Here is a 57,671-nt window from a genome sequence, read left to right as displayed (position 1 = left end):
AATGGAGATGCAGCTCTCGTGACCGGCACGGGCACCGTCACTGATGTAGTGCACACGTGAGGCTCAACCCTTTTGATTCAATCTTTTTTTATGAGAGATCTTCCGCTCATCGATTCAGGTTTTTCTATCCCAAGCAGATCGAGCATCGTGGGCGCGACATCCGCGAGGATCCCGTCGTCCCTGAGCATCCTGACGCGATCGCAGCCGACCAGTATGAACGGCACTCTGTTTGTTGTGTGCGCCGTGTGCGGCTCTCCTGTGCTCCGCTCCACCATCTTCTCCGCATTCCCATGATCTGAGGTTATGAGAGCAATCCCACCTCTGGAGAGAACCTCATCGACGACAGTGCCAACGCCGCGATCGACAGCCTCAACGGCACGCACAGCAGCCTCGTATACACCGGTGTGCCCGACCATATCAGGGTTGGCGTAGTTCATGATCACAACATCATATACCCCGGACCTGATGCGGTCTACAACCGTGGCTGTGACCTCTGGCGCTGACATCTCAGGCTTCAGATCATATGTCGGTATCCTGGGAGATGGTATCAGAATCCTGTCCTCGCCGGGAAACGGCTCCTCCTGCCCGCCATTGAAGAAGTACGTGACATGCGCATACTTCTCAGTCTCCGCTATCCTGAGCTGCCTGAGGCCAGCTTTGCTCAGAACCTCGCCCAGCGTCTCCTTCAGGTACTCTGGAGGAAACGCGACCGGAGCATCGATGCTCTCATCGTACTGCGTCATGCAGACAAAAAACGGTCTGAGATACCTGCGCTCAAACTCCCTGAAATCGGGCTGCACGAAAGCTCTGGTTATCTGGCGTGCGCGATCTGGCCTGAAGTTGAAGAAGATTATGCTGTCCCCCTCACGGACAAGCCCATGCGGATCGATAACGGTTGGCTTTAAAAACTCATCGGTTTCGCCCCGGGCGTATCCGATGCGGACCGCCTCCTCTGCACTGGCAGCATGCATCCCCATACCCTCGGTCATGGCCCTGTAAGCAGCCTCAGTGCGATCCCATCGCTTATCCCTGTCCATCGCATAATACCGACCGGATATGGTGGCGACTCTGCCGATGCCGATCCGGGCGAGCTTATCCTCGAGCTGTGAGACATAGATCAGTGCGCTCCTCGGTGGAACGTCCCTGCCATCGAGTATGGGGTGCACATAAACTCTCTCCACCCCAAGCTCCTTTGCCATGTCGAGAAGCGCGAAGAGGTGTGTGATGTGGCTGTGAACGCCGCCATCTGAGAGGAGGCCGATCAGGTGCAGGTTTCTCCCCGAGTCCCTCGCATTCACCATCGCATCAACAAGCTGCTTCACATCCTTCAGCCTGTTCTGCTCGATGGCCAGGCTTATGCGTGTGTAATCCTGGTAGACAATCCTTCCCGCGCCAAGGTTCAGGTGACCAACCTCAGAGTTTCCCATCTGCCCTCTGGGAAGCCCCACATCGAGCCCTGATGCGCCAAGAGATGTGTGGGGATAGATTGATTCAAGCCTGTCCAGGTTTGGCTTACGGGCGCCTGCCACTGCATTGCCCTCTTTCTCCTCGGAGAGCCCGTAGCCGTCCATTATTATAAGAACCACCGGCCTCATGATGCCAGCCGGGTTTGTCCCCAGGCTTTTTAGTGGTTGCGGGCGGAAACATGGGCGTACCGGAATGGAGAGCACAAAGGTTATCTTCAAAACCTCATAGTAAAGCTCGGATGAAGATAATCGTGGTCAACAACTACGGCCAGTTCAATCATCTTATACACAGAAGCATAAGGGAGAAGGTTGAGACCAGGATTGTCTCAAACGAGACGCCTGTTGAGGAGATCGTCGCAGACGGCCTGATACTCGGCGGGGGACCCTCAATGGAGAGAGCGGGGAGGTGCTCAGAGTACCTGCGAATGCTGGATATCCCTGTTCTCGGCATATGTCTCGGACTGCAGATAATGGCCGTGACCTTTGGGGGCAAAGTCGAGACCGGCAGGATCGGAGGGTATGCGAACGTCGAGATAGAGGTCCTGGATGAGGATGGTATTCTGAGGGGGATGCCACGCAGGTTCATGGCATGGGCATCGCATGCGGATCAGGTGACCGTCTGTCCGAGGGAATTCAGGGTCATCGCGCGCTCGTCGATCTGCGAGATGGAAGCGATCTGTCACGAGAGCAGGCCGCTTTACGGCGTCCAGTGGCACCCGGAGGTCGCGCATACGGAGCACGGGGAGAAGGTGTTCGATAACTTCCTGGAGATCTGCAGGAGATGATTAATGAGATTATCGATCTCGAGATTGCAGGCAGGATATCGGTTGAGGCGCTGGCCGAGAGGATAAAGGCGGTGGGGTTCAGGTGTCAGCGCTGCGGCGACTGCTGCAGGGGCCCGGATGCCGAGGTCCTGCTCTTCCCCTCTGAAGTGAGGCGGATCATATCTCACACAGACCAGCCGTGGCTGGAGGTGGTCGAGCCGCCGAAGGCCGGAGTCTGGGACGCGGAAGGAAACTTCCACACGCTCGAGTGGATGCTCAGGCGCAGTGAAAATGGCTGCGCTTACTACGATGCTGCGTCGGGATCCTGCAGTATATACCTGGCGCGCCCTGATATATGCAGGACATATCCATTCTATCTTGACGGCGATGAGCTCTGTGTGTCAGAGTGCAGGGGTCTGGGGATGGAGATGGACGATGAAGAGGCGCTGCATATCGCTCAGGAGCTGAAGAGACGTCTCATCTCAGAGATACGGGAGGAGCGGGAGGCCAGATCGAGATTCTCCGGATTTGCGGCTGCGGACCGACCGGAGAGCCCCACAGGCGTGTGCATAGTTCACGATAGGGAGGGGGCTCACCGTGTCCCGCTCTGCAGAGGCGAGCCAGGTTGAGTATATAAATCCGCACGCTGTTATTGCATCGGAAACGCTCTTAGTGCTCAGCAACTTATGTGCATGCAATCTGGTTGCTGGAAGGACCTCTTCACTCTCAAGGTTTTCAACGCAGTCGAAGATAAGTCGAAACGTGCGCATATCAGGGCTGGTGCTTCTTTTGCAAGTTATCAGGGGGATAAGAGCGATCGGAAAAACTAAGTACTACAGACCCTGAGGATGTAGAGGAGGAGTGTCTGTGGATACGCATGATGTTGAGGCGGTTGCCGCCAAGAAGTACACCAAAGTCAGGTCCGGCATACCAGGCTTTGACGAGCTTGTAAATGGCGGCTTCAACAGGGGTACAGTCAATACCGTCACCGGCGGCTCCGGCACGGGAAAGACGGTATTTGCCACCCAGTTCATTTATGAGGGCATCAGGATGGGCGACAAGGGGATGATAATAACGCCCTCCGAGAGCGCAGAGTCGCTCAAGAGGGAGATGTACTCCTCCTTCAACTGGGATCTGTGGAAGCTGGAAGAGGAGAAAAAGCTTGTCATAGTCGACGTCACAGATCCGGTGCTCAGGCTTCAGAAGAGCATAGATCTGGATCCAGTGGATTTTCTCATCAACTTCAGAAAGCTGGTAGAGCGGAAGGTGAAGGAGGAGAACCCACAGAGGGTTTTCGTCGATGATCTGATGGCGTTCTTCTACGCGGTTCAGGCGCCATTCAAGATAAGGTCGCTGGCAGACGATCTCTTCTCGAGTCTGAGGGCCACAAAGGCGACGTCCGTCATAACGATTGGCACCGCGTTCGGCATGAACCAGATACTGGAGTACGGCGCTGATTCGTGCACCATGCTCAGAAGGGACAGAATCGGCAACGCACTTGTGCGCTCCATTTATGTCATGAAGATGCGGGGCTCGAAGATATCGAACAGCATAAGGGTTCTGGACATATCGGATGATGGGATGGCGGTCTCGGGCCTCTCGCCCTATCCATGAGGGAGATCATGATACAGAGATGGATAGTGATCGCAGGAGAGGAGGCGGGCCCAGTCTCAAACAAGATGGGCGGCATATGGAATGTGATAGATGCAGAGGCCAGGACCCTTGCAAAGCTGATCAGCAGCGGCGATATCGAGAACGATATCAGGATCCTCGTCGCTGGCCCGTACTTCCCCACAGCTGGCGCAGACTGGAACAGGGGAAAGATGCGTGTTACGGACATATCCGGCCTCGAGCCTCTGAGCATGGGCGACGAGATCAAAACAGCCCTTGAGCGGCTCGAATCCCTTGGGATAAAATCAGTATCGTGCCAGGCGGTTTATCATGATGTTCCTGTTGGCTACATACTCTTCGATACGCATTACTATGACAGCTGCATAGTTCGAAGGGACTCCAGGGAGATGACGCTCACGAACGCGATAAAGGAGGAGGCATGGAGGCTTGTGGGGCTGGACTCGCTCAAGTACGAGCGCCTCAGCAACGCTCCCGAGTACAATCACTACCTATGCCTCTCCTATGCGATCTCAGAGCTCGTGCGTGTGCTGAAGTCGATGGCCGAGGAGCCTGCAGAGAAATACGCTGATAAGGCGGTGTCGGAGTTCGCGCGCTCGGTTCTCCCGAAGATAAGAATATCGCTCCACTGCCACGAGTTCGGAGTCTTCTATGCGGTTGCGCGTCTGAAGGCTCTCGGCCAGCCCGTCCGCACGATGGCGACGCTTCATGCCACGGTTCCCGGGAGGGCAGCAGGGTACAGGTCCCTGGAGATGATCGCCAGGAACGAGAAACACTGGCCACCGAACACCCCTGTCTCGATGGCGGCACTGGAGGGCCTGGCGAGGTATGCGGATATCGTGACCTTCGTCGGCGACTCCACGATGAAGGAGGCGATGCTCTTCCACGATCTGAAGGGCATCGTCATAAGAAACGGGATAGAGGTGGAGGAGGACCACATAGACTGGGAGAAGAAGAACCGCTGCAGGGCTAGGATACAGAAGTTCCTCTCAGACACACTCTACAACATCTACGGCGGGGAGAAGATCGATCCTGAGAACATAATACCCATATTCACCATATCAAGGATAGAGATAGAGAACAAGGGATATCCGCAGCTCCTTGATGCCCTGGTCCTTCAGGACCATCTGCTCAAACACAGAGCGATGAAGCAGAGGTTTGCCGAGAAGCTCAGGGTCGCCTGCTTTCTCATAGCGGCGCACGGCCCGAAGCAGAAGGACAGGCTCCCGCAGGGATTCCCGATAAACCTGACGCCAGAGGTGCTGGTGTGGGAGGAGCACAGGCTCTACAAGATGATACAGGAGAGGGGCCTGGAGCCGTGGAGGCTCGTATCAGGAAACCGCATAGTATCTGCGATCCTCTACCCTCAATGGGTCGGACCGGATGACGGCGGGCTGAACATGAGGGCGGACGAGATCATGGCGGGCTGTGTTGCAGGCATCTTCCCCTCACAGTATGAGCCCTTCCTTCTCACAGGGCTCGAGGCCGGGAGGGAGGGTACACCGAGCATAGTCAGCAGAGCCTGCGGCTTCAGCGATGCTCTGAAGAAGATAAAGAGGCTGACAACAGGCATGGGTGGGGTTGTTGTGGTCGATAACATAGAGCAGACGTACAGTGAGACCGTGCTCGATTACGCCCTCGCGCTCGATTACTTCACCTGGAGCCAGGTGGCAGATCAGATCGAGTACAGGCTCCTCTGCGAGGAGTCGTTTGCGCTTGCAAAGTACATGGACTGGAAGGAGCCTGTTCTGGAGTACTACAGGAATCTGGTGGTGTGATGGATATAGCATATCTGAGCACAGAGTACCCGCCGCTGGTCTACGGAGGCCTTGGAGTTTATGTCGATTCGATATCCAGAGAGATCGCCTCGATGGGGCATAAGGTCTCTGTGTTCACAATGGGCAGGCCGGATCTGAAGAGGAGGGAGACGAAGAAGGGCGTGAAGGCGTTCAGGGAGATGCCTCTTCCCCTGGGCGATGCTCTGGAGATCTTCTATTCAAAAGAGACCCTCTCATGGGGCACGGGCCTGGATTTCCTGAACAGCCTCCTTAGTTACAACCAGCTGGCTGCAGCCCGTTTGAGGGACTCAGGTCCTTTTGACATCTGTGTTGCACACGACTGGCTCGCTCTGCCCGCAGGCATGGCGCTGCGTCAGATCATGCCAATGATATACCATGTCCACTGCACCGAGGTCGGGCGCTCCGAGCATCCGAATCCACAGCTCGTATCTCTAGAGGTGAAGGGCGCCAGGCTCGCAGATCTCGTGCTCACGGTCTCAGAGGCGATGAAGGGGGAGCTCGAGGGTCTCGGGGTTCCGGCGGATAAGATAAGGGTGTGTTATCACGGCGTGGATACTAAGCTCTTCGACCCATCTGCTGTGAAGCCAGAGCGGCTCGAGATGCTCAGGAGGAGTTATGGCCTGAAGGAATCTGATACAGTCCTTCTGTTCCTCGGAAGGCTCGAGCCTGTCAAGGGCGTCTCCCAGCTTCTTGCTGCTCTGCCCGCAATACGCAGGAATAATCCTGACGTCAAGCTTCTCGTGGTGGGCAGCGGATCCCTAATCGATCATGTGAGATCAGAGGCTGAGAGGCTCGGCGGTGTTATTCTCGTCGAGCGCTTCCTCTCCCCACAGGAGAAGGTGTATCATTACGCGCTCGCGGACCTCTGCATATTCCCCAGCACCTATGAGCCGTTCGGGATTGTGGCGCTCGAGGCAGCATCGATGGAACGCGCCTCTGTCGTCGGGGCCAGCGGCGTCAGCGGTTTGAGGGAGATCGTCATGAACCCTGCGACTGAGAAGCCGACAGGCGTTCATGTGAATGCTCGAGATCCGAACGATATCGCATGGGGCGTCAATCTCGCTCTCGAAGATCGGGAGCGGCTCAGGGAGTGGGGAAGGAATGCAAGGGAGCGGGTCCTGGAGATGTTCACCTGGAGGAAAGCCGCTGAGAATACTCTGAAGATCTACGAGGAGGTTATCGCATACCGGAGCTGAGGCGTCACTATTTTTTAGAGGAGTACTGTGTCATAGCGAAAGAGCGGGCCAGGAGACCCACAGATTTCATCCGGCCGAGAGAGGCACGTGCATCGAAGGAGTGTCCGTTCTGTCCCGGGAACGAGGAGATGACGCCAAAAGCAGTAGCTGTCTACAGAGACGACGGCGTGTTTGTGGATGGCGAGACCCGGATCAGGGGATGGTGGGCGAGATGCATCCCAAACATGTACCCTGCGATGGTTCCGGGCCCGGACGCGCCAACCTCGGAGTGGATGGCTATTCCTGCGAGGGGAGGACACGAGGTCATAATCGAATCGCCGGATCATGACAGCAGTCCGGCCAACTTTGATGATGAGATGGTTGCCAGAATGATCAGCGTCTATGCAGACCGGTACAGGTATCACACAGAGCAGGGATCCTCTTACGTGTCCATATTCAAGAACTGGGGGCGTGAGGCTGGTGCCTCTCTGAGCCACACGCACACTCAGCTGATAGCGCTTCCTCTTATCCCACCGCTTCTGATGCGCGAGATCTTCGCGATATCATCGATGCCTGCATGTCCATACTGCAATATCGCTGAGAGGGAGGCGAGCTCTGGGAGGGTGATATTCAGGGAGGGCGAGTGGATTTGCATAGCGCCGTTCTGCTCCCAGGCACCCTATGAGATGTGGATCCTTCCATTCAGGCACATCAGCAATCTTTTAGAGATTGAAGAATCGATGCGTTCAGACCTTGCCAGGGCTCTGAAGGAGGCGCTCCGCCGGCTTTCTGCGCTTCTGAATGACCCGCCGTACAACTACATGCTGTTTCAGATGAGCTCGAACTACCATCTGAACATCCGGATCCAGCCTGCCATAACCAGGATCGCAGGATTCGAGAAGAATACGGGGATTTACATAAACCCTGTTCCGCCTGAGCAGGCAGCCTCGGAGCTGAGATCTGTCTTGTGATAGGGGATGGCAGTGCGCAAACTTTCAGGAGAGGAAGTCACGGTCTCCGACCGCTTTGCATCCCGAGGAGATTCAGGCCTTGATGGTCATCTGAGTTCGAATGCGATGGAATTTCGTATCGGCGGATTGCAATCTTCTGCAGCGGTTCGGATTCTGTAAGGGTGAGCTGAGCGGTACAATCAGAACAGAATTTCGAGAGATGTGAAAGAGTTAAATCACATCAACCTATTAGGATGTATTGTTAAAGGTGAGCTGATGCGTATAGGTATGTTCTCCTGGGAGAGCCTTTACTCGGTGAAGGTCGGCGGCGTGGCCCCGCATGTCTCTGAGCTGTCTGAGGCTCTCGCCAGGATGGGCCACGAGGTGCACGTCTTCACAAGGCGTGGCGATTTCGATTACTATGATGAGATCAATGGGGTCCACTACCAGCGGGTGGATCACGACCCCACAGGGGATATAGTCCACCAGATGGACACGATGTGCGATGCGATGGTCGATCGGTTCGAGGCTGTCCAGAGGATCTTCGGAAGGTTCGATGTGATTCACGGCCACGACTGGCATCCTGTGAATGCGATCGTCCGAATAAAAAAGAGCCATTCCATTCCGCTGATATTCACCGTCCACAGCACCGAGTGGGGAAGAAACGGTAACAGTTATGCCCATAGTCCAGTATCAAGAGAGATATCCCATCGCGAATGGCTCGGAGGCTACGAGTCCGCGCGGGTGATAGTGACAACACAGCAGATGAAGAACGAGCTTATGATGCTCTACTCCATACCGGAGGAGAAGATCGAGATAATCCCAAATGGGATAGTGATCGGGAAGCTCAGAAGGTCTCTCGATGCCGGCAGGGTCAAGGAGAGGTACGGCATACATCCGCTTGCGCCTGTGATCCTCTTCTGCGGGAGGATGTGCTACCAGAAAGGCCCGGATCTTCTTGTCAGAGCGATACCCGAAGTGCTCAGGGAGAGATGGGACGCAAAGTTCGTCTTCATCGGCGAGGGTGATATGAAATGGGAGTGCGAGCGTCTGGCCAGAGAACTCGGCGTCGAGCATGCATGCAGGTTTCTGGGATACGTTCCGAGCTCAACCAAAGAGGATCTGATGAACGCATGCGACATCATATGCCTTCCTAGCAGGAACGAACCGTTCGGTGTTGTCGTGCTGGAGGCATGGGATGCCGGAAAGCCTGTGGTTGCCACAGAAGCGGTTACCATAATTAAAAACTTCGAGGACGGGCTGCTGGCATACATACAGCCGGAATCCCTGGCATGGTGCATCAAGCGTCTCCTCAGCAACCCTGCGGAGATGATGAAGCTATCTGCCATGGCTCGGGCGAGGCTCGAGCACGACTTCAGCTGGGATAAGATCGCAGAGACGACCGTGAGGGTCTATGAGGATGTGCTTAGACCGGGCTGAGATCCGTGACGCGAGATCTTCAGGCCGGTGCGTTTCGCATTCTGCACTTTACTGATATATCCATCAGAGATCGAGCTGGATCGTGCTGCCAAGGAGCACATCCTCTTCGTCTATGCTCAGCTCTTTTGCGATCTCCGGGCTCATGATGACATAATCTCCCTCGGCTCTTACGGCCCCGTTGTCTCCGGTCGAGTACGGCAGGCTTAGTGTGTAAACGTCATTCACCGGATCTGCCTCAATCGCATACGTGAACCTCCTGCCCTGGTTTGTTGTCAAATTGAGGATTGCAACGACAGGCCCGCTGCTCCTTCCAGTGACTACCGCTCCTGGGACGTGCTCGAAGATCTTCACGCTCGCGGTGCTCGGGTTATCTCCTCTGAATGTGGCTGATTCGTACACAAGCCTCAGATGGCTCATGTTCAGCCCATCATAGAGCTGCAGGCGGGCGAGCATGGTTTTTCTCAAACGGTCTGTGAGCTCTATGCTCAGATACTTCCCTGAGACTGTGTATCTGAGATAGCTCGAGGGGTCCTCGCCGATCCATCGCGCCGTCGATGGAAGGGTGAGATACAGCATCTCCCATGATGTTATGACATACCTTGCACCCCGTTTGTTCAGAATCCCCTCAGCATCGCTCTCGCTCTCAGACAAAAAGAACCTCGTGGAGTCAGCAACTCCCGCCTGGAAGTTGTTCGCGACCACCGGTCGCTCTCCTAGGTATATTATCCAGTTGCCATAGCTCCAGCTGCTCATTATGCCGTACTCCGGCCTTCTGGAAGGATCATCGAAGAAGCTTGTTGGTGGTGTCCCTTCCTTCAGCCACTTCAGCGCAGCCACCCAGTCGCCCTCTATATCAGGAGCATCATCCGAGATCCTGCTGAGCCTCCAAAGGGACGGTATGGACATCACAACAAGAATGATAAGCGTGAGTGCCATCATCTGCCTTCTCTCCTTCCTCTCCGCAAGCGTGCAGAGCTCCGAGAATAGGACAGCGAAGAGGATGGACATGTTCAGCGAGAGGATGTAGAGGAATCTCTTCTGCCCGAAGGTGAGAAGCAGGGCGATGAGGGTCCAGACGATCAGGAGAACCTTCTTCCGGTCGTAAATGTGACGTCTTGCAACCAGCGCCAGAACTGCCACTGTTATGATGATGTTGAGCCCCAGAACCGATTTGAGATCCATTGTCAGAAGCGGGCTGGCCTCCTCTATGAGCCCCGACATCTCGCCCCCCAGGACATAGGGAAGCCTGTTTACCAGGGTTGTGTAGAACACAGATGTGACGCCGCCTCTGAGGGCGTAGATGACCACCAGAACGATCAAACCGGAGGCTATCATTATGCCGGGAAGCGAGTACCATGGCAGCCGTTTCTGCACAATAATGTAAATCGCATATCCCAGAAGAGAGGATCCAAGAAGGGTGAATATCGCGATGGCCGATGGGATCATCCAGTGACTGCTCCAGAACGGTAGCACGAGAAGCAAGGCGATCGCGGGCGCCATCACGAGATCCTTCGGCGGCTCTCTGCCATCCCTTAGATCCAGGGACATCCTGGCGATGGTGTAGATCAGAACCATCAGTACATACGCGGCTGAGCCCATCCATGTGTAGGCGAGGAGTGCGATGGAGATCCCGGCGGCTGCAGACCATCTGATGTCGCTGGCCGATCGCAGAAGCGATAGCACGATCAGCGCTAGCAGCAGCATCTCGAGGGCATGGTGATCAACATATCCGAACGAGTTCACTGCCACCGCATACGAGGATATCGTGAGAAAGAACGCAGATGCCAGCCCGATCCGCTTATCGAACATCTCCCTCGCGACGAGGTATATAACGCCAACGGCGAGTGCGCCGATAACAGGAGGAAGCAGCGATGCCATCATCTCTGCGCCGTATGTGCTCCCGCCGGCCGATGCCACAGCAGCCCCCACGATGTCGAAGAGCGGTGGCCAGGTTATCTCCAGCCCGTTCGGGTAATCCACATACGAATCGAACCAGAGCGTTGCAGGGAAGTGATTTACTGTGTAAAGAATCCTGCGCATGTGGTAGTAGGAGTCTGGGCCGTAGAAGAGCACAGATCCATCTGATAGAGCGAACCTTCCAGCATAGAGCCTCAACAGAAATGCTGAGATGATCAGAATCATCACAGCCCGGAGAGAGCGCTGAGATCTCATGGCAGACCCGCCTGTTGCCGAAACAGCTCTATTCTGTGAAGCTGGTCACAGTATATCCAGCAGCCTGATCTCGTATATCAGATCGACGCCTGCGAGCGGGTGGTTTGCGTTCAGCACCACCCTGTCTCCGATGATGTCCATGACCTCCACCTTGATCACCCTTCCATCCTCCTCCACAATCTCCAGGGTGTCCCCGATATTCAAATCCGCTGGCAGCCTCGACCTCTCGACCTCGACCTCGAGATCCTGCCTGTAAGGGCCGTACCCCTTCTCAGGGGGTATCCTCACGGTCCTCACATCCCCAGGGCTCATACCAATGACCGCCTCCTCGAAGCCGGGAAGCACCCTTCCATCGCCCAGAACAAACTCGAAGGGCTCCCCGCCCTCGGAGGTATCCACAATCACTCCTCTCTCGAGCCGGGCAGTGTAATGCACACGGACCCTGTCCCCCAGCTTAGCTCTGACCATAAACACATCTCCAGGTATCAGGGTCATCTTGGGAGAGCATGTATAATATCTTGCTGCTGCATCCCTGATCGAAACATAATTAACCGTAAAATACTTATTCAGTTATAAACAACTCCATGATGGAGGTCTGGGATGGATCAGCTGGTGGCAACAGTTGTGCCGATATTTGCGGCCGGTTTCGCGATACAGCAGTTTCTTGAGATACTTGATCCGATAGTCGTGAGGCTGATAGGGGAGCGGGACAAGAAGCTGATCCTGGGGATAATATCGCTGATCGCGGGTCTTCTGATAGCCTTTGGCACAGGCCTGCGTGTCCTGGCACCGCTCTGCATCTACAGCGATATTCAGGAGGGATATTACTTCGACCTGCTCGACGCGCTGATCACAGCATTCATAATAAGCGCCGGCACAGAGGGCATCAACTCTGTGATGAAGTTCCTTGGCTACGCGAAGGAGAGCAAGAAGGGAGATGCTGCAGCCCTTAAGGCGTGGGTGAGCAGGGATGAGGACGCCAGAGACATCATGTACAGAATGGACAGAAAAAGAGAGAGATGAAGGATCAGCTCAGGGTCACACCAGCAGGGATCGCGTCTATGACGACAGTCTCGCTGGGTATGCTGTCCTTCACAAAGCTGACCAGGTACCTTCCTGGATCTGTTATGTTCAGTGACATGTGGCTGTGTCCGGCCGGCATGACCACACGATTCACAGAGACCTTCAAATCAGGGGATACTTTATACACATCGGCCATGCCTGCTGTCTTTGTATAGGCGAGAAGCCACACGCTCGAGCCGGCAGGAGCCTTCACGTATCTTGTCAGGCTATCAGCGCCGTGAATGTAGAGATGGTTGCTCTCCGTGTAGAGAGGCGCTGATACATATGTCGTATAGGGCACAGGAGTGCCACCGATGTAGACGTAGGAGGGTGGCGATACCATCTCGAACCTTATAAACGTCCCCTCAGGAGTGTACGCCCATCCACCGACATTTCCCGAGCCCCATGCCCAGCTCCTGTCAGGTGGCAGGTTCGGTGGGGTCTTCCACTTCGATCTGAAGTATGTGGAGCCCTTGACGTAGAAGACATAGTTATCGTAGACTGAGAGGCCTGCGCCAGTTGGGTCCTCGAGGAAGTTCAGCGTACCCTCATGGTACGTCTCGAGCATATCATCCGCGAGCCACGACCTGTTCTCATCCGCAGCGCTGGCTGCAGCCATGACCGCCAGCACTGCGATCGCAAAACCAAAACCAATTTTCATTCAGGATTCACCCCATGTTTCCCCCAGATCGAATGAGAATGGCGGGAGGATTTAAAAGCATTTCTGGATATGCTCATAATTTGCCGGATGTGCGCAAGAATCAGCACCGCACTTCAGATGTTCTCAGGCGGGCGCCATTTTCAGGTCGCGCAATCGTATCGCTTAGCGCCACGCTCAGTCTGTATTCAGTTCGCAAGTGAACGCTCTCGAGAACCCGACGCGCGATCGTATCGCTGAACGCCGCGATCAGTCTGTCCAGACTTCTCCAGCATCCTGTTCGTGGCGGTCGCAGCAGAGCCATTGAGCTGTTCGAGACAGGCTGTGTCACCTGTATCTGCTGACTATCGATTTATCAATCCATATCTTCACGGCTCTCAGAAGCCTTGCGGGAATTGTTATGCAGGTTCTCCCGTATACTCCCACGGCCCTGCCGCAGCCTGTTGAGATGAGTGCAACAGGGTTCTCGGTGCATGCGAGTATCGAGTACTGTGTCAGCGGCCTCCTCCGGATCATCCTTTTCAGGTTCTCTGCCATGTGCTTCGCCTGCCTCTCAGCCTCGATGCCTGTCTTGGTCGCGAGCTTCTGGTCGATCTCGACCCAGGCGCAGTCCCCTATCGCGAAGACATCGTCCTGGGCGCGCAGATACGGGTCTGTCAGAAGCCAGCCACGCTTCTTAGGGAGCCTGAGATTCTCCGCGAACTGCGTCGGCTTTATGCCCGTCGTCCATATGGTCATGTCGCAGTCCAGTGTTGTGCCATCCGCGAATGTTATGCTGTCCCTCTGTATCTCAGAGACCTGAGTGGATGTGAGCATGCTCACACCCCTCTCAAAGAGCATCCTCTCCACCAGTCTGGAGATCCTCTCAGGGAACTGTGGGAGTATCCGGTCCTGCATCTCCACTATGTATATGCTGGACTCCAGGGAATCGGCGAGGACTGATGCGACCTCCACGCCGGTGAGGCCGGAGCCGACGACCATTATCCTGTCCGGGCTCTCGCGCTCTATGAACTCTCTGGCATGCAGCGTTCCCTCAAATGTGTTCACAGAAAACGCATTCTCCGAGCCCTTCACGCCGTAAAAGTTCTGCTCAGCCCCCACTGCGATAACCAGAATATCATATTCAACTCGCGATCTCTGGCAGACAACAGCCCCATCGTCGAGATCAAGCGCGCGCTCGCTGATGTGAATGGCGCCGGAGCGCTCGCAGAAATCGTCCAGCGGGGCGATCATATCGTCGATGCCGACCAGACCCGCGAGATAGTCGGGGTAGAGAGCCTGGCACTCGATCTGGTGCTTCGGCTCTATGAGCGATATCTCAAAGCCTGTATTGGCCAGCAGCCTGATGAGCTCCGCTCCAGCTATTCCGCCTCCAACGATCACAAGTCTGGGCGAGCTTCGCATGGCCTCTCACTACGCACCAGCTGCGTTTAAAAATCCTTTGGCCATGCCCTCCCTGGAACGCTCAGCCGTCACAAAGGCATTTCGCATCAGCAGATTGTACATGAGATCTGGTTGCCGGTCGCAACTCATCCGCAGGGCGCGCATAGCAGTACCGGCGCCTCTACGGGCAGGTCATCATGGATAAGAGCGAACATCAGATTGCCTGTCCGCCCTTGATATCGATTCCAGTTATCTCCCCAAGCAGAGCGGGGTTTTTCATTATCGAGGTCCCGATGAGCAGAGCATCAGCACCTGCGCTCATCATTCTCATCGCATCATCTCTCGATCTCACCCCGCTCTCGGCGACCGTGAAGAGGCCGAGATCCCTCGCAAGAGGACCGAGGGACTCGAACCTTCTCAGATCAACCTCGAGAGTTCTGAGATCCCTGTTGTTTATTCCAACCACCAGGGCGCCGGCATCCGCGGCTCTATCAAGCTCCTCCTCATCATGAACCTCCACCAGAGGCTCCATTCCGGCTGCCCTGACATCCTCTATGAGCTCCTCGATATCTGCTATGGACGCGATCAGCAGCACCAGATCCGCCTCAGCCTCGCGGATCTGTTTTCTGTCTATGATGAAATCCTTCCTGAGAACCGGAATGGATGTGGAGGTTCTGGCCTCCTCCAGGGATGATATCGAGCCGAGGAAGTAAGTGGGCTCTGTGAGAACTGAGATGCCGCATGCGCCCATGCTCTCGTAGAGCCTCGCAATCTCACCTGCCTCGCCAGCTCTGAGGGGCCTGGATATCGCCCGCGGCTTTATCTCTGCTATCACAGGTATCAGGCCTTTCCGTCTCGCAGACATGGCGGAGCCTATGAGATCCCTGGATTCCAGGCTATCAAACGACTGTTTCACTCCAGCCATTCGGAGCTCTGTCGCGCTCAGTATTCCCTCTATTAGCGGATGCATCCTCCACCACCTCCACCCAGTTCGATATGATCTTCATTCCGCATGGTGTGAGAACAGACTCCGGATGGAACTGGAGCCCCTCTATCCTGAGGTTCCGGTGCCTTATCGCCATCACCACCCCATCATCGCTCACCGCAGATATCACAAGATCAGGCGCCAGAGTCTTCACCGCCAGGGAGTGGTATCTCCCTCCGATTATGGGAGACTCGATGCCTCTGAACACACCCTGACCATCGTGGATTATCCTGGAGACCTTCCCATGTAAAGGCCTTGTGTGGGATATGCTTCCTCCAAATGCGATGTTGATCGCCTGATGGCCTAGACAGACGCCGAGTACTGGCACGCCTGATGATCCGAACGATCTTATTATCTCGATGCAGTTCCCTGTATCCCTCGGGTTCGCCGGATGCCCTGGGCCCGGGGATATCACGATGCCCGCCGGGTCTATATCCCTCACATCCCTCAGAGATATCCGGTTCGGTACGACCAGCGTATCAGGGTAGAGCTGCGATACGTAGTCCACCAGGTTCCATACGAACGAGTCCTGGTTGTCCACGAAGAGGATCGTCCGGCTCAATCGATCACCCCCAGCGCCCGCTTCATCGCGCCCATCTTTCTCTCCGTCTCCGCCAGCTCCCTCTCCGGCTCTGAGTCTGCGACTATTCCAGCGCCAGCCTGTATCCTCGCGATGCCATCCTTCAGGATGATGCTCCTTATGGCTATCGCGAAGTCTGCGCTGCCGTCAGCCGAGAAGTATCCTATACCTCCGCCGTAGATGCCACGCGGCTCTTTCTCCAGATCATCGATGATCTCCATGGCTCTCATCTTCGGCGCACCTGAGAGAGTTCCTGCTGGAAATACTGCACGTGCAGCATCGAACTGGTCGCACTCATCTCTCAGCAATCCCGAGACCGTGGTCTCTATGTGCTGGACATGGGAGTATCTCAAAACAGACATGAAGTCCTCGACCCTCACACTTCCAGCCCTGCACACACTCCTGACGTCATTCCTTCCTAGATCCACGAGCATCACATGCTCGGCCCTCTCCTTCTCGTCGTTCAGCATCGCCCTCGCCAGGGCCTCATCCTCCTCGGGGGTTCTCCCCCTGGGACACGTTCCCGCGATCGGGTTGACCCTGAGGGTTCCAGCGTATGTGTTAAATAGAGTCTCAGGAGATGCGCCCACGATTCCGAGATCCCCGAACTCGAAGAGGTACGTGTACGGGCTGGGATTTATCCTCCTGAGGTTTCTGTAGAGCGCTATGGTATCCCTGCATTCGACTTCTGTCGACCGGGCTAGCACCACCTGGAATATGTCGCCATCGATTATGTGCTTCTTTGCGGCCACAACAGCCTCGATGTACTCCGCGGGATCACCGGAGCGTATAACCCTCCCGCGGAGCTCAGAATTCTCCGGATACTCGTCAACGCCCTCGATCCTTTCGATCAGATCCGTCTTCGCGCCGGGGAGCATTGGAACTACCGCGAAGTATACCCTCCTCATGAGATGATCGAAGATAAAGGTGCTCTCTACTATTGCGAACTGCGCATCAGGAGTTTCTGATGTCGAGACCTTCCCGAGACGTTCTTTGATCATATCATATGCGATGTATCCGATGCCGCCGCCGAGGAACACCTGCCTGCCGAAGAAGTTCCTCTCATCAGATCTCGGGCACGGTACTGCAGCTCTGAGAGCGTCGAACATATCGAACTCTGGAAGCACCCATCCTCTTATCCTGTGGTTGGACTCCTCGATCTCCGCACATCGTGATAGCCTCCGGCTCAGGAACTCTTCCCCGCCGTTGAAGACCTCGACCTCTATCTCCCTGTTCTTCAATCTCACAACCGCGGATGGATCTGCGCCGACGAACGAGAACCTGGCCCTCTGGCCCGATTTCTCAACAGATTCCAGGAGGTATGGATACCGTCGATCTCTCAGGGATAGGTAGAGCGAGAGCGGCGCATCCACGCTTATCTTGTCTGTTACGTCGATGAGAACAGGATATGTCACTGGCAGGATCTCACCCTCCTCACGAACTCCTCGATCTTCGCCGGGTCCTTTCTTCCATTCGTCTCGACGCCGCTGGAGACATCAACAGCATACGGTTTCACCGCATCGATCGCGTCAACGATGTTTTCCGGCCTCAGACCGCCTGCCAGTATCAGAGGAGTGCGAAGCATCGATCTCATTCTCGCTGTCACAGACCAGTCGTGCGTCCTGCCGGACCCTCCCAGACCGCCGGAGACTGGCGTGTCGACGAGAACAGCATCAGCAACCCTGCTCATCTCCAACGCTCTTTCGGATCCGGGAGGCACTGCGACGATTATCCTCTGAGGAACACGTCTTCTGATCTCCCCGATCTCCTCCAGAGAGATGCCACCATGGATCTGAAGCGCGTCGCTCTCAAGACATCCGGCGAGCCGGAGAGCATCCTCCACGCAATCCGGCTCGATCACAGCGACACTTGCTGTGAACGGCGGAACCATCTCTATCAGATCCCTGGCCTCATCCACAGAGAGGCGATGCCTCGACCGCTCTATCTCCACTATGAATCCGACAGCATCTGCGCCTGCTTTCAGCGCGCATCTCAGCTCATCCTCATCCGTGAGCCCGCAGATCTTGACCCTGGTCATTGAAGATCACCGAGGAATTCCGGACGGCTCACAGGAATCTCCTGAGCCTTGCAGGATCCCCATTCTCCTCGACCAGGGTCTTCAGGGCCTCCAGCGCGCTCCCGGAGCTTATGGCGCACTCTGCAATCGCACACCCCTCTCTGAGGGTGGATGCCATTCCTGAGATGTACACAGCTGCGCCTGCATTCATCGCCACCAGATCCCTCGCTCTGCTCTTCTCGCCCTTGAGCACCCTCACAAGACGCTCTGCATTCTCCTCAGGAGTCCCTCCGGCGATATCCTTCAGGTCTGCAAGCGGGTATCCGAGATCCCTGGGATCTATAACATAGTTTCTCACAGCCCCCTCGCAGAGCTCTGAGACGAAGGTGGTGCCAGTGTTGGATATCTCATCGAGACCGCTGCCGTGCACAACCATTGCCCGTCTCGTTCCGAGGAGTTTCAGGACGTTTGCGATCTTCTCGCAGAGCGCTGGAGAGTAGACTCCCACGACCTGAGCCTCTGCTCCAGCCGGGTTTGTGAGGGGCCCCAGAATGTTGAAAACAGTCCTGATCCCCATCTCCCTTCTGATGTGCGCGACACGCTTCATCGCTGGATGGAAGAGCGGGGCGAGCATGAATCCCATCCCGACAGACTCTATGATGCTCTCCACCACCTCCGGAGGGGAGGAGATGTTGACACCCAGAGCCTCGAGGACGTTGGCGCTTCCACATCGCGAGCTCACAGCGTAGTTGCCGTGCTTCGCGATCGGCACGCCGCATGCGGCTGCAACTATCGCGGCCGCTGTGCTCACATTTATCGTGTTCATGCTGTCCCCGCCTGTCCCGCATGTATCAACCAGCGTCCCAGAGACTTTGGGTTGTATTCGAATCGCGGACTCGCGCATCCTCTTCGCCATGCCAGCGAGCTCCTCGGCGGTCTCGCCCTTCATCCTGAGAGCCGTGAGAGCCGAGGCGATCTGTGCGTCCGTGGCGCCATCGAAAAACGCGCTCAGGAGAGACCCAGACTCCTCCATGGTGAGATTCTGCCCCTCAATCAGCCTCGTCAGATAGTTCAACAGGATCACCTTTGTAGATTAATGTACTTTGATGACTAAATTAGTACATCATATATAAGATTTGTGTAGGAATGACCAAAATATAACGGGAGCATTTTCAAATCAGGAGACAGTGTGATTCATGGGGCTCTGTAGGATCATGAAAGAAACTGTGGTCGTGGACTCGAACCACTGAACAGCATGTTAGGTATCGACATTGAGTGGCATAACAGATCATGAAAATCAGGGTCAAATGCTGTCGATCTCAATGACGCGAGCGCGGTTATGGTGCTGTGTTGAATAATGTTTGAGGATCCGATAGCAAAGAACTAAATCATACAAATTACAATTATAGTAAAAATATATAGCTATCGACCCTTCAGGTCTCAATTATTCAACACAGCAGGTTATGGCCCACCTTTTTAAGCCCGGCTGACGCTCTGGTATGTGATGCCGGAGCAGCCAGTTTACCTGCCGATCTCCAGGAAGGAGATGAAGGAGCTTGGTGAAGATCAGCTCGATGTGATTGTTGTCACGGGCGATGCATATGTGGATCATCCATCCTTCGGAGCAGCTCTCATCGGCAGGGTTCTGTGGGATCACGGTTTCACGGTGGGCATCATCCCGCAGCCCGACTGGAGGAGGGCAGATGATTTCAAGCGCCTCGGAGAGCCGAGGCTCTTCTTCGGAGTGACCGCTGGAAACGTTGACTCGATGGTCAATGCCTTCACTCCAAATCTGAAGAGGAGAAGCAGCGACGTGTACTCTCCGGGGGGAGAGATCAGGAGGCCGGATCGAGCGACTCTGGTTTACGCTGACAGGCTTCACTCGATATTCCCTCGGAAACCGATAGTGCTCGGCGGCATCGAGGCCAGCCTCCGGAGGTTTGCGCATTACGACTACTGGTCGGACTCTGTGAGGAGATCTATCCTCGCAGACGCGCCCGCAGATCTCCTCATCTTCGGTATGGGAGAGCTGGCCGTGGTGGAGGTGGCATCTAGGCTGAATAATGGGGAGAAGATCGACGAGATCAGAGATGTTAAGGGCACGGTCTTCAGGATTAGCGTTAAGGAGTGGAAGAGCTCCAGGCATGAGGAGTACACGGTTATACCGTCTTTTGATGAGGTCTCCTCTGACAAGAGAAAGTACGCAGAGGCGTTCAGGCTCCACTACATGGAGCAGGATCCGTTCAGGGGCAGAGCCGTTGTGCAGCCCCACCCAAAGACGGTCATAGTCCAGAACCCGCCCGCGAGGCCGTTAAAAACAGAGGAGCTCGACAGGATATACGAGCTGCCATACAGCAGAAGGGAGCATCCTTTATACAGAAAACCCGTGCCGGCGCTGGAGAGCGTCAGGTTCTCCATAACAAGCCACAGAGGGTGCTTTGGCTCCTGCAGCTTCTGCGCGCTGACACACCATCAGGGGCGCATTGTGCAGTCCAGGAGCATAGAATCGATCCTCAAGGAGGCGCGGCGGCTGGTTGAGATGCCCGGATTCAGGGGGGTGATACAGGATGTGGGGGGACCGACAGCCGACATGTACGGCATGGTTTGTGCCCTGTGGGAGCGGGGAGGGTGCGGAAGAATATGCACGCCAGAGTGCGATAATATCGAGATATCCCACAGAAGATACCTTGAACTGCTGCGAAGGCTAAAGGAGATACCTGGCGTCAGGCATGTCTTCGTCAGCTCTGGAATACGCCACGATCTTGTTGTGAGAGATGAGAAGTATGGAGATCTATTTCTGGAGGAGCTCTGCCGCGAGCACATATCAGGCCACCTGAAGATCGCGCCTGAGCACGTATCGAAGAGCGTGACGAGATGCATGCGCAAGCCTCCTGTCGAGGTCCTGGATGCATTCATGAAGCGATTCCAGCATTCGGTGAGCAGATCCGGAATGGAGGAGTACGTGGTGCCGTACCTTATGTCAGGCCATCCCGGATGCACTGTGAGGGACATGATCGAGCTGGCGGAGTACCTGCGCGACCATCACATGAGGGTTGAGCAGGTCCAGGACTTCACGCCCACGCCGATGACTGTCTCCACAGCGATGTATCACACAGGGCTCGATCCCTTCACAATGGAGCCTGTCCACATCCCCAGAGGCAGAGAGAAGAGGATCCAGAGGGCCCTGCTCCAGTACTGGCTTCCAGAGAACCGCAAGCTCGTAAGGGAGGGGTTGATCTCTGCGGGCAGAGCCGATCTGATCGGTGATGGGCCGAGATGCCTGATACCTTCTAACCCTTAGACATCGGCACGTACTCTACCCCGGGACGTCTCCTGCTTATGTCCATCCTGTAGAGTGCCATGAGATCATAGACCTCCTGTGGAACATCGGTCCTGACGCGATCCCCCAGGAGGGCCTTCACGTCCTCTGCAAGGAAGGGGTGGTCGTGGGTGTACTTTCCGGAGACCATCTCCTCGATGATTCTGTTGACCGTCTCCTCATCACATCCGGAGCACACTATCCTGCGGAGCAGCGCCTTCATCTGCTCCACCGCCTTTCTTGCCTCCTCAGCCAGTATCAGCGTCCTGTCATCGATCTCGTCGATCTTCTTCCTCTCAACGACCTTCAGTATCGATGTCGCCGGATACGCCCCGGTCTGGTCGCCAAGCTGCGGGTCCACGGGGCCGAGAGCAGCGTTCGGGTCCATGATTATCTCATCCACCGCCAGGGCGATCAGGGTTCCGCCGGACATCGCATAGTGTGGTATTATCACGCTCGTCCTTGCAGGGTGGTTCTTCAGCGCCAGGGCGATCTGCGTTGCAGCAAGCGCGAGCCCTCCGGGAGTGTGGAGTATGATGTCTATGGGCACGTCCTTCGGCGCGCTGCGTATCGCCCTGAGGACCTCCTCGCTGTCATCGATGTCTATGTACCTTGCGAGAGGCAGCCCGAGAAAGCTTATGACCTCCTGTCTGTGTATAAGAGTGATCACAAGCGAGCCTCTCTTCTTTCCGAGCTTCACGAGGAGCCGCTTCCTGGCGATCTGAAGGGCGTTCCTCTGAACCATCGGCACGAGAAAGAGAAGCAGAAAGAGTATTACCCAAAGGTTGCTGAGTATCTGATCCACAGGTATCTGACTGTACACTTGACCCACGTGGTGATATGGGTGCTCCCGATATTTATTTCTTTGGAGGTCGCATTGCATCACCGACTACTGACGAAAACCTGCACTCCGTAGATACCATGATCAGATCGTGGGCTCGCATCACCAAACAATCTGCCACTAAATCGATGTCCATCGACACAATGCCTCACAACTACTGCGATGCCGCATGCTGCAGATCTCAATGATGCGAGCACCCAGCCCACAACCTTAAGATTTGTGATTACAGTGAGGACTCCCACAATCCAGCTTTTTGGTATAAAGCTTCTTTTGATAGAAGCATGCAACGTCATTCGCAGATCGTTGAGCAGGAGGTTAATGGGAATCCCTAGTACATAACTTGAAACACATTTAGACAGTTCTGACTGCAGCCAGAATGCAACACTACCAGAAGCATGCAGCTCCTCCCCATTTCGAGGTCACATCTTTATATATCAGAACACCCTCAACATCGACGCTCAAATGAACATTCACATTTCCGTGTATCGGTTGTGGAGTGATCTGAGATGATTACCAATATCAGTCGGGGCAGTCCACCTGAGGGCTGGCTGAGGGGAAGGTGCAGAACAGGCAGCTGGTTCAAGAGGTTCAGATGCGATGGGGGCTCCGCGGATGTGGAAGGTTGACGACTCCATCGCCCTCTATGGGATTCACGGCTGGGGCGATGGCTACTTCTCGGTCAATGAGAAGGGCAACGTCGTCGTGATGCCGAACAAGAGCAGCGAATGCTGTGTCGATGTGATGGACATTATCAGGAGCCTGGAGGCGTCCGGAGAGAACCTGCCGGTGCTTCTCAGATTTCCCCAGATAATCGAGTACAGGATCTGGGAGATATACAGAGCATTTGCCGGATCCATATCAGAGTTCGGCTACCAGGGAAGGTATCAGCCGGTATTCCCCATGAAGGTGAACCAGAGGAAGGAGGTCATAGAGTACATCCTGAATTACGGCAGGGAGATCAACATCGGACTGGAGATAGGCACAAAGGCGGAGCTGCTCGCCGCGCTGACGCTCGATCTTCCTGAGGACTCACTGCTCATCTGCAATGGATACAAGGATGATGATTTCCTCCGCCTTGCCCTGATGTTATCGGACAGGCACAGGATAATAATAGTCGTGGACCTCTTCGAGGAGATCTTCAACATACTGAGACTGGCCAGGAGCATGGGGGTGAGGCCTCTCCTCGGCATGAGGGTCAAGCTCTTCTCGAAGGGGAGCGGCAGATGGGCCGAGTCCGGCGGTGAGTCGGCCAAGTTCGGACTCTCGACCATCGAGTGCCTGGAGCTGCTGAAGATCCTGGAGGAGAACGGACTGCTCGATCGCCTCAGGATGATACACTTCCACATCGGATCTCAGATCACCGATATACACAGAATAAAGCACGCGATGAACGAGGCCGCCAGGATCTACGCGAAGGTGAGAAAGGTCGCGGAGATAGAGTACTTCAACGTGGGAGGCGGCCTGAGTGTAGACTACGATGGCTCGAAGAGCTCCGGGCCCTCGAGCGCGAACTACACTCTCCGGGAGTACAGCAACGACATTGTTTACACGCTCCAGAAGATATGCGAGGAGGAGGGCGTGCCGTCACCCACAATAGTCTCGGAGAGCGGCAGGGCGATAGCTGCATACCACTCATTCCTGGTCTTCAAGATAATCGGCAAGAAGAACTCCAAGGATGGGTTCGTGGCGTTCCCGCTTGAGGGGGATCCCATACAGATAGAGGATCTCTACTTTGCCTTCAAGAACATCAACCTCAAGAACTACAAGGAGTACTACCACGATGCACTCCATTACAGAGATGAGCTTCTCGACTCGTTCAACCTGGGCAATATCGGGCTTGAGGAACGCGCGAAGGGGGAGATGCTCTTCTGGATGGTCTGCCAGAAGGCCGTGAGCCTGGCAAGACAGGCTGGCGACAACTCCGAGGAGTTCAGGGAGCTGAAGAAGCTGGTTGGGCAGAAGTACATAGGGAACTTCTCGCTCTTCCAGTCGGTGCCGGACATGTGGGGTGTGGGCCAGATCTTCCCGATCATGCCCCTCCACAGGCTCAGGGAGGTGCCATCAGAATCCGGGACCATAGCGGACATAACATGTGATTCGGATGGCGAGATAAAGAGCTTCGCGGGTGGGAAGGAGGCCATAGAGCTACACAAGCTCAGCAGGGGCGAGGACTACTACATGGGCATATTCCTTCTGGGAGCCTACCAGGACACGCTCGGGGACTTCCACAACCTCCTCGGCTGCGTTACAGAGATCCATGTGCTTGTTGATGGGAGCAGCTGGAAGATATGCAGACGCATACCTGGAGATACATGCGAGAAGCTACTTAGGTTCTTCAACTACGACACAGATGCATACATCAAGCGGCTCAGCGAGAGATGTGCGGCGGACCCGCGGCTGGAGGCGGTGCTTGAGGAGATCAGGAGTGCGCTCAGGACGACCACATACTTCAACTCCCCATGCCTGGCCTCCGAGGCAAAGGGGGATGACAAGCATGGGTCAGAGGGCAGGGCAGCTCTCAGGGTTATTGAGACCGGTCGCATCTGAGGATCGGTGGTCTGCCACCTCTGGCAGCCATCCATCCTCCTGTGATCCACGAATAATTTAATGCTCTTATCCATCTGATAACTTGCCCGAAGAGGCATCAGTCATGCTATTCGCCCGTTTCGACTTATCTCCGACTGCGTCGAAGAGTTTCGACGAAGTCGAAGGCCTGGCGAGCGAATGAGTGCACTCAGCAACCGGCCTGCATGACCTCCAAGTTGCTGAATACATAAGAGCGTAATTTAAAATCAGCATCTTTAGCACGCGATCGCTGCTGGCAGCCATTTATCTTCGTCCTGTGGATCCACGAATGACAGGAGCGCGGTTTTGCATTCGGATCTATGTGGGTGGCTGAACCTGGTCTCTCTCGGATCCACCGGCATCATGTGCGCCAAGAGCGGCGCATGCAGAGGTGCCTGGAAGTCAGAAACCGCCTCTTATGCGATGCCGGCTCCTTCGGCGCCCTCCTGGTACACCACACCAGGCCACGATGATGCATCAGCTCTGTATGCTGTGAAGGTGCCTGTCATGGGGCTTTTGCTCGAATCGATCTTGAGCCTGTAGATGGTGTATTCGGAGATGAGATCCAGCTCGAGCGCGTTACCCCTGATGTCTCCTACTGCGGATACCCGCTGGGTCGAGCTGTTCTCGGATATGGTGCCATGGCCGAAGAGAGTATCATCAAGCCGGTAGAGCTGCAGCTCCACTCTCTTCGATGTCAGGTCCTTCAGCACGAAGCTCAGCCTGCCGGAGATATCCGGCGCCTTTTCCTCAACGACAGGCGCAGCGGATGCTTCTGATATGTTCTCAGGGGGCGCTTCCATTTCAGAATCTGCGCTTGCAGAATCTGCGCTTGAATCCTTCCTCGCCTCCCAGAGCTTTCTGGAACTTCTGGGGTCAGCTGGGAACCTCGGGTCGAAGACAGGCTTGACTTCACCCCGTGAGGCGCTTATGTACTCATCTACTGATGTCGATTCTGCCCTGTCGCCAAGAACAATCACGCATGCAAACGCTGCGAGGATCGCAGCCGCGAGCACCAAAGACGTCAGCTCTCTCATCCAGAGGAAGATTGACGGATCTGGTATTTTAAGCTGTATGGAGAAGGATACGGAAGAGAGGGATTGATGCGACCTGTTGATGCATTACGACAGATCTGGCCTACCCCGCTCAGCAGTACGGGAGAGATATCGACACACCCAATCACATCTCCGCTGATCTGACATCGCATCTGGAATCACGCGCCTTCGAAGCTTGTGAGAAAGAAGAGAAGTGCGAGCAAAAGCCGTTGTGGGATGTAGGAGGGAGGAAAAACAATCTCCGACTTTTGCCCAATCATCCTTACGGCTTTCGTCGAATATAAGTTTTTCGGTTAAGGCGATTGACGAGATACACGCTCCCTAAACGCCGAGCTCCTTCACATCGAACCGCCTGATCCTGGATCCCCCGGGAGGCAGGAATGCCACTATCTTATCAGGGGACGCGATCGCCTTCAGGTACCTCCTGTCCTCGCAGATCTCGAGGAGATGCCTGTAGATCATCTTCGCGAGATCATCAGGCATGTACTCGCCTGGCTCCAGCTCGATCGCCCCCGAACTTTTGGATCTCACAGCAGAGACCGGCCCGCCTATCAGGGATCCATCGGCGATCGCCAGGGCAACCCCCAGAGGGACATCTCTCAGATACCTGCGCTCCCCGCGGACTACAAACGCACCCTTCCGGAGGAACTCACCGTGCTCGGGCGTCTTTGTGACCTGCTCACCTCTGACCAAGTAACAGTCGCCCGATGCCACGCCCTCCCTCCAGAGGTTGCTGTAGCTCACAGCGAACTCTGCTGCCTCCTGCACGGTGCGCTCCGGCACCTCCCGCCCCTCTGTCTTTATCACCGTCAGCGGCGCTCCAGGGTAGTCTGTGTGAAGCGCAAGATCCCTCTTCTCCAGGTACTTGAGGTATATCTCCTCGTTGCCATCCGCATCCCTGCCGCCTATGACCAGGAATCCGTCTGATGAGAAGAACCACCTGAACCTCTCGAACCATCTCGGTTTCTGCCTTCGCTTCAAAACTGGGGACCTTCTGCGCTCCTCTCCACGCTGGAGGAGCTCTTCCGTCTTTCGGAGAGCCTCCTCTGCTCCTGCGGCCTTCTTCGCCAGCTCCTTCGCACGCTCGTAGTACCTTCCCGCGTTCTGGGGCACTGTGAGACCCGCGTTCAGCTCCAGAGCGACCCCATCAAGCTCGACGACCATCTCGCCGCTGTAATCCAGAGATTTTATGGCAGACTGCCCAGAGCTCCGTATCCTCTCCCAGATCTCACTGTATGAGAGCCCCTTCTCCCTTGCGCCTGCTATCGCCTTCAGAATCGAGTCGATCTCAGAATACCGCTGGTATATGAGATCTCCCATCGAGGCCATCTGGGTCTCCCTCGCTCTGAGCTCATCGACAGCAGCCCTCTGAAGCTCAAGCCTCCTCTCAAGAGCGCTGGGTTTTGGCATCTCCGGCTCTGCCACGAAGAACTCATCGAGCGCATCGCTGAACCTCTCGAAGGATCTCGACTCGAGTCCCCTGTAAACCTCAAGAGGGAAGGGGATCACATCAAACGGCGCCCCATCCATGTAAACTATCTGAGGCCTGATCTCCCTGAGATCGAACACATCTCTCAGAGCCGAATGCACCCTTGAGATCTCCTCCTCAGATAGATCTGCTGCAGGGATATTCTTCTCCACCCCTGCCCTGAGGCAGACCTCCTCTCCGTATGTCCCGCCCATGTTCAGGTTGCGAACAAGAGCTCTCACGAGATCTGTGTCTGAGCCGCGCAGGATCTCCCTGAGCCTCTCGATCGACACCCTTCTCGGATCCTCTGCCCCGGCATGATAGGCATACTTCTCGCCAGCGATCAGCTTCCTGTCCCTGAAGCTCATCGGCCTGAGCGGGAGTATGATCCTCATATCCTCATCGAGAAGCAGTATGTTACCCTTCGGGAAGAGTTCTACAACAATGCGATATCTTCCTTCTGCTCTTTCAACACATATCTCCAGCACCCTATCGAAGTCGTGCTGCTCAACGCTCACGATTCTCCCGCCGGAGAGACGTGAGCGGAGCATCGCAGGGAACTGCGGGGGCGTTCTGCCCACCACCCTTTCTCTCCTGGTGACATGCGCCCTTCTTCCCGCCTCCAGAATTATATCGAGCCTGCCCTCGCGCGCCTGGACCGTGAGCCAGATTGCATCTCCAGAACTCTGGTAGGCCTTGCCAAAGAATCCACCGACAATACGGGACTGGAGCTCAGCCGCGATAGCAGCCACGTCAACGTTGCTCATCGCTTTCTTCATGTATTTCTCCGCTGATGGAAAACCAGGATTTCAGAGAGGTGCCACAGAAGATCGTGATTATTGTCTCCCATTACGGACCGTTGTACACAAACTCTATGTTGAGATCGAGGATCAGCCTTCTCAGCTCATCGCATGTTATCGGTCTCTTGAACTCGCTCGCGGTCTTCACCTTCTCAGCAAGGAGGCAGAGATCCTTTTTCTCCAGGTCATAGCCCATCTTCTTCGTGATGTACTTGAGCGCCTTGGCTCCTGTGTGCTTCCCGATGATGATCCTCCTCTCAGCCCCCACCATCTCAGGGGAGTAGAGCTCATAGGTCCTGGGCTCCTCAAGGACCGCGGCAACATGGATCCCGGATTCGTGGGCAAATGCGTTCTCCCCGACGACGGCCTTGTTCTTTGCCACCGGCACGCCCGAATACCTCTCAACCACAGAGGATATTGACTTGAGCCTGCCCAGGTCGTAGCGGTCTATGCCGTAGTGAAGGCGGAGGTTGACGAGCAGCTCCTCAAGTGGCGTGTTCCCGCTCCTCTCGCCGATGCCGTTGACGGTGGTGTGGAGCTGCTTCGCACCGGCCTCTGCGCCGGCAAGGGTGTTTGCCAGCGCGAGACCGAGATCGTCGTGGCAGTGAACGCATATCGGCACGCTCACAATCTTCCTGATCTCGCTGATCATGTAGTACATCGTTCTGGGGTTCATTATGCCGACCGTGTCGGCCACGCTCACATAGTCAGCGTGGTACTCCTCTGCTTTTTTGTATAGCTTTTTGAGCGTGTTGAAATCCGTTCGTGTCGCATCCTCAGCTGAGAATCTCACTATCAAGCCATGATCCTTTGCGTACTCAACCGTCTCAAGCGCGCACCTTATCGCCTCTGCGCATGTCATGTGCAGCTTGTATTTGAGGTGGAGATCGGATGTCGCTATGAAGACGCTCACCATATCAACACCGCAATCGATGGCTGCATCGACATCAGACTGCCTGGACCTGGAGAGGGCGGATATCTTCGCGTTCAGGCCGAGATTGCAGACCTCTTTCACCGCGTTCTTCTCGCTCTTTGAGACCACCGGAAATCCGGCCTCTATGATCTCAACGCCGATCTCGTCGAGCATCCTGGCTATCTCGAGCTTCTCCTCAGGCTTGAACACGACCCCTGGCATCTGTTCCCCATCCCTCAGCGTCACATCGCATATCTCTATGTCCAGAGGAGGGGTGCCGGCCATCTCAAGAAACTGATTTGCGGAGAAGTCGCTCATCTATCTTTGTTTTCTGCCTCATCTCTTAAATCGATTTCGCAGGAAAAGATGTTCCCGGGTCCACAAAATCAAGCTTTGCATCCGGTCTTCTGCATGGAGAAAGCTCGTAGCATCATCCCTGGCATCGACCGGACAGACTCCGAAAAGTATATTTAATGATTTTTGATGATATATCTTTGAGGTGATTTCATGTGCGCAGTTGGAGGCCCTCCGGATATGGGTGACCCCGAGTCGTTCTTCCCTACCGATTATGTCTGTCGCTCATGCGGCCACAGGTTCAAGGGAATTGGCGTCGGGCCAAAGTGCCCCTCATGCCGCTCCGAGGATGTCGAGAGGGTGAGATAAGCGCTTCTGTCCGGCGTCTGCGCCACGAGTTTTGATGCTTTGGAGAGAGGTGCGGAGTTCGCTCATATCCATGTGATAACTTACCTTTAGAGGCACCAGTCATGCTATGCGCCCCCCCCCCACCGGCGAGTGAATGAGTGCATCCAGCAACCGGCTTGCATGTCCTTCAGATTGCTGAAGACATAAGAGCGGCGGAGTTAACTGCCTCGGACTTCTCTGCAGCCAATCAAATCGTTACATCTGATCAGCGGTGCAGCATGTTGGGATCTTGCTGCTCAGGATTTTTCCGATAGCGGCAGCGTGAAAAAGACCGTACATCCCTTTCCCAGCTCTGACTCTATCCATATCCTTCCGCCATGCACCTCGATGATCCTTTTGACGATGGCCAGTCCGGCGCCGGTGCCCTCAGATCTGTTGTCCACCTTGTAGAAGAGCTCGAATATCTTCTGGTGGTTTTTGGGATCTATCCCGATGCCGTTATCTTTGACATAGAATACCGTTTCGCCGTCGCTAATGCAGCCGATCTCTATCCGCGGCTCTCTCTGATCACCCATGTACTTGGCGCTGTTCTCTATGAGATTGACGAGCGCCTCCACAGCTCTCATCCTGTCGACGTGGACGACTGGCAGGTCCTCCGCCACATCCACGGTCACTCCCCTGGACCGTATCCTCTCAGATGTCTGCTCCAGCGCCTCCCTGACGATCTCAGAGAACGGCACGTCCTCAGGCGGGTTCATCATCCGGCCGATGCGACTGAGCTCCAGCGTGTCCTGGAGCAGCCTGTCCATCTTCGTTACGGCGCTCTCCAGTATCTCGATGTCCTTTCTGACCTTATCCCAGGCGCCCTTCTCGATATCATCCCTGAGGAACCCGAGGAACCCGCTGACAGTGATCAGAGGTGATCTGAGGTCGTGGGAGACGGTGTATATGAACCTCTCCATCTCTGATGTCTTGGCCTCAAGCTCTTTTATGAGAAGCTCCTTCTCACGCTCCGATGCGATCCTCTGGTGCAGCTCTTTCTGGGCAGCCGCGTAAAGCATTGTGTTCTCCTTGATCGCGATTACCTGTCTGATCACTATCAGCAGTATTATCATCCCCACGCCTGCGGCTAGATGGTGCTGGCGGATGTACAAATTTACATCCTCCTGCTCCATGCTCCAGATCAGAAATGCATATGCCGAGATGGCACAGATGTATGGGAGATAGAGAGGCCATGTGAACCCATGTGATGGCCGCTCTGCAGATCTCTTTACTGGCACGCCAACTGATTCAACCTGGAGCACCCCTGCAAGTCCGGTGAGTATGTAGCTGATCAGCCAGAAGCTGTCCTTGAGCGTTGCGGGAACATAGGTCTCCCTCAGGGCCTCGACCATGAACATCGAGTCTGCAACTATCATGAAGACAGCACTTGCCGCCAGGAGCATGATGGGTCGCTGGGCTATGTGCTCTATTCTTCTGAAGATGAGCGCGATGATGGAGAATGTGAGAACAAGATCTGCAACCGGGTACGCGACTGCAATCGCATTTGCAAGCGGATCCGATTCCTCAAGCGTCGCGATCGTGGGCGCGATGAGAAAGCTCCAGAATACTATGATCGCGAATATCGTCACAATGCCTGTGTCCAGGATGGACTTCAGGCGCTCGAAGGCACTCTGGTACGTGGCTGGGAGCAGAAGGATGCCTACGAGGAAGAAGAAGTAGTAAGCGAGATAGGGGCCATCAGCAACCGACGGAAATGGCGTCTCCCCAAGTCCGACCTCCAGGATGCTCCAGAGCACGTCCCCAAGGGCATAAAGCATCTGCGCAACCGCGAAAAACGCCCATGCGATGTACATCCTCTCATCCAGTGATCTTGTGGCTCTTGCAGCTCTGAAGAGAGAGAGTGCAGCAAGCCCGTTGACCACCGGCCATATTATATCATCTACGATCACACGCTGGTGCTCATTATCTCCCAGGTAGAGAACAATCGCGGATCTGAGGAACAGGATAGCCGCCCCCAGCATCAGGGCACGGCGGAACGTCAAATAGCTGTGCAGCACCCCACCCTCCTCAGATCCATCATAAACTTGCTTCATTGCAGAGCAAATACTGTGACACTCTCCAATCTATATTTTAATTCCAGCATTCTATCTAAATCTTTTGCATCTTTGAGCATCTCTCCATTCCGGGAGTCAGACAGATACAGGCACAGAAATCGACATCCTGTGTTGAATTCCAGAACATGCTCAATGCGTTGAGGTAAATGGCCCTCTTGGCAGATTTCTGGATGAACGATTTGCCATAAGCGGCTTCACTTGATCAGTAACTCAAGTACGTTCGTGATATCAAGCAAATACTAATGCCATAAGGCGAGTGTTCAGGAGATCTTTATGGCGCACCGAAATATTCAGCTCTGTGCTCAGCTATCCGCACCAGATCTTCACACCCCCATCTTTACACACATGCCCGCAGCTCAGATCGCAGTGTATTTATCTGGATCTGGTCTGAACTGGCATATCATGTACACATGGGACCCGGAGGAGTACGAGAGGAGCTCCTCAGCCCAGCAGGAGTGGGCCATGAGCGCTCTCTCCGAGCTGAGGATCAGAGGAGACGAGCGCATACTCGACGTCGGGTGCGGGGACGGGAAGGTCACTGCGCGCATCTCACAGCTCGTGCCTGATGGATCGGTTCTCGGAATAGACATCTCCGCAGATATGATCTCCTTCGCAAGGAGCAGGCATCCCTCTGATGTTTTCAGGAACCTCAGATTTGAGCAGGGCGACGCACTCGATCTCCACTTCCAGGAGGAGTTCGATATGGTGGTGTCATTCGCATGCCTGCACTGGATCCAGGATCATCTTTCAGTCCTGAGGGGCATATGCAGGAGTCTCGTGCCCGGAGGCAGGATGCTCATACAGTGCGGCGGCAGGGGAAACGCGGCTCAGCTTTTGGATATAACATCAGAGGTGATCAGGGAGGAGCGCTTTGCCTCTTACTTCAAAGACTTCGGATTCCCTTACTTCTTCTACACCCCTGAAGATTACGAGAGGTGGATCCCGGAGGCCGGCCTCCACACCGTGAGCGTGAAGCTCATACCAAAGGATATGGTGCACAGCCGGCATGCGCTCGAGGGGTTCATAAGGTCCACATGGCTTCCTTATCTGCAGAGACTTCCTCCAGATCTGCGCCCTGACCTCGTTCAGGAGATAGCCGGGCGCTACATCGAGCGTTATCCATCTCCTGATGGCATGATCCACGTCAGGATGATGCGGCTGCAGGCTCTGGCTGAGAAGCAGCCGGAGTGAATAAATCGCATCCGCTCATATCCATTTGATAACTTGCCCGAAGGAGCAGGGGTCATGCTATGCGTTCGTTTCGACAAATGAATGCTTTCAGCGACCACATTGCATGCTCTGCAAGTTGCTACGCACATAAGAGCGATCGCATCATCTCCAATCACGCGCTCTCATGTGTTTGGCAGGTGAAGATTGCGCAGGCTGGCTTCTGGAAGCACATATTTATCCGGCTGAACGCATACATGAATGTCTTCGCGAACAGGATCAGATGATGAGCGCGCCGCATCAGCTTTTGCAGGCCGTCCTCAAATGACCATCTGTACCGTATGTCCGATTGCGAAAGCTCCGGAGACGGCTGCTGTCACCACCACGCCTGCCATGAGCACGCCCAGTGATATCGAGAGAAATGCGGGGACGAACCTGAATCCCAGGAGAAATGCAAGAACGCATCCGGTCCAAGCGCCGGTCATTGGTAGAGGGATAGCGACAAAGAGCGTCAGAGCAGCAAATCCAATTCCCTCTCTGCCCTCAATGTATTTCCTTCTGGTCCTTGAGAAGAGCCAGGTGAAGAACCTGTCCCCGGGCGGGTACCTCTTGAGGAAGGATGATACCGGACCCAGAAAGAGCAGCAGAGGTGCCACAGGGATCAGATTGCCCAGGACCGAGATCGCGTACGCCTCCAGGGGCGAATAGCCGTAGGCGATTGCCAGGGGTATCGCTCCGCGAAGCTCAGATATGGGTGACATTGCCAGCAGCATGACCATCGCCCATCCCGGAATATCACTCATAAAACCTCCAGCATACGGAAATGGCTGAAGCTCCATTTCTCATGGATCCTGGTATACAGGCAGCGGAGACCCCGGTCTTCAGGCCGTAACGGTTGACGCTGTAGCAGGTAACGAACCTGTTCGACCCTCGAGCTGGAATGGCTGAATGAGACAGCAGAAGTCGATAGCTCTGGACGTGATGTTGCATGAAACATCTGGGATTGGATGCTGCAGATCTCAAGAGAGACACAGGATCTCATTTTCCCAGAGATCCCCTTATCTCGACCCGGAAGACCTGCTCCTCCCTGGGTGAATACACGGAGATGGTGAGATCGACCGGTATCTCTCCAAGCGATACGGTAACCGGAGCATCAGCTATCTTGATCCCTGAAGAGACGAGCTTCGCCAGGGACTCCGCAACGCTAGACAGCTCTCGGATATCGATGCCGACAGCTCCATTCACTGACACCGATGCGGGCAGAGGCTCCCCATCGCTCGATATCCTCACTCCCACAGATCCATCCTTCCCGCTGCCTGTGACCTTCGCGACTATCGGATACCTCTCGAGGCTCTCATCGCCCTGCAGCCTGGCCTTCGCGTCCGCATCGACTTTTATGGATACCATCATACCACCGCTCTGCTGTATGTGCAATCGATATAAAAGGATGGCTCACAGATGAATTCCACGGAACATGCTCAACACATTGAGGCAAATCGCCCTCTTGGCAGATTTCTGTATGAACGACTGTGCCATATCGGCCTTCACGTGATCAGTAACTCAAGTAAGCTCACGATATTGAGCAAATACATTCCGCGGGGGCAGTGATCTGCACGCGTGATAATCGATGCTCGAAGAGCGAGATCCCGCCTGCAAAGCACAGAACTGTCTCAGGAGAGCAGCAAACTTTCAGTGCTCAGCTCAAGCAATAGCACTACAGACCCTGGCTCTCCCGCGCCCTCTCCAGGAATATCCAGAGGCTCTCGACATCCTTTATCTCCTTTCTAACAAGAAGCTTGAGCCGCTTTCTGATCTCCACATCGACCCTGACTCCAGTGGGGCGGAGGTACTCCTCCATCTTGTGGGCGATCTCCTCCCCTCGCGCGTCCCAGTCGGTCATCAGCACGATCTCGCTGTACGATCTCGCGGTCTCCTCTGCAAGCTCCAGGCACGATCTCTGGGACGACATCAGTATCGGACCAGGAACGCCGATCCTGCGGAGCGCATCCCTGTCGCGCGGCCCCTCGACGATGACAGCTGCGCCCCGCTCTGATGCATCAAGGAGGGCCTCGATCTGCTCCTCGAGCGCCTCGAGATCGTAGCTCCTCCTGTGCGCTCTCATCCGATCACCCGAGCGATCTCCTGAGAGCCTCCAGAACAGATCCGGCATCGATGCCCCTCATGAGAACCACCTTCCTGTGGCTCCTGTGTCCGCTCATTATCTCCACATCGCCCTGCGAGAGCCCGAAAGCCCTGGCCAGCTCATGCAGCAGCTGTCTGTTGGCCCGCCCGTGATCAGCTCTCTCCGTAAGCCTGATCTCGATGCTGCCCCTCCAGGCATTGAAACCCGCTGGAATCACCAGCTCTGACGCCCCTGGAAGAACATCGATGTGCAGGACCACGCCATCAGGGTGGCGCTCGACCGCATCATCCAGACTCTTCACGCATGCATCTTCGCAGCAGTGCGATAAAAAACTGACTCTCAGGACGATCTCAGTCCGGATCGTTGAAGCCTGAGCCTATGCCTATCGTCCGGTCTGCAGTGGTGTAAACCAGTGCGTTGGACTTTACGTACTAAATCAGACGCCTTCTGCATTTAGTATTAATAAAATTAAAATTAATAACATTAAAAATTACTTCCTCTAAAATCAGTGTGATGAGCGGCCTTCGAGGGCAACCTTGAAATATTGTCGCTGCATTGCACGTCAAGGTTCCATGAAGCTCAGGCAAGCTGTGATCCCCGCCGGAGCCTCTGAACGGGCGAAGGAGATGGCAAGTGAGCTGCAGGAGCTCGGCTTGGATATCCTCACCCTTTCGAATCCGGCTTTTTCTGCGCCCGATGACTGGTCCGGGAGACTTCTCATCTACGACGAATCTGTGATGTCAAGCTCGAATGGACGATTGCTGATAAGATCTGCCATCCACGGCGGCGGTGCTGTTCTCGAATGTGATGACAGAGAGATCTTCGAGGCAATCAGGAGAGACCTGAATCTCGCGGATGATGTAAAAAGGCTTGCTTCCGCCTCAGCGCTTTACAGGTGCATGGCCTTCGACGCCGCCGAGCTCTCCTCGCTCCAGTCAGACATGTACTGGCCCAGGTACAGCGTCAGCCTCTTCGAGAAGGTCCAGGATCTCAGATACGGGGAGAACTGGCACCAGAGGGCAGCACTCTATGCAAGGCCGGGAGGGATGGGCCTCTTCAGAGCGGTCAAGCTCAACGGCAAGGAGATGTCCTACAACAACTTTGTGGATGCAGAGACCGTGCTGGAGATGCTCATCGACCTATCAGAGTACGATGGGGTTCCGACAAACAGACCGCTCGCCGTCATAGTGAAGCACGCGAACCCATGTGGCGTTGCGTACGGCAGGGATCTCGAGGAGGCATACAGATGGGCATTCGCCACAGACCCGAAGTCGGCGTTCGGCGGTGTGATCGGATTCAACATGAAGGTCGATCTCGCGACCGCAGAGGCGATAGGCGACAGTTTCGTCGAGGTCCTCATAGCACCCGGATACGAGCCTGATGCGCTCGAGCTGCTGATGCGAAACAAGCCGAACCGCAGGATACTGGACATCGGGGATATGCTCCAGAGAAAGGAGGAGCTGTACAGGGGGCATGCGTTCAGGAGCATATTCGGAGGAATGATGCTCCAGGATTACGACAGGGAGGATATCCTTGAGTGGAGGGTTGTCACACAGCGCTCTCCTACTCCGGAGGAGAACAGAGCGCTCAGATTCGCCTGGAAGGTCACAAAGTACGTAAAGTCCAACGCACTGGTTTACACCACTGCAGACCGGACGATAGGCATAGGCTCAGGCCAGGTCAGCAGGGTCGACTCTGCCAGATTCGGCGCTGAGAAGGCTGAGGAGCACGGTCTTGATACGAGGGGCACTGTGGCAGCGACCGACTCGTTCTTCCCCTTCCGCGATGGTCTTGACAGGGTTCACGAGGCAGGGGCGACCGCTGTCGTCCATCCGGGGGGATCGATAAGGGATAAGGAGGTAATCCAGGCGGCAGATGAGCATGGCATGGCCATGGTGTTCACTGGGATGCGCCACTTCAGGCACTGAGCAGATGGCTGCTCTCAGGATCGTGATAATCCTAACACTTCTCTCGTCTCCAGCCCTGGCTGTCCAGATCCACGCAGGTCAGGATGTCCAGAGCGCAATAAATTCAGCCTCCCCCGGAGATGTCCTGATCCTGGGGGCAGGTGAGCACAGGCCGTTCGTTGTGGACAGGCCGCTGACGCTCATCGGAGATGGCGCCTTCATACGCTCTGATGTCCAGTCTCCAGCGATAACAGTCCGATCCGACAATGTGAGGATTGAGGGATTTTCGATAGCAGGGGTGAAGAGGCCGTCTGAGGAGAAGTTCAGGTATTACATGGAGCGATACCAGGGCGGCGCTTCAGGAGGTGCATCACGAGTTTCAACCCCTGCGAAATCCACAGGCAATCTCAGACTGGACCTGCCGAACGCTGCCGTTCTTGTATTTGGAAGCAACGTAACGCTGGAGAAAATGAGCGTCAGGGATGCTGAGGTGGGGGTTTTTGCCGAGGGACTTGATGATCTCCTGATAAATGAATCCACATTTCAGAGCTGCAAGACCGGCGTGCTGATTATCAGAGCCTCGAACGTGATCGTCGGCAACACCGGGCTGATCGGTTGTGAGAAGGCTGGGCTGAACGCCTCGAACTCCAGGTCATTTACGGTCAGTGGATGCAGTGCGATAAACAACACTCATGCTGGACTCTTCTTCAGAAACTGCGAGGATATCGATGTCATTGATAACACCCTGAGGGGAAACTCAGAGGGACTGGTCTTCTGGGGCACGAACCACAGCTCTGCAACGGGCAATCGCGCAGATCAGAACTACTACGGAATTCTCCTTGCGGACTCGCACAACAACACGATCTCCAGAAACATTCTCGTCAACAACAGGAGAAGCGAGATTGTGAGTGGATTCGGAGTTGGCATGAGCATCCAGGCGAACAGCAGCTACAACCTGGTTTTCAAAAACACAGCATCAAACAACTACAACGGTTTGGAGATAACCGAGAACTGCCAGAGAAACGCGCTTTGCGGGAACAACATATCCAGGAACACGCACGGTGTCAGACTCGACAAGAACTGGAACAATCTGATCTACAGGAACAACTTTGTGGACAACGTGATAAGCGGCTACGACAATCAGACGAAGAGCATATGGAACACGACCGTCGGCAATTACTACAGCGACTACAGGGGATCCGATGACGATGGAGATGGTATAGGCGATGTGCCCTACGCCATACCAAAGGGCAGCTCGGTGGCCACGGACTACAGACCGCTTGTGATGCCATTCACAGGAGAGATCGATCCAGATGAGATCCTGGAGGATATAAAGCGATATGCCCGTTACAATCCAGAGGAGGGCAGCACCATCCGGGTCGATGAGAGCGGAGCCACGATAAAATACGCAGCTCGTAGAGCCCCTCCGGTCTTCGAGGAGAATACGAATACGGTGGTTGAACGCCCGCCGTTCACGCCGGTGTTATAAAAATTTGTGATCGCATCCCCATGGGGGAGTCCAGCATACGAGCTTATCTGCTGTTGATAAAAAGCTCATGTGGTGGAATCGTCGGAGAGGCGAGCTCCGGCAAACCAGACCACCATCAACCAACTCTACATCTTTCTGCGAGATTATCGATCCGCCGAATCAACAGCATGAGGCATAAAAAATTGTGAATCACTGTGCTCCAGCGGGCACGAACCTCTCGCCTGTGATCCTCTCGTACAGCTTGATATAAATCTCGCTCGTCCTTTGCACGATCTCATCCGGCAGGGGTGGAATCTCCGGCTCTGGCATCTTCGAGCTTCTTGCCTGATAGAGCAAATCCTTGTAGCCGATCTGCCTGTAGTACTTCCGGACGTACTCCTTGCTCAGATCGACGTACTCGCCCTCCTCGTACAGAGCTTTATCCCAGAACCTGTCCTCGTCTGCTGTCCCGTAGACATCGACCACCATGATCTCCCTGTTCTCATCGAACGCGAACTCCTTCTTCCCATCCACGTGTATGAGACCTCGGGGCTCCACACATCTCCTGATATCCTCGTCTATCCTGATTATCGTCTCTGTGATCTCCTCGAACTCCTGCGGGCTTAGCCTTGCGAGCTCAAGGGCCTCATCCCTGCTCAGAAGCCTGTCGGTCTTCTCCAGTTTGGTGGAGACCTCTATGTACGGCTCCGGCAGCTGCTCTGCATAGGAGACCTTTCTCCCACGTGGGAACCCAAGAGCCTCCGGGTCCATCTCTCCGGACTCAAGCCGGTCGAAGAGAGAGCCTGCAACGTACCATCTGCATATGAACTCCAGAGGTATCAGATGTCCTTTCGTCTCACGGGTTATGCGCTCCGGAGATACTATGCTGACCTTTCTCACAATCATACCAGCGGGCGGGAGGTATCTGACGAAATGATTCCTTATGCCCATCCGCTCAGCGCGCTCGAACCAGAAGACACCCTCCCTGCATAGCGTCTCGCCCTTGTACGGTATCCTTGTCGGTATGATCTTGTCGAACACAGAGATGTTATCGGTGAACTGGAACTCCAGCTCGGAGCCGAGATCATAGGCCTCCTTCACCTTGCCCCTCATCAAAAGCTTGCGGTTCATTGCACATAGATCCAATAGGAATTTGATAACGCTTTTGCTGATCAGTGAGTTGCAGCTGCGTAACAGAGCTTCTGTCGCTCTGAGAACCTCCCAGTGGCGGCACTGCCCTGCTATGCGATTCTAAAGAGCGCTTCCAGAAACAAACCAGCCTGCTTGACCTTCAAGTTGCCAAACAGGAAAGCAAAAAAAGGCGGGAGGTTCTCACTCTCCCATCCAGTCGAGGATCTCAAGCGCCTTATCCCTGTATGCGTCCATGACATAGGGTATGCCGGAGATCCTCGCGGCATCCTCTGTGAGCGCCATGAGATCCTTCCTCGATATGGATGAGATGCTGAAGTTCCTCGAGCCTGCCATGAGCTGCTGCAGCCCGGTCCTGAACTTCTGGCAGTACGTGTAGATCGCGACAGCGCCAAGCGGTATGTTCTTGATCTCCTCTCCATACTTCGCCCTGAGCTCCTCATAGCTCACAAATATCTCCTCAGGCCGCTGCCCGTACTTTGCAACCGTCTTTGGTAGATCCCCTGTCTCGAGCCACTTCTGGATGTTCTTCCCGACCATGCCAGGGATCATCAGAGCCCTTCCCATGCAGACAGCCTTCACGTATGGGCTGCCCATGGCGATAGCCTTGAAGACACCATCCTCTGTTGAGAAGCCGCCTGCCATTGCCAGGTCAGGGACGCGCATGCCCCGCTTCGATAACCGCTCGCAGAACTCGTACGCAAGAGCCTCCAGATAGAAGGTGGGTATCCCCCACTCGTTCATCATCGGCCACGGGCTCATTCCGGTGCCGCCCGGCGCTCCGTCTATCGTGATGAGATCCAAATGCGCCTCGGCGCCGAATCTTATGGCCATCGCGAGCTCAACCATGGAGTAAGCGCCTGTCTTGAGCGTGATCCGCTTGAATCCAAGATCTCTGAGACGATCCACCTCTCTCAGGAAGCCCTCCTTTGTGACAAAGCCGAGGCGCGAATGCCGCTCGAACTCCTTTATTCCGCCCTCCTTGAATGCAGCCTGGATCGCCGGATCCTCCGGATCTGGCTGCACCACATAGCCCCTTCTCTTGAGGACGAGCGCGCGTTCGAGTGATGGCACCCTTATCTCACCGCCGATGCACTTCGCGCCCTGCCCCCACTTGAGCTCTATCGTCTCAAGGTTGTGCTTCGATGAAACGTACTCGGCAACGCCCAGGCGCGTGTCCTCGACATTCATCTGCACCAGGATCTCGCCATAGCCTTCGTGGAATCTCCTGTATGTCTCTATCCTCCTGTCCATCTCAGGAGACCTCTTGACCTTATTGTCGCTCCCAAGCACAAGGTCCGGATCGACGCCGCAGACGTTCTCTCCACAGACAAGCGTTATGCCGGATATGGCCGCACCGATTGCGAAATGCTCCCAGTTCTTTCTGGCTATCTCTGTGGACCCAAGAGCGCCCGTGAATATCGGCACTCTCATCCTCACCTTCCTGGTCCAGCCATACTCTGTCTCCGTGTTGACATTCGGGAATAGCGCGGTGTCCGGATCAGGCTCGACGCCCTCAGGGAGACCGTAGGCACCGACAGCGTAACCCTGTATGTTCAGATGCGAGTAATCCACAGGATAGTTCTTGTCGGCTCCCGCAGTTATCTCTCCAAAAGGACCTGGATATAGCACCTCTCTTCCTCTGAATGATGACAGCCAGGTCTCACAGCCGCCTCTGCATCCATCCACACACCTGCTGCATATGCCGGACATCGGGACGACATCCCGCGAGCGGTTGAACGTCCCTGTTGCCTCATTGGCATTCGGCCTTCTAAGGTTCATTCCAAGACACCCTCTTTACAGATCACTGTTAAACACACGGCTCGATGAGAGCCGACAGGTTGCTTCCTTTCTTCCTCTATAAAAGTGTTTTCAAAAGCTATATTTACATGATGCAGGATAACAATTTCCGACCATCGGAAAAGAAGGGCATGAGATGATAGCCATAGTGGACTACGGCATGGGCAATCTATTCAGCATATACAACGCACTTTTGAAGGCAGGTGGCGATCCTGAGATAAAGAGAGAGCCCGATTTTGCTGGTGCTGCGGGTATAGTCATACCCGGTGTTGGCTCCTTCGGGAGGTGCATGGAGAGCCTACGCAGATTTCAGGAGCCTCTGGAGCAGAGAATCGCTGAGGGAACTCCGGTGCTGGGGATCTGCATAGGCATGCAGGTGATGATGGACGAGAGCGAGGAGAGCCCGGGAGCCAGAGGCTTCGGCTGGATCCCCGGAAGGGTTGTGCGGCTGCCTGAGGGCGTAACCGTGCCGCAGATGGGGTGGAACAGCCTTGAGATAAAGCGGGACCTGGAGCTGCTGGACGGCATATCCCCAGGAGATATGTTCTACTTCGTCCACTCGTACCACTGCGTTCCATCTGATAAAACAGCTGTTGTGGCAACCACACACTATGGCGTGGAGATCGCAGCGGTTGTGGCAGAGGATAACATATACGGAACGCAGTTTCATCCGGAAAAGTCAGGTCCAAAAGGACTGAGGATACTTGAGAACTTCGTGAGGATGGTCAGATGCTAGCCCGCAGAATCATTCCATGTCTGGATTGCGATCTCGGAGTCCCGGACGGGAGGGTTGTCAAGGGGATCGAGTTCAGGCAGATAAGATACGCAGGTGTCCCGTGGGAGCTGGCGACCCGCTACTACGAGGATGGCGCTGACGAGATAGTATTTCTGGATATCACAGCCTCCCACGAGCGCAGGGCGACGATGTTCGACGTCATCAAAAAGACATCAGAGCATGTTTTCGTGCCGCTGACAGTGGGTGGAGGCATCTCGAGCCTGGAGGACGCGAGGAATGCGTTCAACGCAGGTGCTGACAAGGTGACTGTGAACACAGCAGCACTCAGGAGGCCGGAGCTCATCAGAGAGATCTCGGAGAGCTACGGCAGCCAGGCGGTTGTGGTCGCGATCGACGCGAAGAGAAGGTATCAGGATCTGGACGGCAGGATAACAATAAACACTGAAAGCGGACGGTGCTGGTTTGAGTGCTCCTGTTATGGAGGCAGGCGCTTCACAGGGGTCGACGCGCTCGCATGGGCGAGGCGCGTTGAGGAGCTCGGTGCAGGGGAGATACTGCTCACAAGCATGGACCGGGATGGCACATACGATGGCTTCGATATCGAGCTCACTGATGCGGTATCGGGAATGGTGAGGATACCCGTGATCGCATCAGGCGGATGCGCCAGCCCTGAGCACATGTACGAGGTGTTCAGAAGAACGGGCGCATCTGCAGCGCTCGCCGCGAGCATATTCCACTTCAACCAGTGGAGCATCCGGGATTGCAAGAGGTATCTCCACGAGCGCGGAATAAACGTGAGGATCACCGATTAGGCCCGAAGCATCGCTTCGAGAACTCGCGTGTTGCTGCATCTGCGATGATGTAGATGCTGTGCCGTCCAAGCAGCATATCTCAGTCGCCATTTATTTCTGCATCGCACAGGCCGGGCATGAGGTGGGAACAGCTGATGTTCGTCTGCCCATCTCTTCCATGGATCCTGCGACCGAAGTGCACATCGGACCGGTAAATTTATAGAATATGCGATGAAGCTTCGCGGGGGTTTCGATGATAGAGCTCACAAAGGCGCCATGCAACTCGCTGCTCGAGGTCAAATCCTTCACAGGAATGGGCGGCTGGCAGAAGCGGCTGGAGGCCATAGGGATCAGAAAGGGGATCAGGCTGAAGAAGATCGCATGCCAGCCATTTGGGGGACCTGTTGTTGTTGATGTCAACGGAACAAAGATCTCACTTGGCCGCGGAATTGCATCGAAGATACAGGTCGAGCTCGCTCAGCATGTGAAATGATGGTGGAACTCATATGCCTGAGATTCCCTAAAAACCTGCTTTTTTTGATATAAAATAGCATCTAATTACTTAGCGACATGGGCAGATCGCAGAAAAGGGGGTTAATAGGGATACTCACCTGAACAGAGGGCCAGCAGCCTGGCTCCTCTGAGCCACTGAAGAGCACTCTGAAACAATCACTGCGAAAATACAAAAATGGCAGGTTGACCTGCCCGATCACTTGAACCTGCTCAGTACCTTTGATATCTCATCGAATATCTGGTTGATCTCGCCTGCGCCGTTAATGTTTGCGATCAGGCCCGCCTTTGTGTAGTAATCGATCAGCGGCTGGGTCTGCTGCTTGTACACCTTGAGCCTGTTGAGTATCGCCTCCTCCTTGTCATCGTCCCTGTGGTAGAGCTCGCCTCCGCAGGCATCGCACTTTCCGGGAACCTTCGGGGGGTTGAAGATTATGTGGTAGCTCCTGCCGCACTTGCACATCCGCCTTCCGCTGAGCCTCCTCACCAGCTCCTCATCGGGAACATCTATGTTGAGAACTACATCGATCTTCTGTTTCAGCTCAGGCAGTATCTTGTCCAGCGCCTCTGCCTGGGGGATGGTTCTCGGATACCCATCAAGCATGTAGCCACCAGCCACATCCGGCTTTGAGAGACGATCCTTGATTATGCCTATCAGTATCGAGTCCGGCACAAGCTGGCCTGCGTCCATGTACTTCTTCGCCTCTTTCCCAAGCTCAGTTCCGTTCCTCACGTGCTCCCTGAGTATGTCTCCGGTGGATATGTGCTTCACATTGAACTTCTCAGCGATCATCTTGGCCTGGGTCCCCTTCCCAGATCCCGGTGGGCCGAGCAGAACTATATTCATATCAAGCCTCCTTTACCGCAAGCTCCAGGCGATCTGAATCGCTTGCTCGTCTGGGTTAAAGTCCTGGTTGTTAAAAAACCTTTCGTGATCGAAGCGAATTGTTCGAGAACCAGTCCCAATCGACATGCGCATCGATTCAAATAAATCAGAGGCTAATCGATGTGATCCAGCAGATGCACAGCCTCGCTATTCTTTACGCTGATTATCCGAAACAGCCCTGAGATATTCCAGGACTGCCAAAACGAATGTGCAGTGAGACCACATCAGTGGAAGAACCGACCTGAAAGTGTTATCATCACTGACCTGCTCAGGCATCAAGCCTGTAGAGAATGTGTGATCCGAACACCATTTTATGAGTTCCAGGGCACGATCCAGGCTTCCCACTGCGATATGCCACTGTGCCAGCCAAAGCGTACATATGATCCAGCTGTTCATGTAGCCATGATAGCTATCGTGCATATAACGGGCAACGCCTCCTGACGGGCGGGTAAGCTCTCTCTCAATAGCCCGCATCGTATTGACCACTCTTGGATCGTTTGCCGGCAGCAATTCAAAGTACCAGATGCTGAAAACCGATGCATCAAGTGTGGAGTCCGAAGGGGAGCGGCTGAAATGCATGATGCTGTCATCATAAAGATCCAGCGCAGCATGCCTGATGAGCTCTGCAGCTTGCGACCACCTCGAGTGAAACTTCTCGTTACCCAAAATCCTCGCAATCTCTGAGGCTCCGCGGAGGCCAGCATGGACAACAGCCGCAGTGTATGCATGTGACCCTCTCCTTTCCTCCCACAGGTCAAAGCTCTCAGCGGGCAGATTTGTCGTTCTGTCGATTGAGCCGACGAGGAATTCTGCGGCTGGCCTCACCAGCGATGAAAAGTAACGCCCTATTATCCAGACATCCTTGGACATGAGCCAGTTGTGGTACAGAGCATAGAGAGGCAGGCCCGTCTCATCGAGCTGAATCATGGGCACTGGATGCCATGTACTACCGAAATCACCAGCAGGTGTGTATTTATGGAGAAAATAACCGTCCACAGTTATTATTTTAGATAAAAAATCTATAATTTCTTTGCTGAGATGGTGATATCTGGCCCTATCCAGCGCTATACATGCCCACGAGGCATCTCTTGGCCAGCAATAGGTGTAAAGATCCGCTCCGAATTGCTTTATCTCCGAATCGCAGGAGGCGATAATCGATCCGTTCACATCCATATGAGCAACCGTAGCCATGAGGCTTCTGTAAAATGCATCCTGTACCTTCTCCGGCAGCTCGCGGAGGTTCCTGCACTCTGGAAGAGCATCGACGTGCTCGATAAACGCTTTCCAGAAATTGAAGCTGATGCGGTAGACGTTGGCCGGTCCATTCTCTTTCATTTTTCTGTGAATATCAACCACCTGGCGATGCCCCCTACCAACAACGATCCACATGTGTATGCGTCTTGACTCCCCGGGCCTGATGCCTGATATTCTCCAGCTGATAGTCGAGTCGATGGATCCATGCGCTACTGCATTGCAGCTCAGCATTCCATCCTCTTCCATGTCCTTCCAAGTACCTTGCATTCCCTTCCACTCAGCAACCCCTACAGCATATTGATCGAACTGCGGATAGCTGCTGTGAAGAAAGTACCGATCACGTTTGTAGTGAATCAACATATCGCCATCTACGAATGCCGTCTCACCGATCTTATTCTCCAGTATGTTGTAATTCTGGTTTGAGAAGAGACTGATGTCCCTGGAAGATGGCGAGATGTTCATCACATCGAACAATCTATAAAAATAATTTGATGATGGATGTACCGCATCCAGCACTCTCACCCTCAATCCCAACGACTGGTTTTCGAAGATGGTTTCACCGATGTTCGATGCACAAAAGCCAATCTCCATATTTTTGCGGTCATCCGTTTTGAGATCCTCCAGAGTCTCGAAGAAGTTCTTCTCGAAAGATGATTTGTATCTCTGCTGAATCCCCCATCTATCAAGCCAGCTGAATACGCGAAGATTCGCGTCGTAAATCCCTACGCGTATCATGTTACAGTGATTTTCGAGACCCACATAGGGATAGTAAATATCCCGGATGATCCCCAGTTCATCCTCGCATATCAGTAATCTCCCATTTCCGAACAGCAGCGGCCTCATATATTTTTATTAATTGTTATCATTGCTTTTAAGTTTCTCTGAGTGACCTCTCGGGATGAGATCACTCCCGCTCCTGAGCCCGCTGGTTGATAATCCTGTCAGAGCGCTGGAGCGCGCTGTGTGTGTCGCCGAAGTGCTCCGCAGCCTCCCTCATAGTCCTCATGAATCCCTCGAGATCGCCATGATCAACCGCGTCTGATAGTCGCAAACATTCCTCTATGAACACTCTCCGCACCTCTTTCGCAAAGGGATTCATCTGAATCGATGCATACAGCTCCGGGTTCTGGTCAAGTATCCTCCCCACGAAATCGAGCATCACCTCGTAAACAGGGCTCATGAACCTTCTCGACCTTGAGACGTCGAAGTCAAGGGCGCGAAGGGTTGAGCCTACAGCAATGTATGAGAAGTGCGTCAGAGCCTGGACCACAGCCATCATCCTGTCGTGCTCCTCAGGCGCGAGGACCTCGACCCTGGCGCCGTCCCTCTCCAGGATCTCCCTGATATGAGATGACCATCTCCCCCACCGCCCCTCTACAGGCGTGATTATCACCGTCTGACCCCTTATCGATGGCATCGTCGGCCCGAACATGGGATGTGCTCCGAGGACCTCAACATCGGGAGGGGAGGACTCGACCATCGCCCGCACAGGCTCGACCTTGAGAGATGTCAGATCCATCAGCAGCGATCCACTCCTCATTGCCGGCCCGATCCTCCTGGCCACCTCTGGCGTTCTGTCTATCGGCACGCTCAGCACCACGATATCGCTCTCCCCCACCTCGCACATTAGATCGCGCGCGTATCTCACTCCGAGAGCATCTGCAACATGGAACCTTCCGCTCGGCCCCCATATGCACACATCGAATCCATGATCCCTGAAGTACCTGGCAAACCATGAGCCGGTCTCCCCTGTCCCGCCAACTATCAGCATCCTGCCCATTCCTCATCCCCTGTCGTTATACAATCGCGAAAGCTTCATGCATCCCATCCGAAGGCGCGCAGCAATATCGCAAAACCATCGATTCCAGATACATCCGTTTCAATCCTTCTGGCACGCCACATCCTCGCATGCCACATGGTGGATCCAATCAACCCCTGAGCGCGGCTCTGACCGCAGCCTCCATCACACCGACCGGCGCCTCGAGCCCTGTCCAGATCCCCAAGGCTGCAGCACCCTGGTACACGAGCATCATGACCCCATCGATCGCCTTCGCACCGGCCCTCCTCGCATCCCTCAGAAGCTCCGTCTCTCTGCTGTAGATTATATCGAAGACCACCTGCTCCGCTCTCAGCATGCTCCCGTCAAAGAGTCTGGGGTCGCCATCACGCATTCCCACAGATGTTGCGTTTATAACTATGTCTGAGCCTCTGACAAGATCCCCGATCTCCCCGAACGGGCGGAACTCCAGGCCGAGATCCCCGGCCAGCGCCTCTCCCCTCTCAGTCGTCCTGTTTGTTACCACGATCCGTGCGCCTTCTCTGGACAGCTGGTATGCGATTGCTCTGGCAGCGCCTCCAGCGCCTATGAGAAGTACCTTCGCTCCTCTGACATCCACGCCGTAATGCCTCAGGGCAAGCGACGCGCCAGTCCCATCGGTGTTGTGACCCCTGATCCCTCCACGAAATGAGACTGTGTTCACGGCGCCGATCGCCTTCGCGGTCTCGTCCGGCTCGACCACGGCCATCGCGCCCTCCTTCAGAGGAATTGTCAGGTTGAGGCCGCCGAAGCCCATGGCATCAGCGCCCAGAATTGCATCCCTCAGCCTGTGTATCCCAACCCTGAACGCATGGTAGCTTGCCTTCAGCCCCATTTCACGGAAGGCGGCGTTATGCATCACAGGAGACAGGCTGTGCTCTACCGGATCTCCGAGAACAGCATAGACCTTCAAATGAGCACCCCCATCAGAGCCCCGACAATCCCGCCGAAGAGCGTTGCGACGAGGTTGACGCCGTTGTTTGTGAGCAAACCCCGTCTCTGAAATACAGCTCCCATCAGGCTGTCGAAGTTCGATCCCAGAAAACCGCTCGTAAGTGCGATCATGAAACCATCCGCGCCGCTCATGCCCGTTGCAACCGCGACCAGCCCTATAACTGCAGCTCCGGCCAGCGATGCCATCTCCCCGAGAGGTGTCACCCCTCCATCGACGCCTGGATCCACGGGCTTCAGCGTGGTTATCATCCTTGGCCTGGACCTGCTGGTCTCACCTATCTCGCTGGCCAGCGTATCTCCATTCGCAGTTGCCACAGCGCCGAGGAAGGCATAGAAGAATATCTCGTTGCTGTATATCCCGTAGCACAGCGCGGCCACAAGAGGAACTAAGCTGTTGCTGTACACGTTCTTATATCCTCGGACGCCGCACTTCTCCTGGGCGATCCCCAGGCTGTGCTTGTACGAATATCCGTAGCGCGTGAACGCGCCTCCGAGCAGGTAGAACGTGAGGAGGAGCAGAAACCACTTCAGGCCGGCAAAGAGAACCACCAGTATGCATATTATGACCTCGCTGAGCACGGCATCAACATCCGCAGCCTTCGCCCAGTAAGCTCCAACCCCGAGAAGCACGGCGAACATGTATATCATGAGGATGTTGCTGAGCTCCGGAAGGGGGTATTCGAAACTGAACAGCCACATGACCATGCAAGCGCCAAATGGCACAGTGAAGTCCATCTCTCTGGAGACATGCTGCAGGAATGCACCGCTCAGCCCTCCGAGTATGGTCAGAAACAGTATCTTCTCCTGCAGGAGATACGGAGCCGAGAGGTACGCAGCCGGATAGCCGATCGCCACAGTGGCCATTATATATATGAAGCTGCCCGCAAGCTGCTGGAACCTCTTTGATACTGTGTGGGCCACGGTCGGCGGAATGAACGATATCGCAACAACATACATCGGAAGATCCAGGTGCGTGTAGGTCAGCACCTCTCTGAGTATCAGAAGCAGTATAAGCGATGCACTCAGCATTCTGGTGGGCCTGTGCAGGAGGCAGACTGCAAGAAAGATCGCGGTGAAGACGCCTGTCACTGGGAGCAGGAATGCCAGCGCACCCAGCGCGAGCCTCATGGCGTCCTCTCTCTGCATGGCCAACCAGTCGCCATCCAACCAAAAATACTTTGCCTTCAAGAGTTGCTGAGTATGGATTACAGGGAGGCACTGCATCTCAGAATCGATCTGTTTCGATCGATGCTCCCGGAGAGATTCACTTGATACACAAATTATACGAAAAGCTCCTTGAAAGGGAGGTCATGAGCCATCCCAGGCCCGGATGTGTGGCGTTTGTGGTATCATCGTTCGACGGCCTGGGACTGGAGAAGTTCAGGGAGCTCGTCGAGTGGAGCGCATCGCTCGGCATCGATAGCCTGCTGATACACATCGGGCAGTACGCCGGGGATCTCGCGTCCTCTCTCGAGTCCATCCTGAAGAATGCCCCCGCGGACGTGATCATCATCGACGCTGACAGATCTGCATCGACCGGAAAGGGCGGGATCAGTGTCACAATCTCCCTGGGCTACGGTGGGAAGAAGGAGGTCACAGAGGCGATAAGGTCTGTTCTCATGGATGTTGCCGCAGGTCTGATGGATCCGGATGAGATAGACAGGGAGACCATAGAGCGTTACCTCAGGTTCAAGCAGAAGCCGGATCTGGTCATAAGGGCTGGTGGCAGAAGGCTCAGCGACTTCATGATATGGCAGGCTGCGTACTCAGAGCTGTACTTCACAGATGTCGACTGGGCATCACTGAGACGCCTGGACTTTCTGCGCGCGATAAGGGATTTCCAGAGAAGGGAGAGAAGATTCGGAAAGTAGAACGCAATGAGTGGTGTGAGATTCCCGCGCTGGTGATGGGATGACCCGAATCAGATTGGTCGTCCGCTAGTAAAACTGGCATCAGCAATGTGGATCTCGCGATACTCGTCAGTTTTTGGCCGGAAAGTGCCGGTTCCGTCAGTACTCCCGGACACCATAACTGTCATCAACTGGATAAAAGCAAACCCATGAATCGTCGCCATCCTGCTCGTTATTCTGCCTCAAAACGTTTATCTCCTTGAAATATGCTCTCCATCGCTAAAACAGGGGACCCATGGATATGAAGAAGGACACAGATAGCAAAAAGCAGAGCAGAAAGCGCCTGCCCGAGAGATACTGGTATGCGGGACTTGGTCTGCTGTTTCTGCTCTCCATCTACCTAAGAGCTGTAGTTCCATTCAGGAATGTGTTCATTGGAGATGCGGTCAGGTTCAGCAGTGAGAGCGACGCATGGTATCACATGATGCTCGCCAAGACGACGTTCCTCCACTGGCAACGTCCTTGGTTCGATCCGCTCACGAACTTTCCGAATGGCACGCCACTCCACTTCGGTCCGTTCCTGAGCTGGGGCGTGGCCCTGCTCTCAAAGATCGTCGGGCTCGGTGGATCGGATCTCCACACAGTTGATGTGGTCGGGGCGTTCTGGCCTGTGATTATGGGCTCGCTCCTGATACTGCCAGTGTACCACATAGGAAAGGAGATCGGAGGGAGGGGTTGTGGAATAACAGCAGCAGCCCTTTCTGTGGTGCTTCCAGGACAGCTCTTCTCCAGAACCGTTCTCGGATTCACCGACCACCACTCCTCTGAGATACTTCTGAGCACGCTGTCGATGCTGCTGTTCATTCTGGCATTCAGAAGCGGTCGATCCCTCAGCTTCAGCATGCCCCGGGATCTCACTGCGGTCAAGCGCCCGCTCGTTATGACGGTGTTAGCGGGAATCGCCCTCGGTCTCTACATAGATGCCTGGTCCATGGGAATCCTGTTCGAGGGCATACTCCTGATCGCGGTAGCCTTGCAGAGCATGGTGGAGCACTACCGCGGAAGGAGCGGGGAGTACCTGGGAATCATAGGTGCGATAGGCCTTTTCTTCGCCTTTCTCATGGTGGTTCCCTTTGCGCACTCCTACAACAGATTCAGTCTGATTCAGTACTCGCTCTTCCAGCCATCGATGCTGCTCCTGGGATCGCTGTTCTGTTTGGAGCTTGCTGTGGCATCACGCGAGGTCTCGAGGCGGGGACTCTCATGGGCACTGTACCCGGGATCGATTGCAGCTGTTATCGTTATAGATCTGATAATAGTGGTCCTGGCAGTTCCCGAACTCTTCAACGCGGTCGTCTACGGTCTCAAGACGTATCTTCTCCCACGCACGGGTGGCGCTGCAACAGTGGCAGAGCTCTCGCCCATATACATGGACGTGGGGCGGGGGGTTACTGGTATAGAGGAGAACTTCCCCGGAGTGATACGCATACTCTCTCCGTTCTACATTGCCATCATAGGCCTCGGCCTGCTGGTTTATAGATACCTCAGGGACTCCAGAGCTCCGTACCTACTGGTCGTGGTGTGGAGCATTGTGACTCTGATCATAACGCTGGCTGCAAACCGCTCCGCCTACTACTACGCGGTCAACGTCGCCCTGCTCTGCGGTTACCTCGCCTCCCTCGCCTACGCGCGCGTGGGCCTCTGGGATATAGAGGATGTTCTCGCAAGATCGCCGTCGAACCTGACCAGAGAGGTCCGGCCCGAGCGACTGGCCTCAGCGGCTGCAGTTATACTCATAGTGATGATACTGGCATACCCGAGCGTTCTGAGCTCTCATGCAATAGCGAGATACTCTGTGGGACCGAACCAGGACTGGGTCAGCTCAATCGAGTGGATGCGCAACAACACACCCTATCCCGGGCTTGATATCTATAATGTCTATGAGCGACCTCCTGAGGGACAGTACTTCCAGTACCCTGAGACAGCATATGGTGTGATGTCATGGTGGGACTACGGGCATCTCATAGAGACCATAGGCCACAGGTATCCGAACGCCAACCCCTTCCAGGAGGGAATTGGAAGCAAGACAACGGGGACACCCGGATCATCTCCGTTCTTCCTGGCCGAGAGTGAAAGCGAGGCTGAGGATGTGCTCGCGCGCCTGAACGAGAGCAGATCCCTCTACATGAATGCGCGGTACATAATGACAGATGTGGAGATGGCCGTAACAAAGTTCCATGCGATAGCCGCGTGGAGCAGCATACCTCTCACAAGATACACAGGGGCTGTGTACCAGCCGCAGGCTGACAGCCTCGTCCCGATACAGGTATGGAGGCCGGAGTACTTCAGGACGATGGTGGCGAGGCTCCACTTCTTCGATGGAAGCGAGGTCGAGCCGCAGGATCCGGTGGCGATAGCATACACAAGGGTCACGATGCCGGATGGCACACCTCTCACAGTCATAACAAAATCCCCACTTATACCGAAGAGTGAGGATGAGCTGGAGAGCTTCATAAACGAGAGCCTGAGCGAGGGGTACAATGTCAGCGTTGTGAGCAGGAGCTTCGCGAGATCTCCTGTGCACGTTGAGGCTCTGCAGCACTACAGGCTGGTCCACGAATCCGCAACACAGGTCACAGCCGAAGGAAACAGGTACGTCAAGACATTCGAGCATGTCCCCGGCGCGGTTATAAAGGGAAGGGCATCTCCTGGATCAAAGGTACTGGTGGAGGTCCCGATCATGACGAACCAGAAGAGGCTCTTCATATACAGACAGTCAAACGTCACAGACTCCAATGGAGAGTTTGTCCTGGTGGTTCCGTATTCGACTGAAGGTCCGGTGGTCGGGGGCACGAACTTTGACACCGCTCCGATAGGCGCATACAGGCTCACAGTGAATGGGATGACCAGAGAGGTGCGGGTGTCGGAGAATGATGTGCTGAGCGGGGGTGTCGTTGAGGTATGATCCTCGGGGAGATGAGCTGGCCTGAGATAGAGAAAGGGCTGATGAAGACAAGGACAGTGATACTGCCAGTTGGAGCTGTCGAGGAGCACGGCCCGCATCTTCCGACCACCACAGACACAATCCAGGCGATGGAGGTGGCTTACGAGGTCGCCAGGAGGCGCGGAGTCTTCGTTGCGCCGCCGGTGCACTACGGCATATGCAGGAGCACAAGGGGCTTCCCCGGAACGGTGAGCGTCGGATTCAGCGCCCTCAGGGATTATGTGTACGACATTCTTCTCGGTTTCCACGAGAGCAACTTCAGGTGTGTGATGGTTCTATCGGGGCATGCCGGAGGACAGCATATGGCCGCTCTCAAAGAGGCATGCCAGAGCGCTGTGAACAGCACAGATCTCAGAGTCAGCCTGCTGACAGACTTTGATCTCATAAGGTGTGATACTCCGGGGGATGGCCACGCGGGAGATATCGAGACGTCAAGAATGCTGCTCCACAGGCCGGATCTTGTCAGGGGCCTCCCGGCCGCGAGCCATCCAGAGCGCCCCAGGTACCTGATCCTGAGATCGGTGCGGGAGTTCATGGGCGATGGGATCATGGGTGATCCTAGCAGGGCGAGCGCCGAGAAGGGGGTCAGGTACTTCGAGATGGCTGTGCAGGGCGTTCTGGAGGCGCTGGACGAGCTGGAGGGGTGCTCAGCTGAGTGAAATACTCAAGGCGATAGCTCATCCGTGATGTGGATGTCAGGGCAGAACTTTTGTAGGTGCAGGTATTTTCGCCGTACCTGAGGTCAAATAATGTCCCAGGGATAGAAGGCCGGTGGGATGGAACAATGGCATCGGAGAGAGATTTGAGGATTCTTGAGGCCATATCAGATGGATGTTCGAGCCCGCAGGAGATCGCTGATCGCCTCCAGGTGAAGACAGAGGCTGTTCTGTCAGCAGCGGAATCTCTTGCAGAGAGCGGGCTCATCAGTGTGGACAAAAGGGTTATAGAGCGTTTCTCGCTGACCGAGGAGGGGAGACGATATGCGCGTGAAGGTCTCCCTGAGAGAAGGCTCATCGATATCATAGGCGATGGTAAACCGTTATCCGATCTACAGGATCCGGCGCTGAAGATCGCCATAGGATGGGCCCGAAAGAAGGGCTGGGTCCGGATCGATAAGGGTGTTCTTAGGCCGCTCGGCAGACCTGCTGAGGGAGAGGATGAGATCGCGCTCAAAATGCTTCTTGAGGGAGAGAAGAGCAGGTCGGAGCTCGGCAGCGCCATCGATCTGCTGATCAAAAGAGGTCTTGTGACCTCGAGCAGGAGCAAGAGCTGGAGGTACAAGATAACAGATGAGGGGAAGCGGGTGCTATCTCAGAGCAAGGATATCATTTCTAAAACTGCTGGATACGGCGCAGCTGTTACTCTGGTAAAGGAGATCTCCCAGCTCACCCCTGAGATCATAAAGAGCGGCGCATGGAGGGGAGCGAGATTCAGGCCATACAACGTGAGGGTGCCGGGGGAGACGATCTATCCCGGGAAGATCCACCCCTACAGGCGTTTGATGGATCGGATGAGACGGATCATGCTTGAGATGGGGTTCACGGAGATAAAGGGAGAGATAATACAGTCAAGCTTCTGGAACTTCGATGCACTCTTCCAGCCACAGGACCATCCGGCCAGGGAGATGCAGGACACGTTCTATCTGGACAGCAGGGCTGAGATCCCTGATTACAGAAGTGTGAAGGAGATGCACGAGCACGGCGGCAGGATAGGTTCCACAGGATGGGGCGGCGTTTGGGATCCGGAGATCGCCAGGCAGGAGGTCCTCAGGACGCACACAACCGCGATAACAATAAAGTATCTGGCAGACAACCCCGATCCTCCGGTCAAGGCATTCTGCATAGATCGCGTTTACAGGCGTGAGGCCATCGATGCGACTCACACCCCTGAGTTCGAGCAGCTTGAGGGGGTTGTGATGGACAGGGGCGTAACGTTCAGCAATCTTCTCGGAATATTAAAGGAGTTTTACTCAAAGATGGGATTCGAGGAGGTCAGGTTCAGGCCCGGATACTTCCCGTACACAGAGCCGAGCGTCGAGCCCGAGGTCTGGATAGATGGGCTGGGCTGGGTGGAGCTCGGGGGCGCTGGCGTCTTCAGGCGCGAGGTGACCGCGCCATTCGGAATAGAGCATCCAGTGCTCGCATGGGGTCTGGGTGTGAGCAGGCTGGCGATGCTCCGGCTGGGCCTGAAGGATCTGAGGCTTCTCTACCAGCCAGATATCGGATGGCTGCGGGATACTCCCGTATCTGTCTTCAGGGGTGTCTGAGATGCCTGTCGTGCGTTTGTATTACGAAGATCTTGAGGAGATGGTCGGCGCCTCAAGGGAGCTCATAATTGAAAGGCTGCCGATGATGGGTGCAGATATTGGCAAGAGCCCGGAAGCGGATTACATCGATGTGGAGTTCTTCCCCGACAGGCCGGATCTCTACAGCGCTGAGGGCGTGGCCAGGGCGCTGCAGGGTTTTCTGGGAATAAGGCCAGGACTCCCTGAGTACCAGGTCCACACCGGATCTGTTGAGATGCGCGTGGATGAGTCTGTGAAGAGTGTGCGCCCGATAATAGGATGCGCAGTTGTCAGGGGCCTCAGGTTCACGGATCCTTTCATAGAGTCGCTCATGAGCCTCCAGGAGGACCTCCACTGGGGTCTCGGGAGAAACAGGAGGAAGGTCGCGATAGGAGTTCATGATATCTCCAGGGTAAGACCTCCATTCAGATACATCGCAGAGTATCCCGACAAAAGGAGGTTTGTGCCGCTCGATTTCGATGAGAGCATGAGCATGAGGGAGATACTTGAGCGGCATCCGAAGGGTGTTGCATACCGTCATATCCTGGATGGATTCGAAAGGTTCCCCCTGATCGTGGATGCTGATGATAATGTCCTGTCATTCCCGCCGGTAATAAACGGGGAGCTGACCAGGGTCAGGGAGGATACAACAGATCTGTTCATAGACGTGACCGGCACGGATCCTGTTGTTCACAGGGCTCTGAACATAGTCGTCACCGCCCTGGCTGAGCGTGGCGGCAGGATCGAGGGCGTCAGGATGATCTCTGAAGAGGGAGAGTGGATCTGCCCGAATCTCTCCCCCGCACGCTGGACCGTGACCGCGTCAGAGGCGAACAGCCTGATTGGATTCAGCCTCTCCGCAGAGGATCTCGCGGAGTATCTGAGGCGCATGAGGTTCGGGGCACGCCCTCTTGACAGCGACAGGGTCGAGGTGCTGGTTCCTGCGTACCGTGCGGACATAATGCACACATGGGATATAATTGAGGATGCGGCCAAGAGCTATGGATATGAGAACCTTAAGGCTGAGATGCCGCGGACTCTGACAATCGGCAGGCCTCATCCGATGGAGGAGCTGAGGGAAGAGGTCAGGGATCTCATGGTCGGGCTCGGCTACATGGAGGTGATGCCGTTCACGCTGACAAATGAGAGGGTCCACTTCGAGATGATGCGCAGGAGCGCCGGAGGGTGCACGCGCGTCATGCACCCGATAAGCGAACTGCACACCATCATAAGGACTGATATACTTCCGGGGCTCATGGAGATACTCTCGATCAACCAGCATCATCCGCTGCCACAGAGGCTGTTCGCCGTGGGGGATGTAGTCATCAGCGGGAAGACAAAGTGCCACCTCAGCGCGGTCTCGATACACAGCGGAGCCGGGTTCGCGGAGATCAGCTCTCTTATTTCCGCCATCCTGAGAGAGTTGAGGGTCAGCGCGGAGATAGTCGAATCGAGCGATGGCGCGTTCATACCTGGCAGGGGCGCGGATCTGATGCTCGATGGGGCCAGAATCGGATGCTTTGGCGAGATTCATCCAGAGGTGATATTCGCGTTCGGCCTGGAGCATCCTGTGGTCGGGATGGAGATGGAGATATCTCCTTAAGGGGGAGGTCATGAGACCAGAAGATCGCGATCCAGATGTCAGGTCTTCTCTGACCGCAAAACCAGAATGCAGTGGTCTGCAGAAACGTTTATATACTACTATGCAATATGTGCGAGGGCCAAGATGTGGCGATAGGATCGCGGAGAGAGGCGCGGTGCAGACGGGCTGAGGGGCCTGGGATGATGGCACTGGTTTCCGCTCTGCGGTACATTTTGTTGGGGTGGAGACGGGAGTTTGAGCTCCCAGTCTGACGTTGGTCAAGTGGCGACCCAGCCAATTCCGGCCGATGGTAATACTGGTTGATCCTGCCAGAGGTTACTGCTATCGGGGTCCGACTAAGCCATGCGAGTTGAATGTCCGAAAGGGCATAGCGCACTGCTCAGTAACACGTGGACAACCTGCCCTGGGGACTGGAATAATCCCGGGAAACTGGGGGTAATTCCAGATATGCCAGGATACCTGGAATGGTTTCTGGCAGAAAGGCTCTGGCGCCTCAGGATGGGTCTGCGGCCTATCAGGGTAGTAGTGGGTGTAACGTACCTACTAGCC

Annotated in this window: 49 protein-coding genes and 1 rRNA gene (1 of these 50 running past the window's edge); 24 read left to right on the top strand and 26 right to left on the bottom strand. The window is 55.1% G+C overall.

Going from position 1 to position 57,671, the window contains the following annotated elements; all coding sequences use genetic code 11:
• Window positions 1-60 carry the final stretch of a hypothetical protein gene (locus QHG98_03265; protein ID MDH7596749.1) on the top strand. The gene continues 582 nt to the left of window position 1, outside the view, so 60 of the gene's 642 nt are visible here — the last part of the coding sequence; the start codon falls outside the window, past its left edge; the stop codon is at window positions 58-60.
• A gap of 17 nt (window positions 61-77) precedes the next feature.
• Here the strand turns inward: QHG98_03265 and gpmI are convergent, their stop codons facing one another.
• A complete protein-coding gene (gpmI, locus tag QHG98_03260) occupies window positions 78-1,595 on the bottom strand; it encodes a 2,3-bisphosphoglycerate-independent phosphoglycerate mutase (GenBank protein ID MDH7596748.1) in 1,518 nt (505 codons plus the stop codon).
• Window positions 1,596-1,705: 110 nt separating this feature from the next.
• On the opposite strand from gpmI, the gene QHG98_03255 reads away from it, so the two are divergent.
• The 7 genes from QHG98_03255 to QHG98_03225 all read left to right on the top strand — a co-directional run bounded on the left by QHG98_03255 (window position 1,706) and on the right by QHG98_03225 (window position 9,223).
• Window positions 1,706-2,251, top strand: a complete 546-nt coding sequence (locus QHG98_03255; GenBank protein MDH7596747.1) for a GMP synthase subunit A — start codon at window positions 1,706-1,708, stop codon at window positions 2,249-2,251.
• Window positions 2,248-2,859 carry a YkgJ family cysteine cluster protein gene (locus QHG98_03250; protein ID MDH7596746.1) on the top strand — a complete coding sequence of 204 codons (612 nt, stop codon included), beginning with the start codon at window positions 2,248-2,250 and terminating at the stop codon, window positions 2,857-2,859. Before QHG98_03255 ends, QHG98_03250 begins: the two co-directional genes overlap by 4 nt.
• A 238-nt stretch (window positions 2,860-3,097) precedes the next feature.
• Entirely contained in the window at window positions 3,098-3,844 is a 747-nt protein-coding gene (locus tag QHG98_03245; GenBank protein MDH7596745.1) for an ATPase domain-containing protein, read from the top strand.
• Between the two features lie 8 nt (window positions 3,845-3,852).
• A complete protein-coding gene (locus QHG98_03240; GenBank protein MDH7596744.1) occupies window positions 3,853-5,637 on the top strand; it encodes a glycogen synthase in 1,785 nt (594 codons plus the stop codon).
• Window positions 5,637-6,854, top strand: coding sequence for a glycosyltransferase family 4 protein (locus QHG98_03235; GenBank protein MDH7596743.1), 1,218 nt, complete (start codon window positions 5,637-5,639; stop codon window positions 6,852-6,854). The genes QHG98_03240 and QHG98_03235 overlap by 1 nt, the downstream gene beginning before the upstream one ends.
• A complete protein-coding gene (locus QHG98_03230; protein ID MDH7596742.1) occupies window positions 6,842-7,804 on the top strand; it encodes a DUF4921 family protein in 963 nt (320 codons plus the stop codon). Before QHG98_03235 ends, QHG98_03230 begins: the two co-directional genes overlap by 13 nt.
• A gap of 255 nt (window positions 7,805-8,059) precedes the next feature.
• A complete protein-coding gene (locus QHG98_03225) occupies window positions 8,060-9,223 on the top strand; it encodes a glycosyltransferase family 4 protein (protein ID MDH7596741.1) in 1,164 nt (387 codons plus the stop codon).
• Window positions 9,224-9,286: 63 nt separating this feature from the next.
• Here the strand turns inward: QHG98_03225 and QHG98_03220 are convergent, their stop codons facing one another.
• Together QHG98_03220 and QHG98_03215 are read right to left on the bottom strand one after the other, a co-directional pair.
• Complete coding sequence (locus QHG98_03220) at window positions 9,287-11,395, bottom strand: STT3 domain-containing protein (GenBank protein MDH7596740.1); 2,109 nt, start codon at window positions 11,393-11,395, stop codon at window positions 9,287-9,289.
• 45 nt (window positions 11,396-11,440) lie between these two features.
• On the bottom strand, window positions 11,441-11,863 hold the full coding sequence (locus QHG98_03215) for an FKBP-type peptidyl-prolyl cis-trans isomerase (protein ID MDH7596739.1): 423 nt from the start codon (window positions 11,861-11,863) through the stop codon (window positions 11,441-11,443).
• Window positions 11,864-11,995: 132 nt separating this feature from the next.
• Between QHG98_03215 and QHG98_03210 the strand changes: the two genes are divergently transcribed.
• Window positions 11,996-12,418, top strand: coding sequence for a hypothetical protein (locus QHG98_03210; GenBank protein MDH7596738.1), 423 nt, complete (start codon window positions 11,996-11,998; stop codon window positions 12,416-12,418).
• Window positions 12,419-12,422: 4 nt separating this feature from the next.
• Here QHG98_03210 and QHG98_03205 read toward each other — a convergent pair whose 3' ends face one another.
• From QHG98_03205 to trpD, 7 genes are all read right to left on the bottom strand, one after another.
• Window positions 12,423-13,118: a hypothetical protein gene (locus QHG98_03205; GenBank protein MDH7596737.1), complete on the bottom strand. Its 696-nt coding sequence runs from the start codon at window positions 13,116-13,118 to the stop codon at window positions 12,423-12,425.
• A 324-nt stretch (window positions 13,119-13,442) separates the two neighbouring features.
• Entirely contained in the window at window positions 13,443-14,519 is a 1,077-nt protein-coding gene (locus tag QHG98_03200) for an FAD-dependent oxidoreductase (GenBank protein ID MDH7596736.1), read from the bottom strand.
• A 193-nt stretch (window positions 14,520-14,712) separates the two neighbouring features.
• Entirely contained in the window at window positions 14,713-15,468 is a 756-nt protein-coding gene (locus tag QHG98_03195; protein MDH7596735.1) for an indole-3-glycerol-phosphate synthase, read from the bottom strand.
• Window positions 15,398-16,045 carry an aminodeoxychorismate/anthranilate synthase component II gene (locus QHG98_03190; GenBank protein MDH7596734.1) on the bottom strand — a complete coding sequence of 216 codons (648 nt, stop codon included), beginning with the start codon at window positions 16,043-16,045 and terminating at the stop codon, window positions 15,398-15,400. Before QHG98_03190 ends, QHG98_03195 begins: the two co-directional genes overlap by 71 nt.
• Window positions 16,042-17,478 (bottom strand): anthranilate synthase component I, encoded by a 1,437-nt coding sequence (gene trpE / locus QHG98_03185; protein ID MDH7596733.1) that lies wholly within the window; start codon window positions 17,476-17,478, stop codon window positions 16,042-16,044. The genes QHG98_03190 and trpE overlap by 4 nt, the downstream gene beginning before the upstream one ends.
• Window positions 17,475-18,101 carry a phosphoribosylanthranilate isomerase gene (locus tag QHG98_03180; protein MDH7596732.1) on the bottom strand — a complete coding sequence of 209 codons (627 nt, stop codon included), beginning with the start codon at window positions 18,099-18,101 and terminating at the stop codon, window positions 17,475-17,477. Before QHG98_03180 ends, trpE begins: the two co-directional genes overlap by 4 nt.
• Before the next feature lie 28 nt (window positions 18,102-18,129).
• A complete protein-coding gene (trpD, locus tag QHG98_03175) occupies window positions 18,130-19,164 on the bottom strand; it encodes an anthranilate phosphoribosyltransferase (GenBank protein ID MDH7596731.1) in 1,035 nt (344 codons plus the stop codon).
• Between the two features lie 420 nt (window positions 19,165-19,584).
• Here trpD and QHG98_03170 point away from each other — a divergent pair, with 420 nt between their 5' ends.
• Window positions 19,585-21,381, top strand: a complete 1,797-nt coding sequence (locus QHG98_03170) for a YgiQ family radical SAM protein (GenBank protein MDH7596730.1) — start codon at window positions 19,585-19,587, stop codon at window positions 21,379-21,381.
• Here QHG98_03170 and QHG98_03165 read toward each other — a convergent pair.
• The gene (locus QHG98_03165) at window positions 21,371-22,231 is read right to left on the bottom strand and encodes a hypothetical protein (GenBank protein MDH7596729.1); all 861 of its coding nucleotides are present in this window, start codon (window positions 22,229-22,231) and stop codon (window positions 21,371-21,373) included. The genes QHG98_03170 and QHG98_03165 overlap by 11 nt on opposite strands.
• A gap of 606 nt (window positions 22,232-22,837) precedes the next feature.
• On the opposite strand from QHG98_03165, the gene speA reads away from it, so the two are divergent.
• A complete protein-coding gene (gene speA, locus QHG98_03160) occupies window positions 22,838-24,787 on the top strand; it encodes a biosynthetic arginine decarboxylase (GenBank protein ID MDH7596728.1) in 1,950 nt (649 codons plus the stop codon).
• Between the two features lie 434 nt (window positions 24,788-25,221).
• Here the strand turns inward: speA and QHG98_03155 are convergent, their stop codons facing one another.
• The 3 genes from QHG98_03155 to QHG98_03145 form a co-directional block, all read right to left on the bottom strand.
• Window positions 25,222-25,842 (bottom strand): hypothetical protein, encoded by a 621-nt coding sequence (locus QHG98_03155; GenBank protein ID MDH7596727.1) that lies wholly within the window; start codon window positions 25,840-25,842, stop codon window positions 25,222-25,224.
• Window positions 25,843-26,181: 339 nt separating this feature from the next.
• A complete protein-coding gene (gene rqcH / locus QHG98_03150) occupies window positions 26,182-28,107 on the bottom strand; it encodes a ribosome rescue protein RqcH (protein MDH7596726.1) in 1,926 nt (641 codons plus the stop codon).
• 70 nt (window positions 28,108-28,177) lie between these two features.
• On the bottom strand, window positions 28,178-29,359 hold the full coding sequence (locus QHG98_03145) for a homocitrate synthase family protein (GenBank protein MDH7596725.1): 1,182 nt from the start codon (window positions 29,357-29,359) through the stop codon (window positions 28,178-28,180).
• Window positions 29,360-29,548: 189 nt separating this feature from the next.
• Between QHG98_03145 and QHG98_03140 the strand changes: the two genes are divergently transcribed.
• Window positions 29,549-29,704 (top strand): hypothetical protein, encoded by a 156-nt coding sequence (locus QHG98_03140; protein MDH7596724.1) that lies wholly within the window; start codon window positions 29,549-29,551, stop codon window positions 29,702-29,704.
• A gap of 275 nt (window positions 29,705-29,979) precedes the next feature.
• On the opposite strand, the gene QHG98_03135 is transcribed toward QHG98_03140, so the two are convergent.
• On the bottom strand, window positions 29,980-31,779 hold the full coding sequence (locus tag QHG98_03135) for a HAMP domain-containing sensor histidine kinase (GenBank protein ID MDH7596723.1): 1,800 nt from the start codon (window positions 31,777-31,779) through the stop codon (window positions 29,980-29,982).
• Window positions 31,780-32,202: 423 nt separating this feature from the next.
• Between QHG98_03135 and QHG98_03130 the strand changes: the two genes are divergently transcribed.
• On the top strand, window positions 32,203-32,991 hold the full coding sequence (locus QHG98_03130; GenBank protein ID MDH7596722.1) for a methyltransferase domain-containing protein: 789 nt from the start codon (window positions 32,203-32,205) through the stop codon (window positions 32,989-32,991).
• Between the two features lie 296 nt (window positions 32,992-33,287).
• On the opposite strand, the gene QHG98_03125 is transcribed toward QHG98_03130, so the two are convergent.
• The 4 genes from QHG98_03125 to QHG98_03110 form a co-directional block, all read right to left on the bottom strand.
• Entirely contained in the window at window positions 33,288-33,770 is a 483-nt protein-coding gene (locus QHG98_03125; protein MDH7596721.1) for a small multi-drug export protein, read from the bottom strand.
• Window positions 33,771-34,005: 235 nt separating this feature from the next.
• The gene (locus QHG98_03120) at window positions 34,006-34,374 is read right to left on the bottom strand and encodes a hypothetical protein (protein ID MDH7596720.1); all 369 of its coding nucleotides are present in this window, start codon (window positions 34,372-34,374) and stop codon (window positions 34,006-34,008) included.
• A gap of 307 nt (window positions 34,375-34,681) precedes the next feature.
• Window positions 34,682-35,089, bottom strand: coding sequence for a toprim domain-containing protein (locus QHG98_03115; GenBank protein ID MDH7596719.1), 408 nt, complete (start codon window positions 35,087-35,089; stop codon window positions 34,682-34,684).
• Between the two features lie 4 nt (window positions 35,090-35,093).
• Window positions 35,094-35,411 (bottom strand): DUF167 domain-containing protein, encoded by a 318-nt coding sequence (locus QHG98_03110; protein ID MDH7596718.1) that lies wholly within the window; start codon window positions 35,409-35,411, stop codon window positions 35,094-35,096.
• A 271-nt stretch (window positions 35,412-35,682) separates the two neighbouring features.
• Between QHG98_03110 and QHG98_03105 the strand changes: the two genes are divergently transcribed.
• Together QHG98_03105 and QHG98_03100 are read left to right on the top strand one after the other, a co-directional pair.
• On the top strand, window positions 35,683-37,038 hold the full coding sequence (locus tag QHG98_03105; GenBank protein ID MDH7596717.1) for a phosphoribosylaminoimidazolecarboxamide formyltransferase: 1,356 nt from the start codon (window positions 35,683-35,685) through the stop codon (window positions 37,036-37,038).
• Entirely contained in the window at window positions 36,986-38,506 is a 1,521-nt protein-coding gene (locus tag QHG98_03100; GenBank protein MDH7596716.1) for a NosD domain-containing protein, read from the top strand. The genes QHG98_03105 and QHG98_03100 overlap by 53 nt, the downstream gene beginning before the upstream one ends.
• Before the next feature lie 189 nt (window positions 38,507-38,695).
• Here QHG98_03100 and QHG98_03095 read toward each other — a convergent pair whose 3' ends face one another.
• On the bottom strand, window positions 38,696-39,616 hold the full coding sequence (locus QHG98_03095) for a phosphoribosylaminoimidazolesuccinocarboxamide synthase (GenBank protein ID MDH7596715.1): 921 nt from the start codon (window positions 39,614-39,616) through the stop codon (window positions 38,696-38,698).
• 201 nt (window positions 39,617-39,817) lie between these two features.
• Window positions 39,818-41,416, bottom strand: coding sequence for a glutamate synthase-related protein (locus QHG98_03090; GenBank protein ID MDH7596714.1), 1,599 nt, complete (start codon window positions 41,414-41,416; stop codon window positions 39,818-39,820).
• Window positions 41,417-41,570: 154 nt separating this feature from the next.
• Here QHG98_03090 and hisH point away from each other — a divergent pair, with 154 nt between their 5' ends.
• The 3 genes from hisH (at window position 41,571) to QHG98_03075 (ending at window position 43,454) form a co-directional block, all read left to right on the top strand.
• Window positions 41,571-42,170, top strand: a complete 600-nt coding sequence (gene hisH / locus QHG98_03085; GenBank protein MDH7596713.1) for an imidazole glycerol phosphate synthase subunit HisH — start codon at window positions 41,571-41,573, stop codon at window positions 42,168-42,170.
• Complete coding sequence (gene hisF / locus QHG98_03080) at window positions 42,164-42,982, top strand: imidazole glycerol phosphate synthase subunit HisF (GenBank protein MDH7596712.1); 819 nt, start codon at window positions 42,164-42,166, stop codon at window positions 42,980-42,982. The genes hisH and hisF overlap by 7 nt, the downstream gene beginning before the upstream one ends.
• Before the next feature lie 232 nt (window positions 42,983-43,214).
• Entirely contained in the window at window positions 43,215-43,454 is a 240-nt protein-coding gene (locus QHG98_03075; protein ID MDH7596711.1) for a FeoA family protein, read from the top strand.
• Window positions 43,455-43,670: 216 nt separating this feature from the next.
• On the opposite strand, the gene QHG98_03070 is transcribed toward QHG98_03075, so the two are convergent.
• The 5 genes from QHG98_03070 to QHG98_03050 form a co-directional block, all read right to left on the bottom strand.
• Window positions 43,671-44,318: an adenylate kinase gene (locus QHG98_03070; protein ID MDH7596710.1), complete on the bottom strand. Its 648-nt coding sequence runs from the start codon at window positions 44,316-44,318 to the stop codon at window positions 43,671-43,673.
• A 186-nt stretch (window positions 44,319-44,504) separates the two neighbouring features.
• On the bottom strand, window positions 44,505-46,454 hold the full coding sequence (locus QHG98_03065) for a glycoside hydrolase family 15 protein (GenBank protein MDH7596709.1): 1,950 nt from the start codon (window positions 46,452-46,454) through the stop codon (window positions 44,505-44,507).
• A 61-nt stretch (window positions 46,455-46,515) separates the two neighbouring features.
• Window positions 46,516-47,391: a prephenate dehydrogenase/arogenate dehydrogenase family protein gene (locus QHG98_03060; protein ID MDH7596708.1), complete on the bottom strand. Its 876-nt coding sequence runs from the start codon at window positions 47,389-47,391 to the stop codon at window positions 46,516-46,518.
• Window positions 47,392-47,539: 148 nt separating this feature from the next.
• Complete coding sequence (aroE, locus tag QHG98_03055; protein MDH7596707.1) at window positions 47,540-48,340, bottom strand: shikimate dehydrogenase; 801 nt, start codon at window positions 48,338-48,340, stop codon at window positions 47,540-47,542.
• On the bottom strand, window positions 48,337-49,527 hold the full coding sequence (locus QHG98_03050) for a TIGR00297 family protein (protein ID MDH7596706.1): 1,191 nt from the start codon (window positions 49,525-49,527) through the stop codon (window positions 48,337-48,339). The genes aroE and QHG98_03050 overlap by 4 nt, the downstream gene beginning before the upstream one ends.
• Window positions 49,528-49,649: 122 nt before the next feature.
• Between QHG98_03050 and QHG98_03045 the strand changes: the two genes are divergently transcribed.
• From QHG98_03045 to QHG98_03020, 6 genes are all read left to right on the top strand, one after another.
• Window positions 49,650-50,252, top strand: coding sequence for an undecaprenyl diphosphate synthase family protein (locus QHG98_03045; GenBank protein MDH7596705.1), 603 nt, complete (start codon window positions 49,650-49,652; stop codon window positions 50,250-50,252).
• A 280-nt stretch (window positions 50,253-50,532) separates the two neighbouring features.
• The gene (locus QHG98_03040) at window positions 50,533-53,196 is read left to right on the top strand and encodes an oligosaccharyl transferase, archaeosortase A system-associated (GenBank protein ID MDH7596704.1); all 2,664 of its coding nucleotides are present in this window, start codon (window positions 50,533-50,535) and stop codon (window positions 53,194-53,196) included.
• Window positions 53,193-53,894 (top strand): creatininase family protein, encoded by a 702-nt coding sequence (locus QHG98_03035; protein MDH7596703.1) that lies wholly within the window; start codon window positions 53,193-53,195, stop codon window positions 53,892-53,894. Before QHG98_03040 ends, QHG98_03035 begins: the two co-directional genes overlap by 4 nt.
• A 125-nt stretch (window positions 53,895-54,019) precedes the next feature.
• A complete protein-coding gene (locus tag QHG98_03030) occupies window positions 54,020-55,501 on the top strand; it encodes a phenylalanine--tRNA ligase subunit alpha (protein MDH7596702.1) in 1,482 nt (493 codons plus the stop codon).
• Window position 55,502: 1 nt separating this feature from the next.
• On the top strand, window positions 55,503-57,122 hold the full coding sequence (gene pheT, locus QHG98_03025; protein MDH7596701.1) for a phenylalanine--tRNA ligase subunit beta: 1,620 nt from the start codon (window positions 55,503-55,505) through the stop codon (window positions 57,120-57,122).
• 292 nt (window positions 57,123-57,414) lie between these two features.
• Window positions 57,415-57,671, top strand: a 16S ribosomal RNA gene (locus tag QHG98_03020); the annotation flags it as partial.

This window comes from Methanothrix sp., from assembly GCA_029907715.1.
GTDB lineage: Archaea > Halobacteriota > Methanosarcinia > Methanotrichales > Methanotrichaceae > Methanothrix_B.
Note: the sequence above shows the minus strand (reverse complement) of the source record. Positions and strands in the feature narration are given on the sequence as shown.

Coding starts and splice junctions, on each gene's coding strand:
- gpmI (MDH7596748.1), bottom strand. CDS start 1,595: ATGAGGCCGGTGGTTCTTATAATAATGGACGGCTACGGGCTCTCCGAG.
- QHG98_03255 (MDH7596747.1), top strand. CDS start 1,706: ATGAAGATAATCGTGGTCAACAACTACGGCCAGTTCAATCATCTTATA.
- QHG98_03250 (MDH7596746.1), top strand. CDS start 2,248: ATGATTAATGAGATTATCGATCTCGAGATTGCAGGCAGGATATCGGTT.
- QHG98_03240 (MDH7596744.1), top strand. CDS start 3,853: ATGATACAGAGATGGATAGTGATCGCAGGAGAGGAGGCGGGCCCAGTC.
- QHG98_03235 (MDH7596743.1), top strand. CDS start 5,637: ATGGATATAGCATATCTGAGCACAGAGTACCCGCCGCTGGTCTACGGA.
- QHG98_03225 (MDH7596741.1), top strand. CDS start 8,060: ATGCGTATAGGTATGTTCTCCTGGGAGAGCCTTTACTCGGTGAAGGTC.
- QHG98_03220 (MDH7596740.1), bottom strand. CDS start 11,395: ATGAGATCTCAGCGCTCTCTCCGGGCTGTGATGATTCTGATCATCTCA.
- QHG98_03215 (MDH7596739.1), bottom strand. CDS start 11,863: ATGGTCAGAGCTAAGCTGGGGGACAGGGTCCGTGTGCATTACACTGCC.
- QHG98_03210 (MDH7596738.1), top strand. CDS start 11,996: ATGGATCAGCTGGTGGCAACAGTTGTGCCGATATTTGCGGCCGGTTTC.
- QHG98_03205 (MDH7596737.1), bottom strand. CDS start 13,118: ATGAAAATTGGTTTTGGTTTTGCGATCGCAGTGCTGGCGGTCATGGCT.
- QHG98_03200 (MDH7596736.1), bottom strand. CDS start 14,519: ATGCGAAGCTCGCCCAGACTTGTGATCGTTGGAGGCGGAATAGCTGGA.
- QHG98_03195 (MDH7596735.1), bottom strand. CDS start 15,468: ATGCATCCGCTAATAGAGGGAATACTGAGCGCGACAGAGCTCCGAATG.
- QHG98_03180 (MDH7596732.1), bottom strand. CDS start 18,101: ATGACCAGGGTCAAGATCTGCGGGCTCACGGATGAGGATGAGCTGAGA.
- QHG98_03170 (MDH7596730.1), top strand. CDS start 19,585: ATGCCGGAGCAGCCAGTTTACCTGCCGATCTCCAGGAAGGAGATGAAG.
- speA (MDH7596728.1), top strand. CDS start 22,838: ATGGGGGCTCCGCGGATGTGGAAGGTTGACGACTCCATCGCCCTCTAT.
- QHG98_03155 (MDH7596727.1), bottom strand. CDS start 25,842: ATGAGAGAGCTGACGTCTTTGGTGCTCGCGGCTGCGATCCTCGCAGCG.
- rqcH (MDH7596726.1), bottom strand. CDS start 28,107: ATGAAGAAAGCGATGAGCAACGTTGACGTGGCTGCTATCGCGGCTGAG.
- QHG98_03145 (MDH7596725.1), bottom strand. CDS start 29,359: ATGAGCGACTTCTCCGCAAATCAGTTTCTTGAGATGGCCGGCACCCCT.
- QHG98_03140 (MDH7596724.1), top strand. CDS start 29,549: ATGTGCGCAGTTGGAGGCCCTCCGGATATGGGTGACCCCGAGTCGTTC.
- QHG98_03135 (MDH7596723.1), bottom strand. CDS start 31,779: ATGAAGCAAGTTTATGATGGATCTGAGGAGGGTGGGGTGCTGCACAGC.
- QHG98_03130 (MDH7596722.1), top strand. CDS start 32,203: ATGTACACATGGGACCCGGAGGAGTACGAGAGGAGCTCCTCAGCCCAG.
- QHG98_03125 (MDH7596721.1), bottom strand. CDS start 33,770: ATGAGTGATATTCCGGGATGGGCGATGGTCATGCTGCTGGCAATGTCA.
- QHG98_03120 (MDH7596720.1), bottom strand. CDS start 34,374: ATGGTATCCATAAAAGTCGATGCGGACGCGAAGGCCAGGCTGCAGGGC.
- QHG98_03115 (MDH7596719.1), bottom strand. CDS start 35,089: ATGAGAGCGCACAGGAGGAGCTACGATCTCGAGGCGCTCGAGGAGCAG.
- QHG98_03105 (MDH7596717.1), top strand. CDS start 35,683: ATGAAGCTCAGGCAAGCTGTGATCCCCGCCGGAGCCTCTGAACGGGCG.
- QHG98_03100 (MDH7596716.1), top strand. CDS start 36,986: ATGAGCATGGCATGGCCATGGTGTTCACTGGGATGCGCCACTTCAGGC.
- QHG98_03095 (MDH7596715.1), bottom strand. CDS start 39,616: ATGAACCGCAAGCTTTTGATGAGGGGCAAGGTGAAGGAGGCCTATGAT.
- QHG98_03090 (MDH7596714.1), bottom strand. CDS start 41,416: ATGAACCTTAGAAGGCCGAATGCCAATGAGGCAACAGGGACGTTCAAC.
- hisH (MDH7596713.1), top strand. CDS start 41,571: ATGATAGCCATAGTGGACTACGGCATGGGCAATCTATTCAGCATATAC.
- hisF (MDH7596712.1), top strand. CDS start 42,164: ATGCTAGCCCGCAGAATCATTCCATGTCTGGATTGCGATCTCGGAGTC.
- QHG98_03075 (MDH7596711.1), top strand. CDS start 43,215: ATGATAGAGCTCACAAAGGCGCCATGCAACTCGCTGCTCGAGGTCAAA.
- QHG98_03070 (MDH7596710.1), bottom strand. CDS start 44,318: ATGAATATAGTTCTGCTCGGCCCACCGGGATCTGGGAAGGGGACCCAG.
- QHG98_03065 (MDH7596709.1), bottom strand. CDS start 46,454: ATGAGGCCGCTGCTGTTCGGAAATGGGAGATTACTGATATGCGAGGAT.
- QHG98_03060 (MDH7596708.1), bottom strand. CDS start 47,391: ATGGGCAGGATGCTGATAGTTGGCGGGACAGGGGAGACCGGCTCATGG.
- QHG98_03050 (MDH7596706.1), bottom strand. CDS start 49,527: ATGCAGAGAGAGGACGCCATGAGGCTCGCGCTGGGTGCGCTGGCATTC.
- QHG98_03040 (MDH7596704.1), top strand. CDS start 50,533: ATGAAGAAGGACACAGATAGCAAAAAGCAGAGCAGAAAGCGCCTGCCC.
- QHG98_03035 (MDH7596703.1), top strand. CDS start 53,193: ATGATCCTCGGGGAGATGAGCTGGCCTGAGATAGAGAAAGGGCTGATG.
- QHG98_03030 (MDH7596702.1), top strand. CDS start 54,020: ATGGCATCGGAGAGAGATTTGAGGATTCTTGAGGCCATATCAGATGGA.
- pheT (MDH7596701.1), top strand. CDS start 55,503: ATGCCTGTCGTGCGTTTGTATTACGAAGATCTTGAGGAGATGGTCGGC.